The organism is Bacteroides sp. AN502(2024), assembly GCF_041227145.1.
Lineage (GTDB): Bacteria > Bacteroidota > Bacteroidia > Bacteroidales > Bacteroidaceae > Bacteroides.
Window position 1 is genome coordinate 807,400 of sequence record NZ_JBGFSP010000003.1, and the last position, 57,671, is coordinate 865,070.

The 57,671-nt window shown below is 42.6% G+C and carries 34 protein-coding genes and 1 pseudogene (2 of these 35 only partly in view); 16 read left to right on the plus strand and 19 right to left on the minus strand.

The annotated features are described in order from the left end of the window. The 5 genes from AB9N12_RS03170 to AB9N12_RS03190 form a co-directional block, all read right to left on the minus strand. On the minus strand, window positions 1-2,424 hold the 5' portion of the coding sequence (locus AB9N12_RS03170) for a SusC/RagA family TonB-linked outer membrane protein (protein WP_369889605.1). Its footprint begins 834 nt before the window's first position; the window shows 2,424 of its 3,258 coding nt (coding positions 1-2,424); its start codon is at window positions 2,422-2,424; the stop codon falls past the left edge of the window. A 20-nt stretch (window positions 2,425-2,444) separates the two neighbouring features. Next, on the minus strand, window positions 2,445-4,706 hold the full coding sequence (locus tag AB9N12_RS03175; protein ID WP_369889607.1) for a fasciclin domain-containing protein: 2,262 nt from the start codon (window positions 4,704-4,706) through the stop codon (window positions 2,445-2,447). A 43-nt stretch (window positions 4,707-4,749) separates the two neighbouring features. Next, on the minus strand, window positions 4,750-6,441 hold the full coding sequence (locus AB9N12_RS03180) for a polysaccharide lyase family 1 protein (RefSeq protein ID WP_369892792.1): 1,692 nt from the start codon (window positions 6,439-6,441) through the stop codon (window positions 4,750-4,752). An 82-nt stretch (window positions 6,442-6,523) separates the two neighbouring features. Beyond that, a complete protein-coding gene (locus AB9N12_RS03185) occupies window positions 6,524-8,953 on the minus strand; it encodes a glycoside hydrolase family 88 protein (protein ID WP_369892793.1) in 2,430 nt (809 codons plus the stop codon). A 304-nt stretch (window positions 8,954-9,257) separates the two neighbouring features. Next, window positions 9,258-10,568, minus strand: coding sequence for a glycoside hydrolase family 28 protein (locus AB9N12_RS03190; RefSeq protein ID WP_369889609.1), 1,311 nt, complete (start codon window positions 10,566-10,568; stop codon window positions 9,258-9,260). Window positions 10,569-10,768: 200 nt separating this feature from the next. On the opposite strand from AB9N12_RS03190, the gene AB9N12_RS03195 reads away from it, so the two are divergent. Further along, a complete protein-coding gene (locus AB9N12_RS03195; RefSeq protein ID WP_369889611.1) occupies window positions 10,769-13,732 on the plus strand; it encodes a sugar-binding domain-containing protein in 2,964 nt (987 codons plus the stop codon). Between the two features lie 51 nt (window positions 13,733-13,783). Here AB9N12_RS03195 and AB9N12_RS03200 read toward each other — a convergent pair whose 3' ends face one another. Continuing rightward, the gene (locus AB9N12_RS03200) at window positions 13,784-15,676 is read right to left on the minus strand and encodes a rhamnogalacturonan lyase (RefSeq protein ID WP_369889613.1); all 1,893 of its coding nucleotides are present in this window, start codon (window positions 15,674-15,676) and stop codon (window positions 13,784-13,786) included. 244 nt (window positions 15,677-15,920) lie between these two features. Here AB9N12_RS03200 and AB9N12_RS03205 point away from each other — a divergent pair, with 244 nt between their 5' ends. Both AB9N12_RS03205 and AB9N12_RS03210 read left to right on the plus strand, forming a co-directional pair. After that, window positions 15,921-17,063, plus strand: a complete 1,143-nt coding sequence (locus tag AB9N12_RS03205; protein WP_369889615.1) for a glycoside hydrolase family 88 protein — start codon at window positions 15,921-15,923, stop codon at window positions 17,061-17,063. Between the two features lie 129 nt (window positions 17,064-17,192). Further along, a complete protein-coding gene (locus AB9N12_RS03210; RefSeq protein ID WP_369889617.1) occupies window positions 17,193-18,827 on the plus strand; it encodes a rhamnogalacturonan acetylesterase in 1,635 nt (544 codons plus the stop codon). Between the two features lie 497 nt (window positions 18,828-19,324). Here AB9N12_RS03210 and AB9N12_RS03215 read toward each other — a convergent pair whose 3' ends face one another. Then, entirely contained in the window at window positions 19,325-20,014 is a 690-nt protein-coding gene (locus AB9N12_RS03215) for an SGNH/GDSL hydrolase family protein (protein WP_369889619.1), read from the minus strand. Between the two features lie 145 nt (window positions 20,015-20,159). Next, window positions 20,160-21,092, minus strand: a pseudogene (locus tag AB9N12_RS03220) (glycoside hydrolase family 43 protein); the annotation flags it as partial. 240 nt (window positions 21,093-21,332) lie between these two features. Here AB9N12_RS03220 and AB9N12_RS03225 point away from each other — a divergent pair. From AB9N12_RS03225 to AB9N12_RS03250, 6 genes are read left to right on the plus strand one after another with little or no spacing between them, the layout of a single operon-like run. Further along, a complete protein-coding gene (locus AB9N12_RS03225; protein ID WP_369889621.1) occupies window positions 21,333-24,209 on the plus strand; it encodes a sugar-binding domain-containing protein in 2,877 nt (958 codons plus the stop codon). 54 nt (window positions 24,210-24,263) lie between these two features. Continuing rightward, on the plus strand, window positions 24,264-25,502 hold the full coding sequence (locus tag AB9N12_RS03230; protein WP_369889623.1) for a rhamnogalacturonan acetylesterase: 1,239 nt from the start codon (window positions 24,264-24,266) through the stop codon (window positions 25,500-25,502). A 45-nt stretch (window positions 25,503-25,547) separates the two neighbouring features. Further along, window positions 25,548-27,077 (plus strand): glycoside hydrolase family 28 protein, encoded by a 1,530-nt coding sequence (locus tag AB9N12_RS03235; protein WP_369889625.1) that lies wholly within the window; start codon window positions 25,548-25,550, stop codon window positions 27,075-27,077. Between the two features lie 39 nt (window positions 27,078-27,116). After that, window positions 27,117-29,897, plus strand: a complete 2,781-nt coding sequence (locus tag AB9N12_RS03240; protein ID WP_369889627.1) for a glycosyl hydrolase — start codon at window positions 27,117-27,119, stop codon at window positions 29,895-29,897. 32 nt (window positions 29,898-29,929) lie between these two features. Next, the gene (locus AB9N12_RS03245) at window positions 29,930-30,307 is read left to right on the plus strand and encodes a hypothetical protein (RefSeq protein WP_369889012.1); all 378 of its coding nucleotides are present in this window, start codon (window positions 29,930-29,932) and stop codon (window positions 30,305-30,307) included. 35 nt (window positions 30,308-30,342) lie between these two features. Further along, the gene (locus AB9N12_RS03250) at window positions 30,343-31,185 is read left to right on the plus strand and encodes an IS3 family transposase (RefSeq protein ID WP_369889013.1); all 843 of its coding nucleotides are present in this window, start codon (window positions 30,343-30,345) and stop codon (window positions 31,183-31,185) included. 456 nt (window positions 31,186-31,641) lie between these two features. Here AB9N12_RS03250 and AB9N12_RS03255 read toward each other — a convergent pair whose 3' ends face one another. Then, the gene (locus AB9N12_RS03255) at window positions 31,642-32,814 is read right to left on the minus strand and encodes a MalY/PatB family protein (protein ID WP_369889629.1); all 1,173 of its coding nucleotides are present in this window, start codon (window positions 32,812-32,814) and stop codon (window positions 31,642-31,644) included. A gap of 67 nt (window positions 32,815-32,881) precedes the next feature. Here AB9N12_RS03255 and AB9N12_RS03260 point away from each other — a divergent pair, with 67 nt between their 5' ends. The 4 genes from AB9N12_RS03260 (at window position 32,882) to AB9N12_RS03275 (ending at window position 39,096) form a co-directional block, all read left to right on the plus strand. Beyond that, window positions 32,882-33,667, plus strand: coding sequence for a Cof-type HAD-IIB family hydrolase (locus AB9N12_RS03260; protein WP_369889631.1), 786 nt, complete (start codon window positions 32,882-32,884; stop codon window positions 33,665-33,667). A 13-nt stretch (window positions 33,668-33,680) separates the two neighbouring features. Beyond that, window positions 33,681-35,681 (plus strand): tetratricopeptide repeat protein, encoded by a 2,001-nt coding sequence (locus AB9N12_RS03265; RefSeq protein ID WP_369889633.1) that lies wholly within the window; start codon window positions 33,681-33,683, stop codon window positions 35,679-35,681. Window positions 35,682-35,936: 255 nt separating this feature from the next. Continuing rightward, the gene (locus AB9N12_RS03270; RefSeq protein WP_369889635.1) at window positions 35,937-38,462 is read left to right on the plus strand and encodes an AsmA-like C-terminal region-containing protein; all 2,526 of its coding nucleotides are present in this window, start codon (window positions 35,937-35,939) and stop codon (window positions 38,460-38,462) included. Window positions 38,463-38,481: 19 nt separating this feature from the next. Then, window positions 38,482-39,096 carry an L-threonylcarbamoyladenylate synthase gene (locus AB9N12_RS03275; RefSeq protein ID WP_369889637.1) on the plus strand — a complete coding sequence of 205 codons (615 nt, stop codon included), beginning with the start codon at window positions 38,482-38,484 and terminating at the stop codon, window positions 39,094-39,096. Window positions 39,097-39,348: 252 nt separating this feature from the next. Here AB9N12_RS03275 and AB9N12_RS03280 read toward each other — a convergent pair whose 3' ends face one another. From AB9N12_RS03280 to AB9N12_RS03315, 8 genes are all read right to left on the minus strand, one after another. Beyond that, the gene (locus AB9N12_RS03280) at window positions 39,349-40,707 is read right to left on the minus strand and encodes a transposase (protein WP_369889639.1); all 1,359 of its coding nucleotides are present in this window, start codon (window positions 40,705-40,707) and stop codon (window positions 39,349-39,351) included. Between the two features lie 306 nt (window positions 40,708-41,013). Next, on the minus strand, window positions 41,014-42,516 hold the full coding sequence (locus tag AB9N12_RS03285) for a BACON domain-containing protein (protein WP_369889641.1): 1,503 nt from the start codon (window positions 42,514-42,516) through the stop codon (window positions 41,014-41,016). Window positions 42,517-42,550: 34 nt separating this feature from the next. Continuing rightward, window positions 42,551-43,966 carry a BT_3987 domain-containing protein gene (locus AB9N12_RS03290; RefSeq protein ID WP_369889643.1) on the minus strand — a complete coding sequence of 472 codons (1,416 nt, stop codon included), beginning with the start codon at window positions 43,964-43,966 and terminating at the stop codon, window positions 42,551-42,553. A gap of 21 nt (window positions 43,967-43,987) precedes the next feature. Next, the gene (locus tag AB9N12_RS03295) at window positions 43,988-45,154 is read right to left on the minus strand and encodes a DUF1735 and LamG domain-containing protein (protein ID WP_369889645.1); all 1,167 of its coding nucleotides are present in this window, start codon (window positions 45,152-45,154) and stop codon (window positions 43,988-43,990) included. 10 nt (window positions 45,155-45,164) lie between these two features. Beyond that, complete coding sequence (locus AB9N12_RS03300; protein ID WP_369889647.1) at window positions 45,165-46,241, minus strand: glycoside hydrolase family 18; 1,077 nt, start codon at window positions 46,239-46,241, stop codon at window positions 45,165-45,167. Between the two features lie 25 nt (window positions 46,242-46,266). Beyond that, a complete protein-coding gene (locus AB9N12_RS03305) occupies window positions 46,267-47,889 on the minus strand; it encodes a SusD/RagB family nutrient-binding outer membrane lipoprotein (protein WP_369889648.1) in 1,623 nt (540 codons plus the stop codon). 11 nt (window positions 47,890-47,900) lie between these two features. Beyond that, window positions 47,901-51,227 (minus strand): TonB-dependent receptor, encoded by a 3,327-nt coding sequence (locus AB9N12_RS03310; protein WP_369889649.1) that lies wholly within the window; start codon window positions 51,225-51,227, stop codon window positions 47,901-47,903. Between the two features lie 132 nt (window positions 51,228-51,359). Further along, window positions 51,360-52,775, minus strand: coding sequence for an ATP-dependent RecD-like DNA helicase (locus AB9N12_RS03315; protein ID WP_369889651.1), 1,416 nt, complete (start codon window positions 52,773-52,775; stop codon window positions 51,360-51,362). 95 nt (window positions 52,776-52,870) lie between these two features. Between AB9N12_RS03315 and AB9N12_RS03320 the strand changes: the two genes are divergently transcribed. From AB9N12_RS03320 to rsmD, 3 genes are read left to right on the plus strand one after another with little or no spacing between them, the layout of a single operon-like run. Next, a complete protein-coding gene (locus AB9N12_RS03320) occupies window positions 52,871-53,557 on the plus strand; it encodes a hypothetical protein (protein WP_369889653.1) in 687 nt (228 codons plus the stop codon). Next, window positions 53,557-54,327 (plus strand): DUF3822 family protein, encoded by a 771-nt coding sequence (locus AB9N12_RS03325; protein WP_369889655.1) that lies wholly within the window; start codon window positions 53,557-53,559, stop codon window positions 54,325-54,327. Before AB9N12_RS03320 ends, AB9N12_RS03325 begins: the two co-directional genes overlap by 1 nt. Further along, window positions 54,318-54,851 carry a 16S rRNA (guanine(966)-N(2))-methyltransferase RsmD gene (gene rsmD, locus AB9N12_RS03330; RefSeq protein ID WP_369889657.1) on the plus strand — a complete coding sequence of 178 codons (534 nt, stop codon included), beginning with the start codon at window positions 54,318-54,320 and terminating at the stop codon, window positions 54,849-54,851. The genes AB9N12_RS03325 and rsmD overlap by 10 nt, the downstream gene beginning before the upstream one ends. Window positions 54,852-54,876: 25 nt before the next feature. Here the strand turns inward: rsmD and cls are convergent, their stop codons facing one another. Then, window positions 54,877-56,316, minus strand: a complete 1,440-nt coding sequence (cls, locus tag AB9N12_RS03335; protein WP_369889659.1) for a cardiolipin synthase — start codon at window positions 56,314-56,316, stop codon at window positions 54,877-54,879. 138 nt (window positions 56,317-56,454) lie between these two features. After that, window positions 56,455-57,671 carry the 3' portion of a TonB-dependent receptor gene (locus AB9N12_RS03340; protein WP_369889661.1) on the minus strand. 1,720 nt of this gene lie beyond the right edge of the window, so only the last 1,217 of its 2,937 coding nucleotides appear in the window; its start codon lies off the right edge, out of view; it ends in the stop codon at window positions 56,455-56,457.

A 57,671-nucleotide genomic window follows, 5' to 3' on the forward strand; every position in this document is an offset into this window, starting at 1 on the left:
ACGCCAGTCTTTGTTTTCAAATGGGACAGCATCCACACGGAATTCCCAACCTTTATTCGTCATCTTTCCGGAATTCATGTAGCTGACTTCATAGCCATTTCCATAACCGATACTAGTTGGCATTTTCACTTTCCTTTGCAACAGATCTTTGACATATTTCTGATAAACATCGACCGTGAAGCGAAGTTTTCCTTTTAAGAAAGAAGCATCCAAACCAGTATTATATTCAGTGGTTGTTTCCCATTTCAAGCGATTGAGCTGCATGGTACTCGGGGTAATGGCACTCATATCCATGTAATTGTTACCGGAAGCGTATGAACCCAAATAGAGCGAAGCGCCGGAAGCGGCATTTCCCGTTTGTCCCAAACTGAAGCGAAGTTTAAACTCATCCATCCAGTCGTTCGAGAAATCCATGAACTTCTCATCTGCCAGATGCCAAGCGACACCGACTGTAGGGAACAGCCCTAAACGTTCCGATTTACCCATCGTTGAGTTGCTCTCCAAGCCCAAAGAAGTATTGAAGATATAGCGGTTCAGCAACGTATAATTTAACAAAGCCACTCCATTGATGCTACGTGTCTTAGAATCTCCGGAGCTGATTTTACGTACGGCACTTCCGATGGTAGGGTCGGCAAGACCGGAAGAAGCGTTACCGGAAGTTTCACTTCCATAGCTGGATTTAGTCGTTTCCACCGTACGGAACACACCGGTTGCAATAATGCTATGCTTATCATTCCAATTTTTACGGTAGATCAACTTGTTCTCCGTATTGATGGTCAATTGATCGGAAGAAGTATCCGTACTGCGGTTTGCATTGCTGTCAGTCCAAGCAAGTCCGGTAGCTACTTGCGGTAAGAACATGCGTCCTTTCGTATTACGGATATTCATGTTGACATTACCCCAGTAGGTCAGCCCATCCAATATGTTGTATTCAATATTGAAGTTCATCTTACTTTCCCGCTGGATGGTTTTGTTGATACTCTCATTCGCCATAGCGATAGGATTATAGTATTGACTTTTTTTGCTGTTAAAAGCCGGATCTAACGTGGAATTTTCGTTATGGTTGAAATACTGTGAAGTATAAGCTCCGGTCTCATCATCGATATAGTAAGGAGATTTGTTCGGTGCTTTGCGGAAAGCCTCTGTACGAACATTATAATAGTTGTTATTTCTCGTGGATTGGACAAAAGAGAATTGCGTTGAGAAAATTAACTTGTCAGAAAACTTGTAACGTACGTTCAATGCAGAGTTCAAACGGCTGAAATCAGTACCGACAGTCGTGCCACCTTCGTCCAAATAACCTAAAGAGAAACGGTAAGTGGCTCTTTCACCTCCACCACTCATAGAAAAAGTATTTTCCCATGAGTGCGTATTTCTACGTACTTCAGACAGCCAATCTGTATTTTGGTTATATTCATCAAAAAAAGTCCAGTCCGGCTGATAACCGATCTCCGGAGAATTATAAAGCATCTGCAAATAACTGGCAGAATTAGTAAGACCAACGTAATTGGCACTATTCCACAGAGCTTCGGAAAGTAAGGCAGAATATTGATTACCATTCAGCATCGGAATACTTTCCGGTTCAAACTTAGCGGAGAACTTGGAAGAAAAGCTGAAACGTGTTTTTCCCTGCACTCCCTGTTTGGTTTTGATGACCAACACACCATTAGCACCTTTGGTACCCCAGACAGCGGTTGCCGCCGCATCTTTTAAAACCTCGATAGATTCAATATCCTGCGGTGAGATGTTCAGCAAAGCGCCCAAGTCATCATTATTGATGGTCGAGAAATCCGTATTATCATCAATTTCAGCCGGATAAGGAACACCGTCGACCACAATCAACGGCTCGGAATTGGCGTTCAACGTACTACCACCACGAATCTGGATAGAAGCGCGTGCACCGGGGTCACCACCGCCTAATACAATGTCGACACCACCCAACTGTCCCTGCAGGGCATCTTCGATAGAAGTGACCGGAGCAATAGCCACCAAATCTTCCATGTTAACTTTCTGTGTGGCGGAAGATTGCTCTCTGGAAGTGATACCCATATCGTTGCGTTCAATTCGTTTTCCCGAGATGACCACCTCATCGATTGCCTGTGTATCGTCTTTCATGATAATATTCAACTTCGTCTGACCGTTGTACTTGATTCGTTGCGTTTTCATTCCAATATAAGAAAATACGATGGTCAGATTATTTTCATCCGGTACTTTCAAGTTATAGATACCGTCCATATTTGTGATAGTACCGCCTAATGAACGGTTTTGGGAATTAAGGATATTAACGTTCACTCCCACCATAGGTTCTGCTGTCGCACCGAACATCTCGGTCACTTTACCGGACAGGACTTTATCTTGTCCAAAAGCTTCGCCGGCAGTTGCCACGAATACGATAGCAATCAGTATGTATTTTAATAATTTCATAATCTCTATTTTTCTGTTAATCAAAAGACGTCATCAATCAGGTGGAAACAACCTTCTTCATACGCAAACGGGAAGTAGTCGTAATCCGGAATCACGTGACATTCTTTGTATCCTTCCAACTGGATACTCAATGAAGTCCCATTATCTGTATAAATCAATTGTGGCACAGTCGCTCCTTCAGTTTCTGCTGTACGTTCACTCCAATAACGTCCACTCTTGAAATCAGAACCAATATAAGGATAAGAAGCTATCACATTTTTTTGGGCAGTCATGAAGTACGAGTTCAGATAGTTTGCCAATTTCTCTTTATCAAAGTCACCGGTCAACTCACCATTCGCATCAAACGAAGCGTTGGTTGCACCCGGAATCCGATTATCCAACAAGGCTTGCTCGATAGCTTCATTGGTAGGAATAAATGCTACAAACCGTCCTTTTAAGAAAATATTCATCAGTACTTGATCATTTATCATACCTGCCTGACGCAGTAATTGGGTAAAGCAGTAATACGGATAATTCTTGTCCGCACAAATAGCAAGGTTATAGTTCAAGTCACCACTTTCCTCCAAGAATAGCTGATTACAATCGAAACGGTAGGTACTCCCGTTAGAGGCATCTTTCAATTTCGTAAACGGGAAGAAGACCTCTCCATTGAATTGAGGATTCAATTGCTGATTGAAAATAGCATTGCAAGTAATCTTTCCGTCCTTCACAAACCAGAAGTTCCAACTGGACTGTGTAGGGATTACTTTCGTTCCATCCTCTGGTAATTCACTTGCCTGACCACTAGGGATGCTAGCAGAGTGTAAATACATAATATTCTGTTTAGCAGAATTGCTGATTTCCGCCCAACCATCATCTCCCATTGCTTCCAATCCTTGAGTACTATAAACAGTTCTAATACCTGAAGCATCGAATTGTTCCGCAGTGGGAACAAGCATAATATATTTCACTAAATCAGAGGTGTAAGAGGTTATCAGGGAAGAACCACCCAATGCATACAGGAAAGAACGCGCATCCCGATACTGGAACAAAGGTCCTACCACAGACGCAAATGCACTCGGGGTCTTAATCTCATTCATTCCGTAAAACGCACCGTTCACGCACATGATTTTTTCGTTCAACATTGCCGGATTGATATTGATGGGCGAACCGGTTAAAGATTCCAGTTTCCCTGTTCCTATTTCCTCGGGGAATACCAATGAGCCACCATAGATAAACTCATATAGGAAATAGTTAAGAGCCAATGGGTCAACCTCTCCTAAAGAAGAGTACCCCCCAACTTTCCAGAAATTGTCGAAGAAATGATTAATGGCTGTGTTGGACGGTGCAAAGATGCTATAAGCGGTAGCAGTCAATGAAGTGAAAGCCAAAGAGTTACTGGTAGGCCATTCGCAAGCGATGTTCGGCAGACCATCGTGCTGATACTGATAAAGTGTATCCACTCCGTATGCGGCAGCATAGGAGTCACTCAATGTATTATCGGCAACATATTCACCGAAGGAATCGTATAAATTGAAAAAGATAGAATATTCATCTTGTCTCTTCAATTCGGTATAAATGGTTTCCAATGGTTCAATCACTCGGTCAACCGTATGAACATAACCATTATTGGCAATAATTCCATATTCTTTCACGGATGCGTTAGATACGTTGAAGCCATTTTCTCCTGTCCAAGTGGAGTTAGGATAAAAAGCTTCGTAATTGCTCTTCGCATCGATACCTTTCGTTTGGAAATAACGATAAGAGAATATCGGCAAATAGCGTTCCAAGTGGTACACCATAACGGAAGAACCCGTAGCAGTCGTCTCAATTGTCGGTGCGTCGCTGCTTCTTGTACGGTGTTTGTAATACAGACCTGCTTCTACATTCTGCTCCTCTTCCGTTTCTGTGTTTCCCGTCGGACGGAAGTTTACCAGTTTCTCCTTATTATAAGAATAATAAAGAACATGGTAACCTATTACTTTTTTCACCTCATCGACAGGCATGTCATTAATAGTAGCATAGCCTTTTTCGCTTAGATAAGATTGGAAAGCGTTATCGTCTGGTGCCATAATAGTCAGAATTGCTTTCCCTTCAAGCATTTGCTTGAAACCGGCAATCTCAACTCCTTGCAGGAAGATGGAATAGTTTCCGTGTTCACCTGAACTTAACACTTCCCATGCGTTGTCTGCTACCCAGTCTGGCACTTCGTAGTGCTCGTCCATATTATCTTTACAAGCTGTAAAGAGTAATGGAAGGCATAACAGCCAAAGCATTTTTCGTAAAAATGTTGCGTTTCTCATTGTTTAATAATTTTTATTTTCTGTATTTCAGTATTTAAAATATTCATTCACCGTACGCTTCTTTCCAAGCCTTCTCATATTCATCTGGAAATTCAAGAGAAAGAGCATAATTTTCAATCATTGTATATCCGTTCTCTGCAATCCGGACAGCATCTTTGGCATTTTTCTTATTCAGTCCCCATTTGTCCTCAAAATCATCGGGTATGCCATCGCCATCCGTGTCTGTCGGACCGGTTACACTGACTGCAAATTCAGCATTCCAAGTTTTGGCAAGAGGATATTGTGCCTCTATGTTTTGATTTCTAAAAATTGTTCCTTTAGTACCTAATGAAGTCAGCTCATCAATCATGAATTTATCTACCAGATCACGACTGGGTAAAACCGGTCCTACATTTTCAACTACCCAATGATAAGCTTCTGTAGCACTGGTCTTTATGTTGATTTCCGAATGCCGGCTATCCGGTTCACTCAAAAAGACAGGAGTAGCGCTGCAATAAGTTTTCCAATTGCCCTGATTGATTTCGAATCCATTTAATGTGCCGTCTTTATCGTCATCATAATAATTACCGACACAATAGGTATCAAAATCACCATCACCGTTACCACCAATGAAAGGTCTAGCCGGATTTGCTTGTTGATAAGTATCTGCCAAATAATCGTTATTGTTACTACTTATTCCATTATAATGATATTTTGTTTCATCATCGAACAGACTCTTGTCTGTAGTTGCTACTGGATATGCTGTGTTCACCCATGTATAAACCGGTCCTTTGATAAAATAATTATTTTCAATAACGGTGTTAGAGTGTCCGGAAGATTCCCCTCCCATATTATAAGCCGCTCCATTTCCCCAATTATAGACGACATTGTTAACGTATTGATTCAGCCCTTTTACTTTAAAATTACGGGTCTTATTATCAATTAATAGATTTCGGAAAATAGTAATTCCTTCTTCATCACTGGTTTGAATCAAACCTCCGCAAGAATGATTCTGACATCCTTGTCCTAAAATTGAATTCTGCAATGTGATGTTATAGAGACCTTCCGACTGCTTGTCATTATTGAGTGAGAAACATTCATCTGTTCCCCACGTGAAAGAACAATGGTCATAAATCTGATCATGACCGTAAGCTGCCCCTCCCGCATCTACATCGTCACCACCACTAACCTGCCGACCGACACGCATACGCAAATAACGTACAATCACGTTATCGGCATTGGTAGAAGACGTTCTGCCATTATAAAGCACGATGCCGGGAGCAGGAGCAGTCTGACAAAGAATGGTCTGATTATCTTTGAATACAAGTGCCTCTTTCTTCAAATCAATCAATCCGGACACATTGAATACTATGATTCTGTTTGACTGACTTACAGCATCTTTAAACGATCCCGCACCACTATTATTCAAATTGGTTACAACATACACTTCCCGGTTACTACTACCTCGTGCACCATCAGCGTTTCTACCGTATCCCACCGCACCCGGAAATGCCGGTGCATAATTGGTAAAAACAGGAAATGCCGGACCTGAGCTTGTATTACCGCCACTCTCTTCCTCCTCCAAAAATGAGCTGTGGGGATTAATGGCAGGATCCGCGTCCTCCTCATCTATCGGCTCTTCATCCACGCAAGCCGCTAACGACGAAAGTGAAAACAAAAAGAAATATAAAATGCTTGTCAAGCATCTCACGGCAATTGGATATGCCTTTTTTGAAAAAGCTACTGTGTTTTTCATCAACATAAATAACAATTTAAATTATTAATTTAATTAATAAATAAAATCAAACTTAAAAGGTGTACATCGTTATGGAATACACTCAATTATTCAATTCAATACACCCCATAATGAAAGGGCCTGTCGCTTTCGCATCATTATCCCTCATTTTCTCTCCGATATAATACTCAAAACTACCGTCACGATAAGGCTTACCACCTAATCCACCCACCTGGCAACATCTGGTTAATGTCAATGTTCCGTCCGCATTTGAGACTAGCAGTTTATTGCACAGCCCCTTAAAGGCTTTTTCTGCAATGGCACGATATCGGCTATCAATGTATCCCTTATTGACAGCTTTCATATAGGCATACATACATTGTGTTGTAACAGATGCTTCCGGGAAATTACCAGTACGTGAAGGTTGGTCAATCACCTGATACCACAGGCCGTTTTTATCCTGGTATTTTGAAAGCGTTTCTGCCAACTCCTTCGTCCAGTTAATCATATCAGCATAGCCTGAATGGTCTTGGGGAATATATTCCAAAGCATCTACCAAAGCCATAAACCACCAACCGATACTACGTCCCCAGAAATTAGGAGAATGACCGGTTTCCGGATCAGCCCATCGCTGACTCCGGTCCTCATTCCATGCATGATAATAAAGTCCGGTCTTGGCATCATAAGTGTGCTGATGGCAGAGAGTGAACTGCTTAACAGCCTCATCAATCCATTCCGGATGATTAAATTCAGCTCCATATCGAGCCATAAAAGGAGAGGCCATATACAACCCATCCAACCACATCTGATTAGGATATATTTTTTTATGCCAGAAACCTCCATCTGTTGTACGAGGTTGTTTCCTCAATTGATCTATCAGATTCTCGATAGCCAATTTGTATTTCTCCTTTTGGGTTTCATCGTATAAATCAAAAAGGACTTTCCCGGAGTTGATATAATCCAAATTATAGGTTTCTTTCTTGTATAAATGAATATCTCCTTTGTCGTCTACCAAAGAATCAGCCCATGCCTCTACGTAATCAAAGTATCTCCGGTCTCCTGCTTTTTTCCAGACCTGTAACATTGCGCAACAACCCACTCCCTGCGCATACCCCCAATAGAGGCGTTTTCCATGATCCAGCTGCCAAGCTTCTGGAAAACGGCGAATTTCCGAATCGGCAAACAGACGATAATAAGTGTCGGGAGCAAAAGAATCCGTACGGAAAGGAACTGCCGGGAATCCGGCTTTATTGAACAGATTCACTCTAAAGAATGTCCCATAGCCATAGCGTACAGCCACAGGTGCAGAGACATAAGCGGAAGATAGTGTGATCGAACTTCCATCAATCACGGCTTCAGCCGGATAGAACCGTGCGTCATTCCCGGCAATAAAAAATCCTTTTACCGGTTCGTTGCCGGGTGTCTGCAGGCCACCTTCCGCAAATTCAAAATCCAATGTAATTTTTCTCCCATTCACTTTCATCGATTGGTAGAGAGGACCTGAATAAACAACCTTTTTACCATATTGCTTTGCCAATGCCCAGGCTGCCAACCGTTCGCCCGGTGCAACTTTATTCCGCGGATGTATGTCTGTAGAGTCGGCTGCATCCGTCACTACTGCCATACCTATGTTTTCAAGTTCACTCAACCATGTTTTTAATTGTGCTTCACGAATACCTGCCGGTTGTTTGTAATGTGGTGCAATCTGTACAAAATAGAAAGGCATATCCGGCTGCTTCCATTCTTTTCGCCAACTATTAATCAGGTTAGTAAATACTTCCTGATATTTCTCATGGCGAACAGAGTTGGATTCTCCCTGATACCAGATATTTCCTTTTATGGTATATCCTACTATAGGAGCAATCATACCATTCCACAAAGTAGCCGGCACCTTGCACTTATCCTTTTCCCTTTTTACCTTTTCCTTGGCAAACTGTTGCAACACATCGGCATACAACGGATTGTTTTCCATCACCTTCATGCTTGTCCAAGATTCAGCATGCGTTCCGCCCCAAGTAGACTGGATTAATCCGACCGGCATCCGCAGCTCCTTATACAGTTTACGCCCAAAGACAAATCCGATGGCAGAAAAGTCTTTCAGATTCTCCGGATTACAAACCATCCACTTCCCGACGCAATCATCCTTTTCACCCTCATGGGCCAGCTGATGCTCTACGTGAAACAGACGGATTTCCGGGAAATCGGCATCTTTCATCTCTTCCGCTTCATTCAACATTCCCGTTTTCCATTTCACTTGCGGATCATGAGCTACGGGAAATTCCATATTCGACTGTCCGGTACAGAGCCAGACTTCACCTATTAGTATATTATTGATCTGAATCTTATTATCACCTTTCAATATCACAGACTGTCCGGAAGTGGCCGCCGGTGTTTGTATCATCAATTCCCAATGACCGTTTTCCGAAGCAACCACCTTATATTTCTTATGATTCCACGAAGTCTTTACCTGAATCTTCTCCCCCGGACGTGCCTTTCCCCAAAAACGCACGTTCGCATTTTGTTGAAGCACCATATTATCTGATAATATGGAGGGAAGTTGTATATCTGCATAAATTCCTAAAGGGAAAAAACAACTCAACAGCCACAGACAAAAAATAAATTTACAGAGCTTCATTGTATTTTATAAATTTAGATTTAATGTTTTACTAAGTAAGCACCTGTCAAAGATACCGCATTACATGGTAGAGTGAAAGAAAAGGTATATGGAGAATTCGACTTTCTTATGTAAATTCATGTGTATAAAACCCTTCACGCACCAATTTTGTACAATTTTACAGGCTATGTACAAATTTCCAGTCGTCCTGCCATTCTCTTTTTTAATTCACTTTAGTTATCTCAACCTTTCTTATGATGAGTGAATCGATTACATCTTCATCTATCTTCACATCCTTTTTAGCCCTGATAGCCAGATTGTCGAAACAGAAATGGGATAATTGGTACTGATTGGATTTTTCTACAGCAAAAAAGGATTCGCAATCCAGACGGATATTACGCATCGTTATATAACTGGAATATGAGATCGGCATATCTTTGCGATCTTTCAGATCATAAAATTGCGTCCATGGAGCAACAAAGATGCAATTACGAGCATTTCCTTTTATGTCTTCAACTAAGATGTACTTATACTGTTGAGGAGTATCCGGACGCATTTTCAGCCATAAAAGGCGTTTAGCCTGATCTACATTACAGTGTCGGAGAATAATATTATGATTATAGATTGACTCACTTCCACAAGTCAGCACTCCGTGACAAAACCCGAAAGTACAATCTTCAATAATAATATCACAATTACCGCCATTATCGGGATCCTGATCAGCCCAAGGTCCTTTCCCGCCTTTCAAAGCAATCGCATCATCGTTGACCGACATATAGCAACCCTTAACCAGTACATTTTTACATGCATCGATATCAATTGCATCTGTACTGGGAGCCTTTACGGGAGAAGCAGGTGAAAAGATATGTAAATCCAAAAGTTTTACGCTATCACACTTATAAATATGAGTAGTCCAAAACGGAGAGTTCACCAGTCGTACATCGGAAATCTGTATGTTATTACTGTAGGATATATGAAGCAAACGGGGACGCAATTCATCCATATTAGTACATTTAGGAATCACACGCCGCCGCAACCAGAATGATTTCCAGTATCGCTCACCGTTTCCATCAATCGTTCCTTTTCCGGAAAGAGTAAAACCATCAACCTTATCGACATTGATCAAGGCAGAAAAATATTTCAGATTCTGCCCTTCCATCCGTGTTTCTATGATAGGGAAGTTACTAATATCATCACTGCCTTTTAATACAGCCTTTGCTTCCAGATGCAGATGTGTTCCCGGTTTGAAGAAAAGTGCACCACTTAGATAAGTACCCTCCGGAATGACAACGACTCCCCCACCCTTGTCGGATGCCAAATCGATGACCGCCTGAATTTTTTCAGTTTGTAGCAGTGTACTGTCATTCACTACTCCATAATCTGTAATCAAGTATTTCTTTCCCATCAGACTGATATCAGTTTTTACATTTCTGTAAAACCAATCCGGTATAATTTTGCCATCGGGAAATCTCTCCTGACTAAATAGTTGCAGGCTACAACATACCGCCACTATTAAAATTGCTGACTTTATCATTTTCTACTGCACTTTTTTTGCAAAAGTACCGCATCTCCTCATTCACCCCAAGCTTAAGGGCATGGAGATATTGATTTTCTTATGGAGTTCCATGCAAAAGATTCAAATACTACTTATCCATATACAATATTCCATATCCGGATACAGTAATAAAGAGTATTTTTGCGAGTGAATAAGTAATAACATGATGATCGATTGCCATGAACCTTAAATTATATCTTTTGGTTTTGCTATTAACCGCGCTGCCTATTGTCTGCAATCAGGCATCCGAGCGCAAAAAATATAACTTTAACAGTGGATGGAAGCTGCAAATAGGAGACTTTCCTACAGCCAAAGATACTAAATTCGACGACAGTAGATGGAAACAAGTAACTTTGCCTCACGCTTTCAATGAGGATGAAGCATTTAAACTCTCCATCGAACAATTGACAGATACGGTGGTGTGGTATCGCAAAAGTTTCCGGATTCCGGGACTGAAAAGTAATCAGAAAGTATTTATCGAGTTCGAAGGAGTACGTCAGCGTGGAGACTTCTATCTCAACGGTCATAATCTGGGCAAACACGAAAATGGCGTAATGGCAGTAGGATTCGACCTGACTCCGTATATGAAGGAGGGTGAAAACATCATTGCCGTCCGCACCGATAACAACTGGATGTACAAAGAAGAGGGTACCCACTCCGGATTTCAGTGGAACGACCGCAATTTCAATGCCAACTATGGCGGTATCCCCAAAAATGTATTTCTGCACGTTACCGATAATGTATATCAAACCCTTCCCTTATACAGTAACCTGAAGACAACAGGAGTCTATGTGTATGCCAAAGATTTCGATATAAAAGGGCATAAAGCAACCGTTCATGCAGAATCAGAAGTCAGAAACGACGGTAAATCTCCCCGCCGGTTCAGTTATCAGGTGACTGTACTTGATGCCGACGGCAAACGATTGAAAACTTTCCAAGGTGATAATGTGACTTTGCAAGCCGGAGAGACTAAAACGGTAAAAGCATCCGCCATCATCCATAATCTTCATTTCTGGAGTTGGGGATACGGTTACCTGTATACGGTAAAGACAGCCTTGAAAGATGACAACAATCAGATATTCGATGAAGTCAGCACCCGCACCGGATTTCGTAAAACACGTTTTACCGAAGGGAAAATAGAATTGAACGACCGTGTTATCCAAATGAAGGGATATGCACAACGTTCCAGTAACGAATGGCCGGCAGTGGGGATGTCCATACCGGCTTGGTTGAGCGACTTCTCTAATGGGCTGATGGTGAAAGGAAATGCAAACCTGGTTCGTTGGATGCACGTCACTCCATGGAAACAAGATGTAGAATCTTGCGACCGCGTAGGTCTGATACAGGCAATGCCTGCCGGAGATGCGGAGAAAGACCGTGAAGGACGCCAATGGGAACAACGGGTGAAACTGATGCGCGATGCAATCATTTACAACCGCAACAACCCGAGTATCTTGTTCTACGAATGTGGCAACAAAGCTATCAGCCGCAAACACATGATAGAGATGAAAGCTGTCCGTAACCAATACGATCCATTCGGCGGACGCGCTATCGGCGCACGTGAAATGTTGGATATTCGTGAAGCGGAATACGGTGGTGAGATGCTGTATATCAACCGAAGTGAGCATCATCCGATGTGGGCTACCGAATATTGCCGCGACGAAGGTTTAAGAAAATACTGGGACGAATACAGCTATCCTTTCCATAAAGAAGGTGACGGTCCGCTCTATAAAGGTAAACCGGCTACTGATTATAACCGTAACCAAGATGAACTTGCCATTACCATGATAGCCCGCTGGTATGATTATTGGCGTGAGCGTCCCGGAACAGGCAACAGAGTCAGCTCCGGTGGTACTAAAATTATCTTCTCTGACACCAACACCCACTACCGAGGAGCGGAGAACTATCGCAGAAGTGGAGTGACAGATGCGATGCGTATTGAGAAAGACGCCTTCTATGCACATCAGGTGATGTGGAACGGATGGGTAGATACAGAAGAAGACCGGACCTACATTATCGGGCACTGGAATTATCCTGAGAATACGGTAAAACCCATCCATGTGGTGTCTACCGGGGAAGAAGTGGAACTCTTCCTGAATGGCCAATCTCTGGGTAAAGGCAAACGCCGATACAATTTCCTCTTTACTTTTGATAACGTAACATTCAAACCGGGCAAACTGGAAGCAATCAGCTATAATCAAACAGGAAAAGAAATCAGCCGCTACGCTATACATACAGTCGGTGAACCAGCCAAGCTGAAACTTACCGCTATTCAAAATCCTGAAGGATTCCATGCAGATGGCGCAGACATGGCTTTAATACAGGTGGAGGTGGTGGATAAAGACGGGAAACGTTGTCCGCTGGATAATCGTACGGTTCAATTCACACTCAACGGTCAAGCAGAATGGCGTGGAGGGATTGCCCAAGGTGAAAACAATCATATCCTCGACACCAAACTTCCGGTAGAATGTGGCATCAACCGTGTACTGATCCGCAGCACAACCACTGCCGGAAAAGTAACTCTAACAGCACAGGCCAAGGGACTACCTGCCGCCACACTCGCATTGGAAACAGTGCCTGTGGAAGTTACTGAAGGCTTGAGTACTTATCTCCCGCAGGCGACTTTAAAAGGAAAACTGGACAGAGGTGAGACTCCCTCTACCCCTTCTTACCAAGATAGCAAAAAAGGGGTACGCATCGTTTCTGCAAAAGCCGGTTCCAATAACGGTGACGCTGAAAAAAGCTATGATGACATCGAACTGACGGAATGGAAAAATGACGGTAAGTTGAGCACGGCCTGGATTGCTTATACACTGGAAAGAGAGGCCGTAATAGATGATATATGTATCAAACTGCAAGGGTGGCGTTCACGCAGTTATCCATTGGAAGTATATGCCGGAGACACCCTGATCTGGAACGGAAATACAGATAAGAGTCTGGGGTATATTCATCTCAATGTAGAAAAACCGGTACGTGCCGACACAATTACCATTCGTCTGAAAGGGAATGCCAGTGACAAGGATGCTTTCGGACAGATCGTTGAAGTCGAAGCCCAGGCTGCCAACCCGATGGAGCTCGAAAAGAGCCGTAGCAAAAACCAGTTGAGAATCATCGAAGTAGAATTTCTTGAGACAATCAAATAAACAGTTACTCCTTAAAAGGTCATCAGTCAAACGTTCAGTTCTCGTCCGTACCTACTGCAGGAAATGAGGATCTGCGGCTATCTCTCGAGTAGCAAACTTATAAGTAGTCACCCCAATTTTACATCCTCTGAATACAGTTCCCTGAAGTTCCGGTCCGAAATAAAATCTGGGCTGTGTAGGCTGATTATAAGCTACATTCTGGGTAGCGATACTGATACGATAAATCGGATCTTCGAGAAAAGTATGAAAACGATAGTCGGTAGGAACAGTGGAGACATAAAGCCGTAAAGCCGTATTATCAGCTGTACGCATCAATACCTCTTCGCGCCAGTCACCTATCATATCTCCCTGAAGAGAAGGATTCGCTTTGGTTCCGTTATTGGAAAGGGTTCCCTCAAAAATGGCAATGTGCTCACAAACTCCTTTTTCCCAATTATATTTGCTGACCCTATTTCTATCCAGCAATTCACGCAACAAATCCCCATCCCACCAGACAGCCATATTACAGGATAAACCCCTTACCCGGTCTTTTACCACTTCTCCTTTCACATTCCTCACTCCTCCGGAAGCAACAGACCACATTTCAACGCCCGGTTGAGTCGGGTCAATATCAGCTGCCATGCAACGCCCCACATCCGTAGTATCTTTAATCTGAAATAGAACTTCTCCGGTAGCTGCATCCCGATAGGTAGAACCATCACGTTTATTTTCATGGCAATCCCATACTTGCAGCCCTTTACGGGAGGGGTCGAAATGAGTCAGGTGAATGGCATCACCGTGTCCCATTTTCGTGGTGTAGAGTCTTTTACCGTTATGGTCTATGGCGCATGAACCGTAAATGATCTCATCACATCCGTCACCGTCCACGTCACCTACTCTCAGGTTATGGTTTCCTTGGCCGGCATACTCTCCACAACCGCGATTATTACTGTCGAATACCCAACGTTGTTTCAGTTCCTTTCCATCCCAGTCAAAGGCAGCCAAGACAGTACGTGTATAATATCCGCGACACATCACTACGCTTGGGTGTATACCGTCGAGATAGGCAACGCAAGCCAGAAAACGGTCGCAGCGATTACCACGCCTGTCTCCCCAACTCATCCAGTCTCCTCTCTCGGGCACATAATCAATTGTTTGCATCGCTTCTCCTGTCAACCCGTTGAAGAGTGTCAGATATTCCGGTCCGATCAGGATACGTCCTTGTTCATTCCGATAGTCAGCTTGCGCATCCCCGATCACTTTTCCTGTTCCATCCACCGTTCCGTCCGCAGTCTTCATCACAACTTCCGCTTTACCGTCACCATCCAAATCATAAACCATAAACTGGGTATAGTGCGCACCGGCACGAATGTTACGTCCCAGATGAATACGCCATAGCTGCCGACCGTTCAATTTATAACAATCCAGAATCACCGGACCCGTATAACCGTCGTGTGAATTATCATGTGCATTACTCGGGTCCCATTTCAGAACAATCTCATATTCGCCATCACCGTCCACATCACCGATACTGGCATCATTCGGAGCATAAAAATAATGTTGTCCTGCCGGAGTTGTACCATCCTCAGGGCGGTTCAACGGAATATTCAGATAACCCGACGGGGCATTTGCCGGCAGTTGATAGCTACTTTCCGTTTTTCCTTCCCTTGCCTTTACGGTATAAAGTACAGGTTCTGTCCCCGCATAGGTATCCTGAAAGAAAGTGGCATCCTTCAACGGGTGTTTATTGATCTTTTCATCGTTCCTATAAATATCAAAAGCTTCATTCATCGGGTCGGAAGACAAATAACGCCAGGAAACAACAACAGTAGACGGATTCTCGCGGATAGCAATGACACCACGTCCCAGACGTTCGCGTTTCAACTTCGAAAAGTCATAGTTTGGCTGCGCTATCAAGGAGATAGTTGTCAGACAGAAACTAAAAAGAAGATTTATGCACTTCATCGTTTTATTAATTACCAAATTACAACACAAAAATAAAAGACGCAGTCCATTGATAAAATAGAATATTGTACATATACATGTAGAAATTATCATAAAACAGACTCTTAGTACTATTTTCTGCCTTCTCGTGAACAAAAATAAAGATATTTGCACGAAAATCCATTGAAAAAGAAAGGAACGCTTCTTATCTTTGCGATAGAAATTATTATTAAACAGCAAATTAATAAAACAGAACGATTGTATCATGAAGAAAACACTATCCTTACTCTTTACAGGATTACTTCTTTCTTGTCTGATACCCGCCCATACGGTCGCAGCACAAGAACTCCCGACACCAAAAGAAACCTTAGAGAATATCACAAAGGTGAATGACTACTTTATGAAAAAGTATGCTGATTACACCACTCCCAGTTTTTACGGTCGTGTACGTCCCAGCAATATCTGGACGCGTGGTGTGTACTACGAAGGATTGATGGCTCTCTATTCTATTTATCCGCGTGAGGATTATTACCAATATGCCTACAACTGGGCTGACTTCCACCAATGGGGAATGCGCAACGGTAACACGACCCGTAATGCAGACGATCATTGTTGCGGGCAAACTTACATCGACTTATACAATATCTGCCCGTCGGACCCGAATATGATCCGGAATATCAAAGCAAGCATCGATATGGTCGTGAATACACCGCAGGTGAACGACTGGTGGTGGATTGATGCCATACAGATGGCAATGCCTATCTTCGCTAAATTAGGTAAGATGACCGGAGAACAGAAATACTACGATAAGATGTGGGATATGTACTATTACACACGCAGCCAACACGATGAAACGGGTATGTTCAATCCTAAAGACGGTCTGTGGTGGCGCGATCAGGATTTTAATCCCCCATATAAAGAGCCGAATGGCGAAGATTGTTATTGGAGTCGCGGTAACGGATGGGTATATGCAGCTTTGGTACGTGTATTGGATGAAATTCCTTCTGACGAGAAACACCGTCAGGACTATATCAACGATTTCCTGACCATGAGCAAGGCTTTGAAGCAATGTCAGCGTGAAGACGGTTTCTGGAATGTCAGTCTTCACGACCCGACAAACTTTGGAGGGAAAGAGACTTCCGGTACAGCTTTATTTGTTTATGGCATGGCTTGGGGAGTCCGCAACGGATTACTCGATCGTAAAGAGTATCTCCCCGTCCTGCTGAAAGCATGGAACGCGATGGTGAAAGATGCCGTACATCCGAACGGATTTCTGGGATATGTGCAGGGAACAGGCAAGGAGCCTAAAGACGGACAGCCGGTTACTTACAAGAGTATACCCGATTATGAAGACTATGGAGTCGGTTGTTTCCTGCTTGCCGGAACAGAAGTTTATAAATTAAAATAACACACACGGTTTTCTCATTAGGTTTAAAGATAATCATTCATTAGGTTTTGTTAGAGGTTAGTTAGTAGTTAGCTCCCTCACTGACTGTTTAGACACTGGTCAGTGAGGGATTTGAAAGAAAGCAGACTCATGAAAAACAGATTATTCCCATATATATGTTGGCTGACAGCCATTACATTCAGTTTGCCGCTGCAAGCGCAAAATAAAGTTTCCACTCCCATGGCAGATGTCAATCAGGTGATTGACAACACGCTGGATAGCTTGAATAAGGCACGTACCTCGCGACCGGAAGCCGGTTCCAGCCGGAAAGGTAACAACCCGGTTCTGTTTCTGGTAGGTAACTCTACCATGCGTACCGGAACTTTAGGAAACGGCAACAACGGACAATGGGGATGGGGCTATTATGCCGGTGATTATTTCGACTCCAACCGGATTACTGTAGAGAATCATGCGTTGGGAGGCACCAGCAGCCGTACCTTCTACAACCGTCTTTGGCCGGATGTAATCAAAGGAGTACGCCCCGGAGACTGGGTAATCATCGAATTGGGACACAATGACAACGGTCCTTATGACAGCGGACGTGCCCGCGCCTCTATTCCGGGAATCGGCAAAGATACACTGAATGTAACCATCAAAGAAACCGGAGTGAAAGAGACCGTATATACATACGGGGAATATATGCGCCGTTTTATCCGGGATATAAAAGCCAAAGGCGCTCATCCCATCCTATTCTCGCTTACTCCCCGCAATGCCTGGGAAGACAAAGACAGCACCATCATCACACGTGTCAACCAAACTTTCGGATTGTGGGCAAAGCAAGTGGCCGAAGAACAGCAGGTTCCCTTTATTGATTTGAATGATATCAGCGCCCGCAAATTCGAAAAATTCGGCAAGAATAAAGTGAAATATATGTTCTACATCGACCGCATACACACAAGTGCTTTCGGTGCTAAAGTCAATGCGGAATCAGCTGCGGACGGAATACGTGCTTATGAGGGACTGGGATTGGCCGATTATCTAAAGCCCCTTGAGAAGGATACTGTGACAGGTTCCAGCCGTAAAGATGGACGTCCGGTATTGTTTACCATCGGCGACAGTACAGTCCGGAATGAAGATAAAGACAAAAACGGTATGTGGGGCTGGGGAAGCGTAATTGCCGATGAGTTCAATCTGGATAAAATTTCGGTAGAGAACCGCGCCATGGCAGGACGCAGTGCCCGCACTTTCCTGGACGAAGGTCGTTGGGATAAGGTTTATAATGCCTTGCAACCGGGAGATTTTGTGCTGATCCAGTTCGGACATAATGATGCGGGAGACATTAATATAGGCAAAGCCCGTGCCGAATTGCGTGGTTCCGGTGACGAGAGCAAAGTCTTTTTGATGGAGAAAACAAGGAAATATCAGGTGATTTATACATTCGGCTGGTATCTTCGGAAATTCATTATGGACGCTCAGGAGAAAGGAGCTGTTCCTATCGTTCTAAGCCATACGCCACGCAACAAATGGAAAGATGGAAAGATAGAACGTAATACCGAGTCTTTCGGCAAGTGGACACGTGAAGCTGCGGAAGCTACGGGAGCTTATTTCATCGACCTGAATAAGATCAGTGCCGATAAACTGGAAAAGATGGGTATCAAGAAAGCGGCAACTTTCTATAATCATGATCATACGCACACTTCTCTGAAGGGGGCACACATGAATGCGAAAAGCATTGCCGAGGGACTGAAAAGTACGGATTGCCCATTGAAAGAGTATCTGAAATAATCATGCAATATGATTTCACAGATATAGAATGTTTTACCTATATCAGAGATATATTCATTCCCTCTACAGATCTATCTCCTTCACCTTTCTTCTAAACAACCGATAAACAGGGTGTTCACGGGTGAAAAGGGACATCTCCATCACGGCATTCATTCCAACTCTCTCCCTGTTGTTTTCGTCAATTTCTCTTTCAACCTATCACCATCGTCCTGAAACTCTTTATCCATCGTATTTACAGAGCGGTGATAGGTTGCTGTTAACCTATCACCTCATCTGTCACCTATCACCGCCTATTTTCTGAAAGCCCGATTTGTTTCAAGATGTTTCAATTGCTTGAAACACTTTGTTCCAAGGCGCTGAACACTTTGTTTCAATACGGTGGAACACTTTGTTTCAACACGCTGAACACTTTGTTTCAACACGCTGAACACTTTGTTCCAAGCCGCTGAACACTCTGTTTCACGTAATTGGCAATGTCATTTCTTACATTTCCGTTGTCATTTCGTCTTCTTCCTCATAAACATCTCAATCTGATCGCTAATCTGCTCCATCCCCTTTATCGAAGGATGACCACTTTTTTTGTCAATATCATGCAGTTCTATACAATCGATATTATAATGATTACAGATAGCTCTGACCGACTCATTAAACTCTTCCTTTAAGTCAGAATTCAGCAAAAAGTAGATTTCAACATTAGGATAACGGTCAATCATGTGGTCGAGCATGTATGCCATGGCCGGACGGAATGTATATAAATCTTCCTTTGTCCACCCTTCATACTTGTAATCCCCCAGCGGTGAACCGGCCCAACAATCATTCGTTGCACCGAAAATAAAGATGATATCCGGACATCCCAACTTCCCCATACGGGTAATAAAAGATCGGTCCGAGTAATCAGCCTGATTATAACCGGTATTACAAATGGTCGCACCAGAAAATGAATTGTTGATGCAAAGGCGGTAGTTATTCTCTTTGATGAATTTATGCCACCAAGTCTGTTTTACGGAAGTTACGTCCGTTTGCTCCCGCTGAGAAGCATAATACCAAATGCTATTGGTATCGGGTTGCAGGTATCCTTCAAATGTTGAATACGAATCGCCTAAAATAGATATAGATTTCAGGCTTTGGGCAAAGCTGATACTGCTATATAAAGAGATTAGCAGTAATAAATAAAAGGATTTCTTCATCTTAGCATAAAGTTTTCAAATTTGCAGCTAAGATACTACATTGTACTAAAATTATAGCATGAATTTTTCTACAACTTTCAGAAAAGGGTTATTTTCCTTTCCTATCATAAGTCTCAAAATCTGATGATGTTAAGCTGGGACTTTTTAGTGCCTCCACAACAGAAGCATCCACAGCAAACGCTGTTCCATGACGGATGCCCCTCGGGAAAGAGACCTGACCGGACACATCTTCCCATGTTTCACCATGATCCAAAGAACGAACAGCGCCATAGCGATGGTCACGGTATTTATCAAAATAGACATAAAGCGTATCACCCACAAAAAGAGGTGCCGGACCTTCCGCCCAATATTTTCCCGTAATGGGTGCCGATACTTGGGTCGGAAATCCTTTTTCTATCTTCTTCGTACGCGTCACACGCAAATTCTTCTCCGGCGGATTGGAATTTTCATTCTTGACTACCATGATCAGATCCTCCCGCTTCGGATCTTTCACAATAGCGGCATCAATCACACTGAAATCGGGATTGAAGAACATCTTCGTCTTCGAGAAAGTACGAAAGTCTTTCGTTGTTACATAATAAATACGATGATTCAGTCCTTTCTCACTTTCACTGGTGACCACTTCTTTGTGACGACCGGGAATCGTGGTTGCCCAGAAGATATAATAGGTCTGTGAAGGTTCGTCATAAAACAGTTCGGGAGCCCAACAGTTATGTGCATCCGGCTCGTGCATCATCACAGGAATTGCTTGTTGCTCACTCCAATGAACCAAATCGCGGGAAGAGGCATATCCGATAATCCGGTCTGTCCAACTGGAAGTCCAGACCAGGTGGAAAGTTCCGTCCGGCGACCGGCAAATGCTGGGGTCACGCATCAATTTATCTTTACCAACCGCAGGGGTCAGATAAGAACGTCCGCCGTGTAAAGGCAACCAGTTCAATCCATCATAACTATATGCTAAATGCAGTCCGTCTTTACTGTCATTGATAAAATAAGAAAAAAGATAAGCTGTTTCACCGGCAAAGATTGTCATCACCGACCAAAGACTTAGAACTATCCAGATTACTACTTTTTTCATGCTTCTTTATCAAGATTAAAAAGTTTACCTTGCAAAGGTAAAGCATCCCCACCTCTCCTCAAAGACAAAGAGCATGGACAATATTTCAAATCCATGTAGTTTTGTACACGAACACTTCTATAAATCCCTTTTTGATACAATATTCTATGTATCTGTACATCTTTCTATTTACCAAACCCTTAAAAAGCGCTACTTTAGCGGCAGATTAAAAAAATGAGAAACATATCAATTCTATATATCATGAAACGACTTTTAGTAAGTATGGCTATCGTATTTACCTCCATACTGACCGTAGCGGGGCAAAATCACTCTTTCAGTTTATCCGGCAAATGGAATTTCCAAATAGACCGGGAAGATATCGGTGTCAGGGAACAATGGTTCAAAAAATCCCTTGACGATTCTATCAATCTGCCCGGATCCATGCCCGAGAGACTGAAAGGAGACGAGGTGACCGTCCGTACCCAATGGACCGGAAGCCTCTACGACAGTTCTTACTACTTTAATCCATATATGGAAAAATACAGGATAGAGGGACAAGTGAAACTCCCCTTCTTTCTGACTCCCAACAAACATTATGTAGGTGTGGCCTGGTATCAAAAGAAAGTGACAATCCCGACTGACTGGAAAGGGGAAAGAATCACTCTTTTTCTGGAACGTCCGCACATCGAGACCACCGTATGGGTAAACCAACAGGAGATTGGCAGGCAAAACAGCCTTTGTGTTCCCCATATCTATGACCTGACTGCGGCAGCCACCCCCGGAAAAACGTATCTGATTACCATCCGTATCGATAATCGAATCAAGGAAATCAACGTAGGTCCGGATTCTCACAGCATCACCGACCAGACACAAGGAAACTGGAACGGTATCGTCGGACGAATCGAATTACAAGCTACTCCCAAAGTTCATTTAGAAGATATTCAGGTATATCCCGATTTGAACAATCAGAAAGCATTGGTTCGCATGAATATACGGTCTGCCTCTTCCACCAAGGGAGAGATCACCCTCTCTGCCGAGAGCTTTAACACGGACATTCGGCACAAAGTGTCTCCCATTCAACAAAGTTTCAACATCCGTCCGGGAGATAATCCGGTGGAAATGGAACTTCCGATGGGGAAAGAGTTTCTGACATGGGATGAATTCAGCCCGGCACTTTATAAGCTGACGGCAAAACTGACTAACGGCAAACAAACTGACATACAACAAGTACAGTTCGGTATGCGTAGTTTCAAGATAGAAGGGAAATGGTTCTATGTGAACGGCCGCAAGACCATGCTTCGTGGTACGGTAGAGAACTGCGATTTCCCATTGACAGGCTATGCACCAATGGATGTAGCTTCTTGGGAACGAGTATTCCGCATTTGCCGCAGCTACGGCTTGAATCATATGCGCTTCCACTCTTTCTGTCCACCGGAGGCAGCTTTCATTGCTGCCGACCTTGTCGGTTTCTATTTGCAACCGGAAGGACCGAGCTGGCCGAACCACGGTCCGAAACTGGGTAACGGACAACCGATTGACAAATACCTGATGGACGAAACCATTGCACTGACAAAGGAATATGGGAATTATGCTTCTTACTGCATGCTGGCATGCGGCAATGAGCCTTCCGGTCGCTGGGTGGCATGGGTCAGCAAGTTCGTGGATTATTGGAAAGCGACCGATCCGCGTCGTGTATACACAGGAGCCTCCGTTGGAAACAGCTGGCAATGGCAGCCTCACAATGAGTATCATGTGAAAGCCGGTGCACGCGGATTAAGTTGGGCAAATACGCAACCGGAAAGTGAATCGGATTATCGTGCAAGGATCGACACGGTGAAACAACCGTATGTATCACACGAAACAGGTCAATGGTGTGTATTCCCGAATTTCAATGAAATCCGCAAATATACGGGAGTCAACAAAGCGAAGAACTTTGAAATCTTCCGGGACATTCTGAACGATAACCACATGGGAAGCCAAAGTCACGATTTTATGATGGCTTCGGGCAAATTGCAGGCACTCTGCTACAAACATGAGATTGAAAAGACCTTGCGTACTCCTGACTATGCAGGATTCCAGCTGCTGGCTCTCAATGATTATTCCGGTCAAGGGAGTGCATTAGTCGGTGTACTGGATGTGTTCTTTGAAGAAAAAGGGTATATCAATGCTGAGCAGTTCAGACGTTTTTGCAGTCCGACCGTACCTTTGGCACGTATTCCTAAATTTGTATATGCCAACAATGAAACATTCCATGCCGACATCGAAATATCTCATTTCGGAGCTGCTCCCTTGAAAAACGCGAAAACAGTTTATACCATTAAAGATAAATTCGGAAAGGTATATACTCATGGCACTGTCGGCACCCATCACATTCCCATCGGTAATCTTTATTCTTTGGGTAGTATAGATGTACCTTTGGAAGCAATCGATACACCGCAAAAACTAAATCTGGAAGTGCGTATCGAAGGCAGTAATGCCGTAAACGACTGGGATTTCTGGGTATATCCGGCGCAGGTGGAACTGGTACAAGGAACAGTATATACTACCGACACCTTGGACGCCAAGGCATTGGCAGTGTTACAAGACGGAGGAAATGTACTGATTACAGCTGCCGGAAAGATACAATACGGCAAGGAAGTCAAACAATATTTCACTCCCGTATTTTGGAATACTTCCTGGTTCAAGATGCGTCCGCCGCACACAACGGGTATTTTCCTGAATGAATATCATCCTCTTTTCCGTGAATTTCCTACTGAGTATCATAGTAACTTACAATGGTGGGAACTGCTGAACAAAGCACAGGTAATGCAATTCACTGACTTCCCGGCAGAATTCCAACCTACGATTCAAAGCATTGATACCTGGTTTATCAGCCGGAAAATCGGCATGTTGTTCGAAGCAAAGGTCTTGAATGGCAAACTGATGATGACCAGTATGGATATTACCTCCCAACCGGAAAAACGGATTGTGGCCCGCCAGATGCACAAAGCAATCCTGGATTATATGAATTCGGATGCTTTTCGTCCGGCAGAAAAGATTGCTCCGGAGCTGATTCAGGCATTATTCACTAAAGTAGCAGGAAATGTGAAATCTTATACCAAAGATTCGCCTGACGAACTCAAACCGAAAATGAACTGAATGGGAAATGATCAGGCACGGATTCCATAAACAATATATATTCATATTATTTACATGAAAACGAATCTCATAGGCTTGCTACTTTTAGCAATGACAACTATCAATGCACAGGAGAAAGCCCAAACATACCAACTGACAGATGCACCTCGTTATAGTGAAGAAACGGAATACGGGTATGATCTCGTCGCTACTCCCTCCAAAGGAAGCAAAACACCTTTCTTCTTTTCCGTCCGCGTTCCGGACGGGAACTACAAAGTAACCGTACGTCTGGGAAGTAAAAAACAGGCAGGAGCCACGACCGTAAGAGGCGAGTCACGCCGACTGTTTGTTGATAATCTCCACACTAAAAAGGGAGAATTCGTAGATGAAACATTTATCATCAACAAACGTAATCCCCGCATTTCCGAAAAAGAATCCGTACGTATCAAACCGCGCGAAAAGGGCAAACTGAACTGGGACGATAAACTGACGCTGGAATTTAACGGTGATGCCCCCGTATGCCAGAGTATTAGTATCGAACCTGCCGATCCGTCGGTGATTACCGTTTTTCTATGCGGTAACAGTACCGTAGTCGATCAGGACAATGAACCGTGGGCGAGTTGGGGACAAATGATTCCTCATTTCTTCAGCACGGACGTTTGTATCGCCAATTATGCGGAATCAGGCGAATCCGCCAATACTTTTATTGCCGCAAGACGTTTGAAAAAAGCATTGAGCCAGATAAAGAAAGGAGATTATCTTTTCATGGAATTCGGACATAATGACCAAAAGCAGAAAGGACCGGGCAAAGGAGCTTATTACTCTTTTATGACCAGCCTGAAAACATTTATTGATGAAGCCCGTGCACGGGGAGCACACCCCGTACTGGTCACTCCCACCCAACGCCGGAGTTTCGATGCCACCGGACATATCCGTGACACACACGAAGATTATCCGGAAGCAATGCGCTGGTTGGCTGCCAAAGAAAACGTTCCGTTGATCGACCTCAACGAAATGACCCGCACACTTTATGAAGCACTGGGACCGGAAACGTCCAAACGTGCTTTCGTGCATTATCCGGCAGGCACTTATCCGGAACAAACCAAAGATTTTGCCGATAACACCCACTTTAATCCTTACGGAGCCTATCAAATAGCCCAATGTGTGATTGAAGGAATGAAGAAAGCAGTACCTGAACTGGCGAAACATTTGAAAATAGATCCGGTATATAACCCGGCACAGCCGGACGATGTGAATGCTTTCCATTGGAACGAATCACCATTCACGGAAATAGAGAAACCGGACGGCAATTAAAAGAATAACCTGTATCGTTTTGAGCAACTTAAATATTACTATTTTATGAAAAGTAAAAGCATCCTTCCCCTACTCTTGGCAGGTACCTTTCTTATAGCATGTACTCCGCCCAAACAGGCTGAAAACAACAGTTTCGAATGGGGACAGGTTCCGCAGCAACCGAATCTGTCGTGGGCCGATAGCGTAGGTAGTAGGCAAACTCCTGAAAACAATCTTGTTTTATCCGCTAATTCTTTTGGCGCAGTAGCAGACAGCACGGTGCTTAGCACAGAATCCATCCAAAAAGCCATTGACAGTTGTGCTGTCAGCGGAGGAGGAACAGTGGTTCTTCAGCCGGGGTATTACCAGACAGGAGCACTGTTCGTAAAAAGCGGTGTCAATCTGCAACTGGATAAAGGAGTGACCTTGCTGGCAAGTCCATCTATTCATCATTATCCCGAATTTCGTTCGAGGATTGCGGGAATCGAGATGACATGGCCGGCGGCAGTCATCAACATTGTCAATGAAAAGAACGCTTCTGTCAGTGGAGAAGGAACGCTGGACTGTCGGGGAAAAGTGTTCTGGGATAAATACTGGGAAATGCGGAAAGAATATGAAGCAAAAGGATTGCGCTGGATTGTGGATTACGACTGCAAACGGGTGCGGGGTATCCTCGTGAAAAACAGCTCGGACATCACACTGAAGGGATTTACCCTGATGCGTACCGGTTTTTGGGGATGCCAGATTCTCTATTCCGATTATTGCACCATAGACGCACTGACCATCAATAACAATATAGGCGGGCATGGTCCGAGTACAGACGGCATCGACATTGATTCTTCACGTAATATTCTGATCGAGAACTGTGATATAGACTGTAATGATGATAATATCTGCATCAAATCGGGACGGGATGCGGACGGTCTGCGGGTGAACCTTCCTACGGAAAATGTAGTCATACGCAATTGCATCGCCCGCAAAGGTGCCGGACTGATTACCTGCGGAAGCGAAACTTCCGGCGGCATACGGAATATATTGGGATATCATTTGGAAGCCATCGGTACCTCGGCCGTACTACGGCTGAAAAGTGCCATGAACCGTGGAGGGACGATTGAAAACATTTATATGACTGAAGTAAAAGCGACAAACGTCCGTCACGTGCTGGCGGCAGACTTGAACTGGAATCCCAGTTATAGTTACAGCACTTTACCCAAAGAGTATGAAGGGAAAGAAATCCCGGAACACTGGAAAATCATGTTGACTCCGGTCACACCTCCCGAAAAAGGCCATCCACATTTCCGCAACGTTTATGTATCAAAGATAAAAGCAGAAAATGTGAACGAATTTATCTCTGCCTCGGGTTGGAATGATTCGTTGCGTCTGGAAAATTTCTATCTTTATGCCATCGAAGCGCAGACCGATAAACCGGGTAGAATCAGCTATACGAAGAATTTCAATTTGTCTGAAATCACATTAGAAACAGAAGGAAAGAGTGTCATTGAACAAAAAGAGAATGAACAAAGTAATATCCACATCAATTATATTAAGCCCTCTCCCGACCATCGCACTGCCGGGGATATCAAAGGAGGTTACTGATGATGCAGAAAACATAGTATATTATAATACACCGAAAGAATGATGAACAAAAGACAATGGATAGTACTTTGCCTGCTTGCCACAGGTGGAGTAATGCAAGCACAGCAATGGCCGGATGCTCCGGTGGAAGCACGTCCCGGCGCCAGATGGTGGTGGCTGGGAAGTGCCGTAGACGAAAAGAACCTGACATACAATCTGGAAGAATATGCACGCACCGGGATGGGAACGGTAGAAATTACTCCCATCTACGGAGTACAGGGCAATGATGCGAACGAGATTCAATTCCTCTCTCCCCGCTGGATGGAAGTTCTCAAACACACACAAGCGGAAGGAAAGCGTACCGGTATCGAGATTGACATGAATACCGGAACCGGATGGCCTTTCGGCGGACCGGAAGTCAGCATTGAAGATGCAGCCACCAAGGCTATTTTCCAAACATACGACTTAGAGGGAGGCAAAGAGATTGAACAAGATATCAATGTAACCAACCCTAAACAGCAAGCATCTTCCGTACTAAGCCGGGTGATGGCTTACGATGAGAAAGGTAAATGTATCAACCTGACCGCCCACGTAAAAAAAGACAAGCTACAATGGAAAGCACCTGCCGGCAAATGGAGAATCGTAGTTCTTTATATCGGTAAGACACGACAAAAAGTAAAACGTGCCGCTCCCGGAGGAGAAGGATATGTCATGAACCATCTGTCAAAGAAGGCGGTAAGGAACTACCTTTCCCGTTTTGACCGTGCTTTCAAAAGCAGCAAGACAAGCTATCCCCATACATTCTTCAACGATTCTTACGAAGTGTACCAGGCAGACTGGACAGAAGATTTCTTGGAACAATTCGCCCGTCGCCGGGGATACAAACTGGAAAAACATTTCCCCGAATTTCTGGACAAAAGTCGTCCGGAGGTCAGCAGACGTATCGTATCCGATTACCGGGAAACGATTTCCGATTTGTTATTGGAAAACTTTACCTGTCAGTGGACGAACTGGGCACATAAGAACGGCAGTATCACCCGCAACCAGGCACATGGTTCGCCCGGCAATCTAATTGATATCTATGCAGCCGTGGATATTCCCGAATGTGAGAGTTTCGGACTATCGCAATTCCATATCGAAGGATTACGTCAGGATTCTTTAACTAAAAAGAATGATTCTGACCTGTCTATATTGAAATATGCTTCTTCGGCCGCCCACATCGCGGGAAAGCCCTATACTTCTTCCGAAACATTCACCTGGCTGACAGAGCATTTCCGCACTTCCCTGTCACAATGCAAACCGGATATGGATCTGATGTTTGTTTCCGGTGTCAATCACATGTTTTTCCACGGTACTCCGTATTCTCCGAAAGAAGCCGAATGGCCCGGATGGTTGTTCTACGCTTCTATTAATATGAGCCCGACAAACAGTATTTGGCGTGATGCTCCTTCGTTCTTCAACTATATCACCCGCTGCCAGAGCTTTCTGCAAATGGGACGACCGGACAATGATTTCTTGATTTATCTTCCGGTATATGATATGTGGAATGAGCAACCGGGACGATTGTTATTATTCACGATACACCACATGGATAAACTGGCTCCTAAGTTTATCGACGCTATCCATCGCATCAACAACAGCGGGTATGACGGGGATTATATTTCCGATAACTTTATTCGCAGTACGCGTTTCAAAGGCGGACAGTTGGTTACTTCGGGCGGAACGGGCTACAAAGCATTGGTAGTGCCTGCTGCGCACTTAATGCCGAGTGATGTATTGGCACATCTTTATGAACTTGCCAAACAGGGAGCTACTATCGTATTCCTCGAAAATTATCCGACAGATGTACCGGGATACGGTCAGTTGGAACAAAAGCGCCAAAGTTACCAGCGTACGCTCCGGCAACTTCCGGCTGTTTCTTTCTCGGAGACAACCGTTACTCCAATTGGAAAGGGGAAGATCATCACAGGAACGGATTATGCACGTACATTGGCCAGCTGCAATATCTTTCCTGAAGAAATGAAAACCAAATTCGGACTACAAGCGATCCGGCGAGTGAATGATACGGGACACCACTATTTCATCTCTTCTTTACAAAATAAAGGGGTGGACGGTTGGATCACATTGGGAACGAATGCAGTCGCAGCCGCTCTCTTCAATCCCATGACCGGAGAATGTGGTGAAGCTAAAGTAAGACAAGTAGACGGAAAAACACAAGTCTATCTACAATTAAAATCCGGTGAATCGATCATTCTGCAAACCTATCAACAACCTTTGCAAGCATCCAAGCCGTGGAAATATGTCAAAGAACAACCTTTCAGCCTTCGTCTGGATCATGGCTGGAAGTTACACTTCGCCGAAAGCAACCCGGAAATTGAAGGAACATTTGATATAGATCACCCCTGTTCATGGACCCATATCAATCATCCGGCAGCCCAAACGAACATGGGAACCGGTGTTTATTCCTTAGACATCGAATTGCCGGCTTGGCAGGCTGACGACTGGATTCTTGATTTGGGAGATGTACGTGAAAGTGCCCGTGTCCGCATCAATGGACAGGAAGCGGGATGTGCATGGGCAGTGCCTTATCAACTAAAGGTAGGACAGTTCCTAAAAACCGGAAAAAACCACATCGAGATAGAAGTCACGAATCTCCCTGCGAATCGAATTGCAGCATTAGACAGGCAGGGAGTGCAGTGGCGTAAATTCAAAGAAATCAATATAGTCAATTTGAACTATCGTCCGGCCAATTATGGACATTGGAATCCTTTACCCTCCGGCTTGAATAGTAAGGTACGGCTGATTCCGGTAAATCTAATGTCTTATACGGATTTAGGTTGACACCTTTTTAGAGACATAAAAAAAGAAAAATTATGTCTAAATTATCTCGTAAGATTTATTCTGAGACTTTCAAATTGGAAGTTCTCCGTGATTACTTCAGTAGCGGTTTGTCAATGTTTGCTACTGCCAAGAAATGGGGTTTACCCAACCATACTTATATTCTGCGTTGGCAAAAGTGTTATGCAATTGATTCGGATTCCTTATCTTTGTCCCCCGAACTTCTGTCAGATCTTCAAATGAAAAAGAATCCAAAATCAAAATCTAAAGAAGAACTTCTTGAAGCGGAAAATTTGCGTCTGAGAAAGGCTTTGGAACTTGAAAAACTTCGTTCCCATGCCTTTGAAAGACTGATTGAACTCACAGAAAGAGAAGAAGGGATTTCCATCTTAAAAAAAGATGGTGCCAAATAGTCACCGGCCTTCGTGAAGAGTTTCCTCACATCAGTGTGAAAACCCTTTGCGGACTGTTTGGCATGTCTTCCCAGGCCTATTACAAAAAGAAAAAAAATCTTTTGTCGCGTCATCAGATCAGAACAGCCATCTTGGATGCCGTCTTCTTCTACCGCTCAAAGGCTCCGGGCATCGGTGGTTTGAAATTATACCATGAGCTCCGCTCCCTTTATGGAAGCGAGATAACCGGAGGGCGGGATGCCTTCCTTCATCTGCTGCGTTCGGAACGCCTTATGCTACCCCCGAAGAAACCCAGGCATACGACGGACTCCCACCATCTTTACAAGAAGTATCCGAATCTGATCAAGGGGGTAACGGCACAATACCCGAACCATATCTGGGTATGTGACATCACTTACATCTGGATTGAAGGTGGCGTATGCTACCTCCATCTTGTAACGGACATGTACTCACATGCCGTTTTAGGATGGGTGCTCTCTCCCAGTTTGCATGCCGAATATACGCTACAGGCACTGGAACAGGCCATCAATGAGGCCGGAGGTGGCAATCTTTGCGGCACAATCCACCATTCCGACCGGGGGGTACAGTATGCCTGCGATGCCTATATCGACACACTGGTCACTCATCATATACGTGTGAGCATGACTGAAGATTACAACCCGACGGACAATGCGGTAGCAGAAAGGATGAATGGCATCCTGAAAACGGAATGGATATACGGCATGTCGCTGTTCAGGGATAAAGAGATGGCACGGGAGCAGATTACGCGAATGATTGACTTCTATAATAATGGACGACCACATATGAGCATAGGTATGAAAAAACCCATGGACGTATATCATGGAGAGGTGCCGGGAAAATCATTGTGGAAAAAATAAGGTTCCATATGATAAATAAATACTATATTTGCGATACCGAGAGCCCGAGCACACTCAGATTTGTCCATTGTTTTTACGTATGACAACTATCTTAGGAGCAAAGGGAAGAAACTAACAACTGTTTTAGTTATGAATAACAGAATGTGACAACTTATTTAGTAACTAGCCTCTAAAAGTGACAACCATTTCTAGTATAAGTCATAATGCAATAGATTGCAGCTTGAAACAAAGTGTTTCCCGCCTTGAAACAAAGTGTTTTGCGCCTTGAAACAAAGCGTTTTGCGCCTCGAAACAAAGTGTTTTGCGCCTTGAAACAAAGTGTTTTGCGCCTCGAAACAAAGTGTTTTGCGCCTCGAAACAAAGTGTTTTGTGCCTCGAAACAAAGTGTTTCAAGGCAGGAAATAAAGTACCTGATAGAATTTACTGTATAAGAAGCCAACTTTTCCGGGAAAAAGTTCATTTCAAATCAGTTACAGCTTGTTCCAACTGCCTCAAAGCCTTCTCCAGCGTAGCACGCGGACAGGCTACATTCAACCGCATAAATCCTTCACCTTCTTTGCCGAACGTCGTGCCTTCATTCAAAGCCAAATGAGCATCTTCTACGAACAGGCGATTCAGCCCCTCCAGACTTAATCCCAACTCACGACAATCTAAAAAGATAAGGTAGGATGCTTGCGGACGAATCATTCTGATGACAGGAATCCGCTCTTTCAGATAATTTTCCGTGAAGTCAATATTTCCTTTAATATAAGCAATGACCTGATCCAGCCATTCAGTACCATGACTGTATGCCGCCACTACACTGAGATAAGCGAATAAGTGTCCTTCACTGAACTCGCTTGCCTCCATATATATCTGAAACTGACGACGAAGTTCATCATTCTCAATGATTGCATACGAGCTTGCCAGTCCGGGCATATTGAACGCTTTGCTCGGAGACATAAAGACAAGAGAGTTCATCCGTGCTTTCTCAGAAATCAGAGCAAAGGTAACATGTTTATAAGGAGGCAGCGTCAAGTCGGCATGAATTTCATCAGAAATCACTAATGTACCGCTTTCATAGCAGATGTCAGCGATCTGTGACAGTTCTTCTTTCGTCCATACACGTCCGCCCGGATTATGGGGATTGCTCAGAATAAGCAGCTTGCACCCCTGCACATCTTTGCGGAAACGGTCGAAATCAATATGATATTGCCCGTCTTTTAATACCAGCGGACTGTAAACCACTTGACGTTCGTTCTTCTGCGTCACAAGAAAGAAAGGATGATAGACAGGAGGCATGACCATTACCTTATCTCCTTTCTCCGTGAAACAATGGATGGCAAAAGCCAAGCCGCGAACAATACCGGGAGTGAAAGTCAGCATCTCTTCACGGATTGCCCAGCCATGGCGCTCCTTCACCCAGTTAATAATAGACTCCGACCATTCTTTGCAAGCAAAGGTATAACCCAGCACTTCATGGTCCAGACGTTTCTTCAAAGCATCGATAACAAAAGGAGCTGTGCGAAAATCCATATCAGCTACCCACATAGGAATCAAATCGTTCCGCCCCCAACGATGTTCCACTCCGTCCCATTTTACGGAGTCCGTACCGTTACGGTTTATTATTTCATCAAAATTATAGTTCATACTGCATGAGTATTTTATGTTATGTGAGACAAAAGTAGTACATTTGTACTCAATTCAAAAAGAATTTATGACGAAAGCTTTATTTTTTGATATAGACGGAACGCTGGTTAGTTTTGAGACTCACCGTATCCCGTCTTCTACCATCGAGGCATTGGAAACCGCCCATGCAAAAGGGCTTAAACTATTTATCGCTACCGGACGCCCGAAAGCCATTATCAACAATCTTTCCGAATTGCAAGACCGGAACCTGATCGATGGATATATAACCATGAACGGAGCCTATTGTTTTGTCGGAGAGAAAATTATTTATAAAAGCGTCATCCCGCAGGAAGAAGTGAAAACAATGGCAGCTTTCTGCGAAAAGAAAGATACGCCCTGCATTTTCGTAGAGGAGCATCATATCTCCGTTTGCCAACCCAACGATATGGTAAAGAAAATATTCTATGATTTCCTACATGTAGATGTTATCCCGTCTGTATCTTTCGAAGAAGCAACAAACAAGGAAATCATACAAATGACTCCTTTTATCACAGAGGAAGAAGAAAAAGAAATCCGCCCGTCCATCCCCACTTGTGAAATAGGGCGTTGGCATCCGGCATTCGCAGATATTACTGCCAAGGGAGACACCAAACAAAAAGGAATAGATGAAATCATCCGTTATTTGGATATCAAGCTGGAAGAGACGATGGCATTCGGAGATGGAGGAAATGACATCAGCATGCTCCGCCATGCGGCTATCGGAGTAGCCATGGGGCAAGCCAAGGAAGATGTGAAAGCCGCTGCCGATTATGTTACAGGTTCAGTAGATGAGGACGGAATCAGCAAAGCAATGAAGCATTTCGGAATTATTTAATCAACATGCCAATATGAGCGTAGATACTGATAACGCCGCATTTCAGGATGCACTGAGCCTCATTCAATACACCCGTCAATCGGTCTTTCTAACAGGAAAGGCCGGTACAGGAAAATCTACATTCCTGCGTTATGTCTGCGAGCATACCAAGAAGAAACATGTAGTACTTGCACCAACCGGAATTGCCGCGATTAACGCTGGTGGAAGTACGATGCACAGTTTCTTCAAACTTCCTTTCTATCCACTGCTACCGGATGACCCGAATTTGACTCTCCAGCGTGGTCGTATCCATGATTTTTTCAAATATACCAAGCCTCACCGGAAACTGCTGGAACAAATTGAACTAGTCATCATTGACGAGATTTCAATGGTACGGGCGGACATCATTGATGCCATCGACCGCATCCTTCGTGTATATTCTCACAACCTACGCGAACCTTTCGGAGGAAAACAACTGTTATTGGTAGGTGACGTATTCCAGCTGGAACCGGTCGTAAAAAGCGACGAACGGGAAATATTGAACCGCTTCTATCCTACTCCTTACTTTTTCTCTGCCAGAGTATTCGGTCAGATAGACCTGGTATCCATCGAACTTCAAAAGGTATACCGCCAAACGGATCCCGTTTTTGTCGGTGTCCTCGACCATATCCGGAACAATACAGCCGGAGCGGCTGATCTGCAACTACTGAACACCCGTTATGGAAGTCAGATAGAAGAATCGGAAGCTGATATGTATATCACTCTGGCCACCCGCAGAGACACGGTAGATTCTATCAACGAAAAGAAACTGGCAGAACTTCCCGGAGAATCAATTACTTTTGAAGGAGTTATCGAAGGAGATTTCCCCGAAAGTAGTTTACCCACTTCACAAGAGCTCGTATTGAAACCCGGTGCACAAATCATCTTTATTAAAAATGATTTCGACCGCAGGTGGGTAAACGGTACAATTGGTGTCATTGCCGGAATTGATACGGAAGAAGAAACGATCTATGTCATCACCGATGATGGAAAAGAATGTGACGTAAAGCGTGAGTCATGGCGCAATATCCGTTATCGGTATAACGAAAAGACCAAAGAAATAGAAGAAGAAGTCTTAGGTAGCTTCACACAATATCCCATCCGGTTAGCTTGGGCCATCACTGTTCATAAGAGTCAGGGACTGACTTTCAGCCGTGTAGTCATCGACTTCACAGGGGGTGTATTTGCAGGTGGACAAACATACGTGGCATTAAGCCGCTGCACCTCACTGGAGGGCATTCAGCTCAAAAAAACTATCAACCGTACTGACATCTTCGTCCGCCCCGAAATCGTAAACTTTGCCAAGCGCTTCAACGACCGACAAGCCATCGACAAAGCTCTGAAACAAGCACAGGCTGATGTGCAATACGCCGCTGCTTCACGCGCTTTCGACAAAGGAGACATGGAAGAATGCCTGGAGCAGTTTTTCCGCGCCATTCATTCCCGCTATGATATTGAAAAACCTGTTCCCCGCCGTTTTATCCGACGTAAACTCGGTGTCATAAACACTTTGAAAGAGCAGAATAAGAAACTCAAAGAGCAAATGCGCGAACAGCAAGAACGCCTCCGCCAATATGCTCACGAATATCTATTAATGGGCAACGAATGTATCACCCAGGCACACGACTCGCGTGCCGCCCTCGCCAACTATGACAAGGCACTGAGTCTCGATCCTAATTATGTGGATGCCTGGATACGCAAAGGAATCACTCTCTTCAACAACAAAGAGTATTTCGATGCGGAAAACTGCTTTAACACCGCAGTCACTCTCTACCCGACAAACTTTAAAGCTGTCTATAACCGCGGAAAGCTCCGGCTAAAAACTGAAAACACAGAAGGTGCCATTGCCGACCTGGACAAGGCCACCAGTCTGAAACCGGAACATGCCGGTGCACACGAACTCTTCGGAGACGCTCTGTTGAAAGTCGGGAGGGAAGGAGAAGCCGCCTTACAATGGAGAATTGCAGAAGAACTTAGAAAGAAAAAAGGGAAATAAAACAGAGTGATAAATATGATTATAAATACGTGAGACTCTGTGTTACTCTATAATGAATAAAAAATATTAACTTCCGTGTCCTCTGTAGTGAAATTGTTTGGCGAAGGATATACATTCATTATCTTTCTTTTTCTTTATATCCAAATCTTATTGTTGTTTAATAATGACATGTTTTTCAAGAGCAAAACACTATTAATCAAAAACTTTTATTAGTTTTGTCCTCTGTTATATCTCAGACTCTTAAAACAAAAGCAAATGAAAAAAGGTTTGAAAATCGCTGCTATCACAGTAGGAGCAATCATCATTCTGATGTTCCTTCTTCCTTTCGCCTTCCAAGGAAAGATAGCCGACATTGTAAAAACAGAAGGCAATAAGATGCTTAATGCACAATTTGACTTTAAAAACCTGAACATTAGCCTGTTTCGAAACTTTCCACAGGCTTCTGTCACTCTCGAGGATTTCTGGTTGAAAGGTGCTGGTGAATTTGCCAACGACACCCTTGTACAAGCCGGAGAAATTACTGCTGCAGTCAATTTATTCTCTCTTTTCGGAGATAGTGGTTACGATATTTCTAAAATATTTATTGAAGATACACGGCTACATGCCATTGTCTTGCCGGACGGACATGCCAACTGGGATATTATGAAATCGGATACAACAGCAACAGCCGAAACTCCTGTTTCAGAAGAAACATCTTCTCCTTTCAAAGTAAAGCTACAACGCTTTGTTATCAAAAACATGAACCTGATTTATGACGATCAAGAAGGGATGATGTATGCTGATATCCGCGACTTTAACGCAATCTGTGCCGGAGACTTAGGAAGTGACCGTACCACTCTGAGTTTGGAAGCGGAAACCCAATCACTCACCTACAAGATGAATGGAATTCCTTTCCTGGCCAATACCAATATCTCCGCGACAATGGATGTGGATGCCGACCTTGCCAATAACAAATACACATTAAAAGACAACACCATCCGCCTCAACGCCATTCAGGCAAGCATCGATGGTTGGGTAGCTTTGAAAGATCCAGCTATCGACATGGACTTGAAACTGAACACGAACGATATCGGATTTAAGGAAATCCTGTCACTGATTCCAGCCATTTATGCAACGGAATTCTCCAGTCTGAAAACAGACGGAACCGCTACACTTACCGCAACAGCCAAAGGTGTCTTGCAGGGTGACGTCGTTCCTACATTCAACATCGACATGCAAGTCAAGAATGCCATGTTCCGTTATCCGGCTCTACCGGCAGGAGTGGATCAAATCAATATCAGTGCCAATGTCCAGAACCCGGGAGGAAATATCGACCTGACTACAGTCAATATCAATCCTTTCAGTTTCCGTCTTGCCGGAAATCCGTTTAGCCTGACCGCTAATGTAAAAACACCGATCAGCGATCCTGACTTTAAAGCAGAAGCTAAAGGGGTTCTCAACCTAGGCATGATCAAACAGGTCTATCCACTTGGAGACATGGAGTTGAACGGTACCATTGATGCCGATATGCAAATGTCAGGACGCCTTTCCTATATCGAAAAAGAGGAATACGAACGTATGCAAGCTTCAGGCACTATCGGACTGACAGGAATGAAACTCAAAATGAAAGATATGCCGGACGTAGAGATCAAGAAGTCTCTCTTCACTTTCACCCCCAAATACCTCCAGTTGAGTGAAACAACCGTCAACATCGGAAAGAATGACATCACAGCCGACAGCCGGTTTGAAAACTATATCGGTTACGCATTGAAGGGTACTACATTGAAAGGAAATCTGAATATTCGTTCCAACTATTTCAATCTGAACGACTTCATGACCGCTTCTGCGGATGAAACGACTGCATCGGAAACTGCGTCTACCGACTCTGTAGCTACAGCAGTCACGGGTATTATGGAAGTTCCTCGCAACATCGACTTTCAGATGGACGCTAACCTGAAACAAGTGTTATTCGATAAGATGTCTTTCAATGATATGAATGGCAAGCTTGTGGTAAAAGATGGTAAAGTGGATATGAAAAACCTCTCCATGAATACCATGGGTGGCAACGTGGTCATGAACGGCTACTACTCCACTGCCAACGTAAAGAAGCCGGAAATGAAAGCCGGATTCAAACTCTCGAATATCGGTTTCGCACAAGCTTACAAAGAGTTGGATATGGTGCAGAAGATGGCTCCTATCTTCGAAAACCTGAAAGGTAATTTCTCCGGAAGCATCCATGTACTGACAGATTTAGATGCAACCATGAGCCCCGTACTGAATACAATGCAAGGTGACGGTAGCCTTTCCACCCGTGATCTTAGTTTAAGCGGAGTAAAAGCAATCGACCAGATAGCCGATGCTGTCAAACAGCCAAGTCTGAAAGAGATGAAGGTGAAAGATATGACACTGAATTTCACCATCAAAGACGGACGCGTAGAAACCCAACCGTTCGATATCAAAATGGGAGACTACACATTGAATCTTTCCGGCAGTACAGGACTCGATCAAACCATCGACTATTCCGGAAAAGTGAAGCTGCCCGCATCTGTAGGCAATATCTCTAAACTAATGACTCTCGATTTGAAGATCGGCGGTTCATTTACCTCTCCGAAAGTCAGCGTTGATACTAAAAGCATGGCCAACCAAGCTGTCGAAGCTGTAGCCGATGAAGCAATCAGCAAACTCGGACAGAAACTGGGACTGGACTCTGCCGCTACCGCCAATAAGGATTCAATCAAACAAAAAGTGACAGAGAAGGCTGCAGAAAAGGCACTGGATTTCTTAAAAAAGAAACTCAAATAAAAGAGAAGGAGCACGAGTTATGCTACTGAAGCTATATGACAAAAATAATAATCCGCAGGATTTACAACGAATCATCGATATCCTGAATGACGGCGGACTGATTATCTATCCCACTGATACGATGTACGCCATCGGCTGTCATGGTTTGAAGGAACGTGCCATAGAACAGATATGCCGGATCAAAGAGATAGACCCTCGAAAGAATAATCTGTCTATCATCTGTTATGACTTGAGTAGCATCAGCGAATATGCTAAAGTAGACAATAATGTCTTCAAGCTGATGAAGCATAATCTTCCGGGACCATTCACTTTTATTTTGAACGGAACCAACCGGCTGCCCAAAATCTTCCGTAATCGGAAAGAGGTGGGTATTCGTATGCCGGATAATAACATCATCCGCGAAATCGCACGCCTGCTAGATGCCCCCATTATGACCGCTACACTGCCCCACGAAGAGCATGAGGAGTTGGAATATATAACAAATCCCGAACTGATAGATGAGAAATTCGGTAACATCGTCGATCTGGTCATTGACGGAGGTATCGGAGGTATAGAACCTTCCACCGTAGTGAAATGTACCGAAGGTGAACTGGAGATCATCCGGCAAGGGAAAGGCTGGCTGGAAGAAAGTTAATCTCACAGGCAGTTCTCTCTATGATACCCAATGAGGGTGTGTCATAATTCCCTTTTTGACACACCCTCATTAGGAATATTCAGTAAATGTTCCCCCCAAATACCATGGCATATGAAGATGATAGAGTATAATCACTTCATATGCCATTATTATTGTCATTTTTCTGTATATTCTCATATACTCTTATCTGACAAGACATGAAGTTCCGGAAGAAGTCTTCTGACCTCTTCTGATTCTTTCAGTAAACTCATATCATGCAGCTTTCCCCGTTCTGTTCCTGATCTTGTCAATCATCAGTATGGCATTTGCTGTATGTATTCCGAAGAAAATCCACAGGATTTCCGTCTTCTTGTTCCTTGCCTTTATCCTTGCGAGCGAGTAATGTTGCTTTTGAGTGCCGAAGCTTCCTTCAAGCCGTGTGGCCCTTTCTTTTGAGAGTTCGCTTCTAAGCACCTTCCTCAAAGGCTCATCTTTGCCCTCCCTTCCCTTGCGCACAAAGGATGTGGATATCCCATATTTAGTACAGAACTTTCTGTTGGCATTATTGGCATATATGGAATCGGCAGCCACACATCTTACCCTTACATTCATCAGCTTCTGCTGCATACGGATACAGTCCTTCAAGCGTATCCCCTCATTGAAAGCCTTGAACGAGAGGTGTTCGATGAACGATATGCCGTCTATCTGTATATTATTGACCTTTGCACCGAACTCGACGGACTTGGTTTCCTTGCCTCTGACGATGGGACGTACATAATGACGGTCGATGCTGATGATGCGGTCACTGACTTTTCGCCCTTCAAACATTTCCTTTTCCTGTACAAGCACCTTTCTGATGATGGAAAGACGCTTATGGTAATCCTGCGTATATCGGAGTAAAGCACCGTACTCGCTATGGAGCCCATCCCTTTGACTGAGGAGCTTTTCAAGAAGCTTGATCATACGGCGCTTAAGCATTCTTGTCCTTGAAGCTCTCCTCTTTCTTTTCTTGCAGTAGGACAGATAGGATTCCGCCACATTCCTGTATTTGTTGCGCGGACGCCTTATGCCCAGATCCCTGCAATGCCGGCATATATGACTGTAGAGCCATTCGATGCTTTCCCAAAGGAGTTTCATGTCCGTAGGAAAACGCATGTGGCTCTCATAGCATGTGGCATCGGTCATGCAGACGTGAAGGTTATCAAGATAAGGTTTCCAGTGTGAAGCCAGGATCTCCTGGAAGGAATCAATGTCAAGGCGGGATGCTATCTCATTACGGATGGCACTGACTATCTTGAAGTTGGTTATGGGAAGGGACGGGGGGATCATGATGCCACAGAACATCTGGTAGTGTATGTTCCCGTTCAGATGTTCCACCAGTTTCCTGTCGGAGAATCCGGTGTATGCCTTCAGGACCATAAGGGCGATCTTTGCGGAAGGACTGAATATGTTCCTGCGGCCCAAACGTTGTTCAGACAGGCCTGCGGCTTTTGCCATACGATCAAATGGAAAGACCGAATGAAGCCTGCCAAGCTCACTCTCATGAAAACTCTTGCGGCATTTTTCCAGAATATCAAATTCTGTAAAGCCCAAAGTTGGGTGGATTTCTGAAATTTTTTGTATCTTAGCCATATCTTAGTTGGGGAATTTCCCCCGTTTGGGCCGTCAAACCTTGTTTTCGGGGGAATACCTAAAGATACTAAAAAGCCAACTAATTCGCAATAATTTGTGTATGAATTAGTTGGCTCATTTTATAATATTTAATGAATGTCCCTAATTAAAACCAAGGATAGTTATTAAGAAGCTAAAGAAAATCCTCCTGCTCTACCATTCTGTATAAATAAGGTAAAGCAAGAGGATTTTGTCTAAAGAGGATAAGCAATGAATAAAACCGCTTTATCCTACTGAGCCATGCCAGATAGTGACCTCTTTATTTGTTTATTTATAGACAATAGTCGTTGCATCATTTTTAATCAGATTCGGAATATCCTGACCTTTTTTCAGATAAAGAGTTTTAACTTTGCCACTACGGTTAGCGTTTAAAGTCGTTAGCATCGGACATTCTGAGACATCAATCGAGGTCACATTATCATAACTTGCATACCATGAAATAAGACTTAAATCTAAAGATTCCAACTTACTGCTACTAAATTTAAGGCTTTCTACAGATAAATATCCATAAACTCCCCCTGCATTAAAACTGCGGATCGGATTGTCTCCTAAATTATATTCCTCACAATATCCCACGCTACTGACTGATAATGATTCTACTTTATGTAACCCCGAAATATCAAGCTTCTTCATATTTGTGCAATATCCTAAATTTAATGAAGTGAGATTCGGGAAGTTTTCTATTCCCGTCAGATCCGTGAGCTGACTGTAATATGAACTATTAGACAACGTAGTGGCGTTGCGTCCCGCTTCCAAAATAATGCATTGAGAACCTGCAATTGAAAGAGCCCAATTATTTTTTACCACAAGCTCTCTAAGTTTTTGGTCCGGAATATTTACTAATTCAGCGTCAGGATCCTTTTGTACTACAACAACCTCACTGATCAGCGTATTATCCGTATTAGTTATCCAGACAAGACCTCCACGTGTATCTGTAGCACCACTGAGAGTATAAGTCAAAGTTACCGTTGTCAGACCATCATCTCCTACTTGCGGTTGAGATACCGATTGTGCGGTCATCCATTCGTCTCCCTGCACAATGGAAGCCGTATATTCCACATTATATCTGACCTTAAATGAAATGGTACGCGCTGAAAGATCATACATCAGAACGTCCGTTTCCGGAATAATGGCTTCCGTTCTTTTTTGGTTTACACTGACGTTTACAGGATTCGTTACAAGCGGACTCGAAATAGTGATTGTAGCAGAACGTTCTTTATACGTTTCATTTTTTGCAGCTTTAAATGATAGGGTGACTTTACCTCCAAAATCACTGCGTCTATCAAATGCCAACCATTCTTCACCACCCTCGCTATAAGTGATGACAGGTTCGGCGACATTCGTATTGAGCCGAATTTGTATTGCATTTTCTTCTCTTGAGATCGACAAGTGATCATCAGAAAGTAAATCTATCATATAACCAGGCAAAACTTCCACCTGCAAAGGCGCTACAGCAGAACCTGTAAAGAATTTGAAAGTCGCCGTACGTTTCTCGTCCAGTGTATTAGGATCGATTGTAAAAGTGACTACGTCACCATCTTTTCCCGATGTAACCGACGGGTGTGCCCAATCGCATACGCCCGCCAATCTCCAATCTCCCGAGCTTGTCACTGTAACAGTAATGTCTCCTCCATTTTTATCAGCCTGAATAGTATAGGTAGATAATGAAATAGCAGTCTCACCGCCATCAATCGATTCATCATCATCGGAACAACCCCACAACAGGGTAGCAGCCAACAATGTTATCATTATATTTTTTAGAAAGTCCATCTTTTTTGTTTTTAAGGTGAAATATAAACTTCTGTTAGAGAGCCTTACGCTCTGTACTGTTTTTGCTGTAATAGTATCTCGGATAAACAAGCTCTTCGCCATACAATCCTCTGCATACGCTCCGGCAACGAGGCACCTGCGACCTATACAAAGAAGGATCAAGCGCAAAAAACATATAGTATCCATACCCGGCTTCTTTTTTAGAACGTGCCGTTAATTCACTTGAATTTCCGCTACCACGGCGAAGCTCAATCGACATACCGCCACATTGTTTCAGCGTCATCCCGAGACCAGGGCTTGCAGCCCCTCCATAATCAGCTACAGCGTAATCACAATATTGACCGGGATCGACACCGTCAATGACCTGAAGGCCATTTGAGTACATTGCTCCAAGATTGTAGAGCGAAACAATCTTTTCAGGCATCGCCACTTTGCACTCATACATCAACCTTGAACCTGCATAAGCGGAGTGACTAGCAAGCCATGGATTAGATAAATCCGGTGATTTTGAATATTCATCGTCAAAAGCAACACCATCCAGATTGTATGCACGACAATAAGCTGCCAATTCGCGAGCAAATTCTTTAGCTCCCATATCTGAAAGTTGGGCTACTCCCGTTTCATCATGGTTGCCTAAGACACTGATGATCACTTTCATACCAGCCTTACGAAGTGGTTGTAGATATTTGTCATTATTATCAAGCAAGAATTGGACATTCTCGTTGTTTGACAAATAAACACGCTTCTTCTCAGGATCCCAGTTAATGTTAGCTGCAAAAAGCACTATATGATCAAAGTAATACTTACCACTTTCTGTCAGAAACTCCAGAGCATTGAGCGGATTGGTATCATTAACTTCAAAGTAGAGTACCATCTGTACCGCATCTTCTCCTTTATTGGTGTTAGGCCTGTTACGGTAATCTTGCACAAGAAGTACCATGTGTTTGGATGATTCGGTAAATGTAACTCCTTCTGTTGTTGAGGTAACTGTCAAAGGAATGATATATGTTTCATCTTCTTTCATCCCTTCGAATGCGGTGAAAGTCACTTTTACACTCGGAGTATTTCTATCATCCGGCGCAAGCACAAAAGTACCATTGTTGGCTATTTTGACGTTGGTTGCGGGGAAAGCTTTGAAATCAGTCTCATGGGCAGCATTATAAGTAGACACATACGATTCATCAACAGCTATTTGAACATCTACTCCTTTTTGAGGAAGTTTGGATAGCCGAAAAACTACGTTCGTACTGTACTCATTGTGACGGAGCTCCACAACAGAACTGTTTTTATTCGTATTTTCATCCAGTAGCAAACCGTTTAACTGCGTGGATGTCAGATAAGGAGATTCATCAATCCTGCTCCCTACTACAATATCATCTTCACAAGAGGTAAAAATTGTCATGGCAAACATTGCCAATGGCAGAAAACTATGTTTGATATTATTTATCATATTCGAGATTTTATGAGTTTATTATTGAGGTAATGAGACAGACACCCAATTAGGTTCGTTTTCAATGGTCAAGTCATAGCCACTCGCACTATAATCTTTTGCTACAGTTCCCGAGCCTTCGTTGAACTTCCAATAAGCAATAAGTCCTTCTGAATCGGGTTCTACTGTATAGAAGTGATTGGTAGATTGGATTTCCTCAGCAGTAAGCACCCGGTTCCAAATTCTAGCTTCAGAAACAACTCCATCAAAGTAACGGTCGCTTGAGTAAGAGTAACCTACCCAGAAACAACGTGAACCATCTTCTTCATTCGTATGTTTAGCTCCCAAATTAACGGAAGTTTTAGATACAGAGTCTGAAAGTTTCTCTACTCCATTGACATACACCTTAATGACACCTCTGTTAAAGGTAACAGCCAGATGATACCATTTGTTACTTTCAAACTGTAGATCTGTACTTGTACAATTTCCGCCAGAGGTAGCCACCTGTAATTGGTTGGCTGGAACGCCGGCATCACCGATACGTAACAGGTAGTTTCCTTCAATACCCATTAGTGTATTTAATGTATTGGGGAACGAAGTAGCTTTGAACAAAATTTCCATTGTCTGCTCCGTCAAATGATTGAATTTAGAGTCATTATTAAAATCGGGATAAGCACGATTTCGATTAATATTGCATACTACATTAATGAGTGATGCTCCGCGGAATACATAATAATATGTTTTGGCACTTTGTAATACTCCAATTCCCTCCACGGATTTAATAGTTACGGGGAGTACATAAGTAGTCTTGAGGTCAAGCTCACCTGTATTGATGAATTCAATAAACACTTCAGGACTGACGATACTACCGGACTTTATGCTTGTAGTAGTTTCAGGCATGGAATAGTGTTCTTCAGGCAAAAGTATTGCACTTTCATCATAATATGCCATTTTATAAGTTGACAAAAGTTCAGGAGCCGGTGCCATAGTTACCATGATATCATGTTCCTCAGGTTTGGCTATAGCAACGGAAATGCCAGCTTCTACATTTGTATCACCAGCTTTAAACAGTATTTCTTTAGTAAAGTTGGATGCTGAAATAAAAAGCTTGTTATCATAGTGTTGCTCGTTTTCATCATAATTCCGGCAGCTACCGAGAAATACAGAGAAACCGGCAAGAGCAGTGATTATCAGATTGTTTAGTTTCATAAGATGTTTTTTATTTAACGGTTGGACTCAATATATTAATGGCTTCTTTTATATTCGGATAAATGTTGACAACATTAAAGTAGTCTTTTTCCGCTGCATCAATCGAGATTCCGGTTTTGGTATATTCAGAAGTCTTTGAGACAGCCCATTGAGCCGCTCCTATGATAGCAGATGAACCATCGCTTAGTTTCCCATTATAACTCCCTGAATTGGTAAGATAAGGAGTAGTCACCCCTATCACAAAGCGGTCGGTGGGTACATCCTTGGCAGATGCCATTAACACAAGATATGACATCTCATTTAGATTCTTGGCAGCATGTGCATTTACAATAATATACTTACAATCTGCAAATAACTTCTTGTCGATAACATTTTGCGGAGAACCTTTGAAAATAATTGTTTTATCCGTATTTGAAGCTTTCCAATTAGATACCACATCAAAAAATGCCGCTTGACGTGCTGTTTCAGCAGCTATTTCGTTTTCCTCAACCAGTGAATTAAGGTCAAAACCCGTATAGTTTGCTATAATTCCGTCTACACCCAAAGCACTGCTTGCTGCAACTTGTTTAGCCGCTTCATCCTTACAGTATTCGATAAAGCGTGTTGCATTATCAACAGGTTCTTCTTCTCCTTCATTCTCTGTTTCATCGGAAACAGTTTGTACATTGGCAGCTTCCTCATCAAGGATTCTTTTCCATGCACTTTCTATTTTATCGAAATCTACCAGACCTAACACTTTGGTACCTAACCGACGCACCTCTTCCATTTCAGATGCATTTACTTCGCTCACTTCCATGATATTATTCAAACAAATGTAATCAATACTGTCGGGCATATCAGTAAGATGTTGGCTGCGCGAGGTTGGAATAGTGCTGACATTGTCAATGGAAGTAATCACAACCTGATGTTCCGATGTCTTGAATTCATTCAAAGACTTTACGTATTGAGCGTAAAGTTCAGGGTTCTGTTCCTCAATAGTTGCCGTATTTAGTTTAAGACTTTCTACACCTGTCCAGTCGGAACAAGATGCTACAGCAACCAGTATCATTGCAGAAAACAATGTTTTGAATATACTATTTCTCTTCATATTCATTAAATTTCTTTTGATATAATTATTTGCAATCCCACCAAACATGAGTAGCCATTGAGTCTCCTTTTTTAGTCTTAGACTCTTGAGCCAAAGTCAAAACAGCAGCCTCTACGCTTTCTTTATTTTCACGATATTCATCGGTCGGATATGGCATACGGCGCGCACCTTCTGTATCATCAACAATACCACTGCTGGCATTTGCCGCCATCGGCATCAACTTTGGATATCCCGTACGTCGATATTCAGACCACGATTCCATACCATTCGGGAAATTGGCAATCCATTTCTGAGTAATAATCTGTTCAAGACTTTTCTCAAAGTCACCACCGGTCCATGCTACCGTAACATCGGTATTAATCGAACCGGAATAATCATAAGTCTGCCCGCTCTGCCCTTTTAACGGATCTTTGTAGACTTCTACTTTTCCTGTATTCGCCAAATAGCTTTCTACTCCACTACTAATATTGTTTTCTTCAAATGACAAACGGATACCTGCTTCATAAAAGTCTCTCGGGGAACCTCCCATATTCCATCCACGAAGAGCTCCTTCAGCACGTAAGAAAGCAACTTCTGAAGCACGGAATACCACAATGTTATCACTTGCAGCTACTTTCATACAAGAAGAACCTTGTGACCAGGAATTATACTGCCCCTGTAAAATACCCCGACGCAATCCGATATAACCTTCTTTTCCCGTATATGCATCTCCTGATACGGAACCAAAAGTACTTTTGCCATAATAGGCTTCACGACGAGGGTCATTATAACCATTCATGTAACAAGTTAAATCGGCCGAGATTCGTGCGTCAGACCATAGTACCATAAAACGTTGCCACGGATTGTGATCGGCAACTTTGCGATAAGCACCGTCAGAGGCGGTAGTCATTACGCCTGCTTCTACAGCTTCTTCAGCCAATTGCTGCGATGTTTTTCCGTTCACATTGAATCCTGCTACGTAACAAGTACGCATCGCCATTCTAAGCTTCAGAGAGTTGGCAAACTTGCACCATGCTAATGTATTACCATTATATATTCTGTCCGCACTTGAACTGAAACTCTGGCTGGCATATTTACTCAATACTGAGATAACATGATCCAAATCCTCGAACATCTTAGTATAAACAGCTTGCTGAGAATCATAAGGGGATTTGATTGCGTTAGCGGCTCCCACCTGTGAATAAGGAATAGGACCATAGGTATCTGTTACACGTAACATAACAACAATGCGATATAGCTCAGCCAATGATAAGAATAATTCATCATCACTCTGATTCTTCAAATTGAAATAATCTGGATAGAACTTTGAATAAAAGTCATTAAATGGAACTTTCTTCCAGTCATCCGAAGGATTATAAGTTGCATAACGCCCAGACCAACCTGTTCCCAAATTAGAGTCTGCTACATATCCCGAGAATCCTCCCGCCATCAAACAGTCTACATATTGAGAAAAGTTTTCTTGTTCCGGTATCATTAAATCCTGCAAATTAAGAGCCAGTGACCTCACTAAATACCAATCTACTCCCATGTCGTTCTGATCCGGTTCATGAGGATTCTTATTATAATCTTCAAAGTTTCCCGTACATGCAGTTGCACTAAAAAGAAACAAACCAGCGACTATAAACTGTACTATTGTATTTTTCTTCATCTTTTCAGTTTTTAGAATTTAAGTTTCAAATTGAATCCTACACTACGAAGGCTAGGCATCATAAAGTAATCAATTCCTTGATAATAATTACCTGTAGTTGCCACTGACTCCGGATCGAAAGGAGCCTTACAGTAAACCATCCACAAATTACGTCCTACTAATGAAAGAGTTATATCCATTATGTTTTTCAGTTTTTTCCTTGGAATGGTATAACTTACTGAAGCTTCTTGCAGACGCAAGTTAGTGGCGCTATACGTATAGTATTGAGGAATACCACAGTCAGCACCGACTACTGAATACCATTTTTGTGCATCAATTCTGTCATTACCATTTATCACAACCCCACCATTATCACGGGCTACCGCAGTTACTTCAGACACACCATAGGAGTCAAGTACAGCCTGAGTAGCAGAATATACAACACCTCCCAAACGAGCTGTCAACAAGAAGCCAAGCCCCCAGTTGCCATATTGGAAATCATTACGCCATGCCATATTAGCTTTGGGGAAGACAGAACCTAGATAAATATCATCAACCTTATCATTTACTGTCACATTTCCATCTTCATTCACATAAATCTTATTATTCGAATCGCGGAGTAAGTCGGACTGTGAATAGAGATCACCCAAAGAGCCACCTACCTTTAAAATAAACCGGGCCTTTGATAAACCACCTACATCCATTCGGTCTTTTGTTATCTTTTCCCCTGTTACAGGATTTATATACCCGTCAATCAAACTTATTATTTTGTTTTTATTGGCACTGAAGGTGTAATTCGAACTCCATGTAAATTTATTCCATGTATTCTTGTAACCCAAAGAGAGTTCTATACCACGGTTGCGTACATTACCAGTCTGTGCATAAAAAGTGCTGTATCCTCCTGTTGGAGAAAGTTTGGCATCCATGGTCTGGTTATAAGTCTTAGTATTGTAGAATGAAACATCCAGATTGAAGTTTTTCAGAAAACGTGCAGTAAGACCAACTTCCCAAGAATCTGTTCTTTCCGGCTTCAAGTCATATAATGGATATGCAGATTGAGAAGAATACGCTCCGGTAGAAGTATTCCAAGAGAAAGTCGGATAGGCCAGAAAACGTCCGAAGGGTAGACCAACAGAAGCCCATGAAGCACGTAATTTCAAGTAAGAAATACTTTCAGGTAACTTAAACAACTCTGACAAAACAATAGAAGTACCTACTGACGGATAGAAAAAAGATGCTTGTTTTGAGTTCGGACCCGCCAATTGGCTCGGCCAATCGTTACGTCCGGTAAGGGTTAAATAATAAGTACTCTTATAACCAACTTCGGCTGATGCAAATATAGATTGAGTCTGTTCACGATAACCGGTTTCCTCACGTTTACCTGTATCCTTATCCAATTGGACAACAGTGAAAAAGTTAGGAAGGCCGTTTGCAGCAATCGGTCCACTGACACCCAGGGCCTCTGATCGGTTATCCGAATAAGAAGCACCTATATTGGCAGTCAGACTCCAATCCTCTCCAAATGTCTTGTTAATATTCAGCAACAAATCTGCGTATGTCTGTTTGTCACGAGTATTTGTCACTCCGTAAAAACCATTTTTACCTTCAGCGATGGTTTCAATAGTAGAAGCATAATATTTTTGTGTATATGCGTTATAGGAATTATCTAAACGTACACGCCCGGCTACATTCAACCAACTTAAGATATCATAACTCAAGGCTGCACTCAACATATAACGGTCTTTATCATTCTCGCGCAAGTTACGGTAGTTGATCCAGTAAGGATTTTGCAAACGGAAAGAACCACCACCTTGCGGCCAGTATTGAGTATACATGTTACGCTCTAAATCATAACGTTCATACATCTTATAATCTTCCCAGTCATTGCCGCGTGGAAACAAATAGGCAGAAGCCAATGGATTGGCATAAATACCTTGGTTTACCATATTACGGTCTTTCTGCATGATATATTGAGCCCCCACATCCAACTTCATCTTATCATCCAGAAAAAGAGTTGTATTACGGAATGTGAAGTTATAGCGTTCATACTTGTTATTGGGAATAATTCCACGTGAATTAACCGCAGCGGCAGATAAATAAGTCTGATTGTGCTCAGTTCCGGTAGAAAGTGTTATAGACTCTGTTCCGATAAGTCCCGTTTGGAAATAATCACTTGAAGGATCGTATCCATAGTAATTGGCATCGTTCAGTCTCTTTCCCCAGCTGGCATCTGTGCCGGATGTGCCATAACGATTCTGGAATTCCGGCATAACAAACTGGGATAACATTTCTGTATTACTGGACACAGTCAGTGACACACGTCCCACTTTTCCTTTCTTTGTGGTAATTACAATAGCACCATTGGCAGCATTGCTACCATATAATGCCGCAGCAGCGGCTCCGGATAAGACCGACATCGATTCAATATCTTCCGGGTTAATATCTGCTATAGCTTCTGTGGAACCTTGTGATTGGAATTCTTCAGAACCACCTGAAGCACTCAAATTATACATTGGAATACCATCAATTACATAAAGTGCATTGGAAGATTGTTCAATACCTCTTGATCCACGCATAACAACCTTACTTGCACCACCAATACCGGAAGAAGAAGAGTTGATGTTCAAGCCTGCGACCTTTCCATTCAAAGAGTTGATAAAGTTTGCATCTTTCACAGCCAAAGCCGATTCTGCATCTACTTGCGTTACATTGTAACTCAAAGCTTTCTCCGAACGTTTGATACCTAGTGCTGTAACTACAACTTCATCAATCACTTGTGTATCGTCCATCAGTGTGATATTGATAGAGGTTTGACCTTTTAATGGTACCTCCTGTGTTTTATAACCAATATAAGAATAAACAAGAACAGGGTTATTACTTTTTGTGATTATTTGATAATTACCATATAAATCCGTAATAGCTCCATCTGTTGTTCCCTTTACTAAGATACTAACACCAATTAAAGGTTCACCATTAGAATCCAATACCTGTCCGGTTATAGTACGTTCTTTTCCTCTTTGCTGTTGTACTGAATTAGAATCTGCTTTTTCAGATAAATAAATAATATTCTCCTCTATTTTATAAGAAACCGCTTTATTTTTAAGGAGTGCACTTAATACTTGCTCCAAAGAGGCGTCTTTCACTTTAAGAGGCTCAACCGTGATGGTTGAAAGTTTGTCATTGTAAAAGAACTGATACTTTGATTGTGACTGGATTTGCTTAATTACAGTGCCTAAAGTTGTACGAGGAGTTGATAAGGTCAACTGCGCCATAGCCCATTGTACAGGAACTGCCCAAAACAAAAGGACCAATAAAGCTCGAAATAACTTCGAGTTTCGAAGCGAATGTTTGCTTTCCATACATTTTATTTAATGGTTATACATTTTATTAAACTCTCAAGGAGGGTGTCGACTTTCCCTCCTCTGTTAATAAAACAAAGCTAAAACAATAAACACTTAGTCCGATTTATCTTTTTTGCAAAAAAATCTTTTTTAGACTTGTTCTTTCGGATAATTCACCAAATACAATGTCTTTGTTGCACGAGTAAAAGCCGTATAGAGCCATCGAAAATAATCCGGAGTCAGATACTCATCCGTCATATACCCCTGATCTAAAAAAACATTCTTCCACTGCCCACCTTGCGCTTTATGACAAGTTATTGCATATGCATACTTCACTTGCAATGCATTATAATGCGGATCAGCTTTCATCTTTTTCATCCGGTCTTTTTTGATTGGAATATCTATATAGTCCTCAAGTACTGTATAAAATAATCGGTCATTGTCTTCTTTTGATAATGCAGGTGAGTCCGAGTGCAAAGTATCCAACAACAGATTTGCATCCAGTTCAAAATCATTCTGGTCAGGGAAACGGAGAGTGACTTCCGCAAAACGAAAGCCATATATGTCACGAGTTCGACGAACACGCCGGACAACTGCTATCTCGCCATTCGCTATAAAATCCATCTCCTTATATTTCCCTGTCCAATAGTAATTGTTTTTGGCTATCATCAACATATCTCCTGCATTCAATTCATCTTCACGCCAAAGAATTTGAGCACGTATTCCATTATTATATAGGTTTGCACGCTTATTGGAACGACAGACAACAATCGTCTCATCCATACCATCATGATCATAACAATTAGTAAGTTCCTCTATCAGTTCAGTTCCAGGTACCAGTTTAATATCAGGAAAGCCTGCTATTTTTATCTTAGGCAAAGAATAACAATCACCTTCCGCTATCAATTGCCTCAATTGTGTGGCGTTCCATAATATTCCGGATTCCTGTACCTGACGGACTACTTGAGTAAGATCCATCTCACGTACTTCAAGTCCATACCCCTTCAATGCATCTGAGAAAAATGCCGGACTTAACTCCTCTCCTACCGGAGGAAGCTGCGCGGTATCCCCCATTAACAAGAGACGACATCCCTGTCCCGAATAAACAAATTGCACCAAATCATCCAATAGGCGACCGGTTCCAAACACACTCCCCGACAACCCTTCGTTTGAAATCATGGAAGCCTCATCAACGATGAATAAAGTATTTGTAGCCAGATTGTCATTAATCGAAAAATTACTAAGCTCATTCGAAAAAGACTGTTGCCTATATATTTTTTTATGAATAGTGAAAGCCGGATGTTCTGCATACGCTGAAAAGACCTTTGCCGCACGTCCTGTAGGAGCCAGCAATACACATTTCTGCTGCAACAGATCCATGGTTTTCACCAGTGCCCCGACCAATGACGTTTTACCAGTACCGGCATAACCTCTTAAGATAAAAACTTCGTCCACCAGAGTAGATAATAAAAACTCTGAAAGAGATTTTATAGCAATTTCCTGCTCTAAAGTTGGCTGGTAAGGAAAATTTTCCTTAATTTGCCTTTCTAAATAGTTATTTATCATTTTTGTATGAGAAAAAAGTTCGAGGAACTATCGTATTTAAATTTATTTATTCTATTTTTGCGATGCGAATATAACAACTAAAAACATAATTTATCATGAAAACAGTATTTAATATTGTATTAGTGCTCTGTGCTGCCGCATTGGTTTATATCTGCTACACCAGCATTATGGGTCCTATCAATTTTGAAAAGGCAAAGAAGGAAAGGGAAAAAGCTGTCATTGCCCGCCTGATTGACATCCGTAAAGCACAGCAGGAGTATCGTATGCTACACCGCGGAATGTATGCCCCCCAATTAGACACGTTAATTGATTTCGTTAAAAATCAAAAATTGCCTTTCGTTATGAAAATCGGGCAGCTGACAGATCAGCAGCTGGAAGATGGATTGACAGAAAAGAAAGCAGTAGACATCATCCAAAAAGCGAAAAAGACCGGTAGATACGATGAAGTTAAGAAATGGGGACTTGAAAACTTCAAACGTGACACAATGTGGGTAGCTGTATTGGATACAATTTATCCGAAAGGTTTCAATGCGGATTCTATGAAATACATTCCTCACGGAAACGGCGCTCAATTCGAAATGAATGTGAGAAATGACACTGCTAAATCTGGTGCTCCAGTATACTTGTTCGAAGTAAAGGCTCCATACGAGACTTACTTAAACGGACTTGACAAACAAGAAATCATCAACCTAAAAGACCTGGATTCTAAACTAGGCAAATATAGCGGTTTGATGGTAGGTTCTATCGATACTCCAAACAACGGTGCTGGTAACTGGGAATAATGATTGATTTTACTAAATCGAAACAATATACTTTATCCATCCGTCTTAGTACGGATGGATTTTCTTTTTCTATCTATAACCCGATTCATGATGATTCGCTTTCAGTTATAGAGAAAGAGATAAATGTATCTCTATCCCTTACAGCCAATCTAAAGGCAGTCTTTCACGAATCGGACTTCCTCAACCATCCTTACAAACGGGTAAATATTATGATGGCAAACAAACGCTTTACAATCGTACCATTAGAGTTGTTTGAGGAGGAGCAGGCAGAACTTCTGTTTTATCACAATCATCAGAAAAGAGAAAACGAAACGGTACTGTATAATATTCTAAAACAGAATAATATAGTTGTCATCTTCGGCATAGATAAAAGTGCACAAAACTTTTTGAATGAACACTATCCCGAAGCTCGTTTTTATTCTCAAGCCACTCCATTCATCGATTATTTTTCTGTAAAAAGCAGATTGGGAAACAGTAAGAAGATGTATGTTTATGTACGTAAAGACGGCATTGACATCTATTGCTTTGAACGAGGACATCTGCTTCTGGCCAATTCCTTTGAATGCACGCACACAGAAGACCGTATTTACTATTTATTGTATGCCTGGAAGCAACTGGAATTTAATCAGGAACGAGATGAATTACACCTAACCGGTACACTACCGGAAAAAAAGGTATTAATGAGCGAACTGAAAAAATTTATCCTACAGGTATTCATCATGAATCCTGCAACTAATATTGACATGCAATCCTTATTAACATGCGAGTAATCAGCGGTATTTACAAACGAAGAAGATTTGACGTGCCTCGAACATTTAAAGCACGTCCCACAACAGATTTTGCCAAAGAGAATCTTTTCAATGTCCTTAATAACTATATTGATTTTGAAGAAGGGGTAACAGCTCTCGATTTGTTTGCCGGGACAGGGAGCATCAGTATCGAACTGATATCTCGTGGATGCGACCGAGTTATCAGTATTGAAAAAGATCCTGCGCATCACTCGTTCATCTGCAAAATCATGAAAGAGGTACAAACAGACAAATGTCTACCAATACGTGGAGATGCATTTAAGTTTATCAAGAATGGCCGCGAACAGTTCGACTTCATCTTTGCCGATCCGCCCTACGCTTTAAAAGAATTGGAAACAATACCCGAATTAATCTTTCAGAACAACCTTCTCAAAGAAGGAGGATTATTGGTACTGGAACACGGAAAAGATAATAATTTCGAAGATAATCCACATTTCATGGAGAGAAGAGTGTATGGAAGCGTAAACTTCTCACTGTTTAGATAAGCTCCCACCGATATCTCATCCTTATTTAAAGTAGCGGAGCCAATAAACGCACGATAGACTCCGCAGCTTTTTGTCTCCACGAACGTCTCACCCAATTCTTTAAAAAGATCTGTGTACTTTCACGCTGATCCTGAAGAAATATCTCTTTCATTTCAAGAGCTGTTTCTATGTCATACATAAAAGCATTCACTTCAAAGTTGTGTTCAAAGCTACGAAAGTCAACATTAGTAGATCCCACTGTAGAAAGCATATCATCTGAAACCATGAGCTTAGAATGCAAAAAGCCTTTCTTATAAAAATAGACTTTAACACCTGCCTGCATCACATCTGCCAAATAAGAACACGATCCAAGATGAGTTATCCAGTTATCGGCACGTTCCGGCAACATCAAGCGTACATCTACCCCTGATAATGCGGCAGTTTGCATAGCAGCCAATATTTGCTCTGTAGGTAAGAAATAAGGTGTTTGCATATAGAAATATTTCTTTGCACTGGTAATGGCAACTGTCAAGCCCTGCATAATTTCTTTCCACGGTCCGATGGGCTCACTCGTAACAATTTGCACCAAAGAATCCCCACAAGAATCAATCTTTGGAAAATAACGAGAAGCAGTTATCAACGTACGATCTACAAAATACCAATCAAGCAGGAAAGCCGTTTGTAAACCATGCACAGCCTTACCTTCCAACATAATATGCGTATCGCGCCAAATGCCCCAGGAAAAACCACGCATATAACGTTCTGCCAGATTCATTCCTCCAACGAACCCTATACGTCCGTCAATGACAACAATCTTTCTATGGTTACGGTAATTCACCCTACTGGTAAATAAAGGAAAACGCACCTTCAAAAAGCTTCTGACTTCAATACCGGCATTACGCATTTCTTCAAAAAAGCGGTTAGGTACATGCCAGCAACCTACATCATCATAGATAACCCGCACTTCAACTCCTTGAGAAGCCTTTTCTATCAGTACGTCTCTGACCAGACGCCCAATAGCGTCATCCTCAAAGATATAATATTCCATGTGAATATGTTGCTTCGCTTTTTGCAGTTCACGTAATAATGACTGAAGTTTGGTATATCCTTCAGTATAAACTGCCACTCGATTTCCCTCAAATGGAAATGCCTGGTTCGTTTGTCGGAAAAGCTGAATAAGACGGCAGTATTCATAGGGAATATCCGAACAATCCTGCGCCAGATATTCGGCCATTGGTTTCTTCAATAGGCGGTCGTAGCTTTTTTGCCCGATGATACGTTCGCGACGCTGGCTCCTCCCAAAGAAAAAATAAAGGATAAGTCCGACAATAGGGAGAAAAAGTAATACGAGTATCCATGCCATGGTTTTAACCGGATTCCGGTTGTCAAGAATGATAATGACAATCGTACCGATAATGGCTCCAAAATAAAGAATATCAAAAGCCACTGTTGCTATCTGGCTAAGCATATAGTTCCAATCAATCATAGGAATCACCTTTCATACAGATACTGAGCAACAAATATAGAGTAAATTATCGGATTAACAAAAAAGTCCCAGCTACAACATCGAATGTTGTGCTGAGACTTTCCTTCTTATTATTCTATTTAAATCAATAGTGCTGCCTTAGTGTGGTCTGCCACCACCATAACTACCGCCATAGCCCCCACCACGAGGGCCACGCGGGCCAGCGCCATCAAAACCACCATGGCGCATATTGCCGCGAGCCTCTTTGTTTCCAAAAATATTCAAACGATAAGAGAAGCGAAGCATGCAATAGCTATTAATTCCATTATATTCGGAAACAGAACGCATATCGGCTGTCAACGAACGGCTGATGTTGGATTGCTGCCGCAATATGTCATATATCTCAAAACTAATAGTTGCAGCATTGCCTTTCAGGAAGTTTTGAGCAATTTGTGCATTCCAAATAAGTTCATTCTTATTCATGCTGGCGTCACGATAACCACGACGCGCATTATTCGTTATATTGGTCGACAACGTCATATTCCAAGGCAAAGAGATATTAGTACTTGCTCCATAACCGAATGTATAAGGCTCCTGATTATTTTCCGGACGCAGTTTATTTCGTTCAAAATTATAGTTGATCGAACCATTCAAAGTAAACTCAAACCAGTCGTTGCGAAAGGTCCCATTCAGATTTTCTCCTAAAGCCAATGTTGTACTGGTATTCTTGTCATTTACTTTGGCATCTTCATTGAAAAGGAAAGAAACCTCATTAGTATAGTTAGCGTGCGAGAAAGAGTTTATAGTGAAACGTTTATCCTTCAATGCTGTATTGAATCCAAACATTCCCATCACATTCCAGTTTCCGTTAATATTCTCCGGTTTGACTATTACTCCACCAGTACTCTGATTATAAGTAGTAGCATTAGTAATGCTGTTCTGAGTCATATTCAAGTTTGCGTGAGCCATTATACCACGTTGGCTATCTGCATTATAAGTATTATAGAATAAACGCATAGAATGAGAAAAAGAAGGCTTCAATCCCGGATTACCCTTACGAATGTTTAACGGATTAGAGTCATCGGTTACATCCAGCAGATTTTCCATACTCGGCTGACTTGCACGTCCCCGATAAGTAAAACGTAACTGGCTGGTCTTAGAAAACCTGTAACGAAAATCAACATTAGGAGCAAAATTGAGCACATTTCTTTTTACTACAGTATCTACTTCAGCTTTCTTATAATCTAATCTAGTATTCTGCGGTTGAAGAGATATTCCAAAATTCAATCTATACTTTTCGCGTATAACATTCAATCCCGCATTAATATCATGATTGTAATATTTATATTGAGCATATTTACTCAAATTTCTATCCT

Coding starts and splice junctions, on each gene's coding strand:
- AB9N12_RS03175 (WP_369889607.1), bottom strand. CDS start 4,706: ATGAGAAACGCAACATTTTTACGAAAAATGCTTTGGCTGTTATGCCTT.
- AB9N12_RS03180 (WP_369892792.1), bottom strand. CDS start 6,441: ATGAAAAACACAGTAGCTTTTTCAAAAAAGGCATATCCAATTGCCGTG.
- AB9N12_RS03185 (WP_369892793.1), bottom strand. CDS start 8,953: ATGGTGCTTCAACAAAATGCGAACGTGCGTTTTTGGGGAAAGGCACGT.
- AB9N12_RS03190 (WP_369889609.1), bottom strand. CDS start 10,568: ATGATAAAGTCAGCAATTTTAATAGTGGCGGTATGTTGTAGCCTGCAA.
- AB9N12_RS03195 (WP_369889611.1), top strand. CDS start 10,769: ATGAACCTTAAATTATATCTTTTGGTTTTGCTATTAACCGCGCTGCCT.
- AB9N12_RS03200 (WP_369889613.1), bottom strand. CDS start 15,676: ATGAAGTGCATAAATCTTCTTTTTAGTTTCTGTCTGACAACTATCTCC.
- AB9N12_RS03205 (WP_369889615.1), top strand. CDS start 15,921: ATGAAGAAAACACTATCCTTACTCTTTACAGGATTACTTCTTTCTTGT.
- AB9N12_RS03210 (WP_369889617.1), top strand. CDS start 17,193: ATGAAAAACAGATTATTCCCATATATATGTTGGCTGACAGCCATTACA.
- AB9N12_RS03215 (WP_369889619.1), bottom strand. CDS start 20,014: ATGAAGAAATCCTTTTATTTATTACTGCTAATCTCTTTATATAGCAGT.
- AB9N12_RS03225 (WP_369889621.1), top strand. CDS start 21,333: ATGAAACGACTTTTAGTAAGTATGGCTATCGTATTTACCTCCATACTG.
- AB9N12_RS03230 (WP_369889623.1), top strand. CDS start 24,264: ATGAAAACGAATCTCATAGGCTTGCTACTTTTAGCAATGACAACTATC.
- AB9N12_RS03235 (WP_369889625.1), top strand. CDS start 25,548: ATGAAAAGTAAAAGCATCCTTCCCCTACTCTTGGCAGGTACCTTTCTT.
- AB9N12_RS03240 (WP_369889627.1), top strand. CDS start 27,117: ATGATGAACAAAAGACAATGGATAGTACTTTGCCTGCTTGCCACAGGT.
- AB9N12_RS03245 (WP_369889012.1), top strand. CDS start 29,930: ATGTCTAAATTATCTCGTAAGATTTATTCTGAGACTTTCAAATTGGAA.
- AB9N12_RS03255 (WP_369889629.1), bottom strand. CDS start 32,814: ATGAACTATAATTTTGATGAAATAATAAACCGTAACGGTACGGACTCC.
- AB9N12_RS03260 (WP_369889631.1), top strand. CDS start 32,882: ATGACGAAAGCTTTATTTTTTGATATAGACGGAACGCTGGTTAGTTTT.
- AB9N12_RS03265 (WP_369889633.1), top strand. CDS start 33,681: ATGAGCGTAGATACTGATAACGCCGCATTTCAGGATGCACTGAGCCTC.
- AB9N12_RS03270 (WP_369889635.1), top strand. CDS start 35,937: ATGAAAAAAGGTTTGAAAATCGCTGCTATCACAGTAGGAGCAATCATC.
- AB9N12_RS03275 (WP_369889637.1), top strand. CDS start 38,482: ATGCTACTGAAGCTATATGACAAAAATAATAATCCGCAGGATTTACAA.
- AB9N12_RS03280 (WP_369889639.1), bottom strand. CDS start 40,707: ATGGCTAAGATACAAAAAATTTCAGAAATCCACCCAACTTTGGGCTTT.
- AB9N12_RS03285 (WP_369889641.1), bottom strand. CDS start 42,516: ATGGACTTTCTAAAAAATATAATGATAACATTGTTGGCTGCTACCCTG.
- AB9N12_RS03290 (WP_369889643.1), bottom strand. CDS start 43,966: ATGATAAATAATATCAAACATAGTTTTCTGCCATTGGCAATGTTTGCC.
- AB9N12_RS03295 (WP_369889645.1), bottom strand. CDS start 45,154: ATGAAACTAAACAATCTGATAATCACTGCTCTTGCCGGTTTCTCTGTA.
- AB9N12_RS03300 (WP_369889647.1), bottom strand. CDS start 46,241: ATGAAGAGAAATAGTATATTCAAAACATTGTTTTCTGCAATGATACTG.
- AB9N12_RS03305 (WP_369889648.1), bottom strand. CDS start 47,889: ATGAAGAAAAATACAATAGTACAGTTTATAGTCGCTGGTTTGTTTCTT.
- AB9N12_RS03310 (WP_369889649.1), bottom strand. CDS start 51,227: ATGGAAAGCAAACATTCGCTTCGAAACTCGAAGTTATTTCGAGCTTTA.
- AB9N12_RS03315 (WP_369889651.1), bottom strand. CDS start 52,775: ATGATAAATAACTATTTAGAAAGGCAAATTAAGGAAAATTTTCCTTAC.
- AB9N12_RS03320 (WP_369889653.1), top strand. CDS start 52,871: ATGAAAACAGTATTTAATATTGTATTAGTGCTCTGTGCTGCCGCATTG.
- AB9N12_RS03325 (WP_369889655.1), top strand. CDS start 53,557: ATGATTGATTTTACTAAATCGAAACAATATACTTTATCCATCCGTCTT.
- rsmD (WP_369889657.1), top strand. CDS start 54,318: ATGCGAGTAATCAGCGGTATTTACAAACGAAGAAGATTTGACGTGCCT.
- cls (WP_369889659.1), bottom strand. CDS start 56,316: ATGATTGATTGGAACTATATGCTTAGCCAGATAGCAACAGTGGCTTTT.